Consider the following 48143-nt stretch of genomic DNA (forward strand, 5'->3'; position numbering starts at 1 on the left):
CCCGTTTTCATGGATTTTACCATTTCTTCGGTCACCAGAATGGGCGCTTTTTTCCCCATCACCAAAGCCGTCGTAATCACGATATCAGCGTCTTTGATGCGTTGTTTGATCAGGTCCTGCTGTTTCTGCAAAAACTCCGCTGACACCTCTTTGGCGTAGCCGCCTTCCGATTTGTTGGCTTCCATGCCTTCCACGCTCAAAAACTTACCACCCAATGACTCCACCTGTTCTTTGGTTTCGGGACGCACATCGCTCACTTCCACTACCGCGCCGAGGCGTTTGGCGGTCGCAATTGCCTGCAAACCCGCTACCCCGGCGCCAAAAATCAGCACTTTGGAGGGTTTGATGGTACCGGCTGCAGTCATCATCAGCGGGAAAATCTTACCGAGGGCATTGGCTCCAAGTAATACCGCTTTGTAGCCTGCCAAGTTGGCCTGCGAACTGAGCGCATCCATGCTTTGGGCTTTGGTGGTACGGGGAACCGCATCCATACTGAAGGCCGAAATCTTCTTCTGATTAAAGGCTTTGACCAGGTCGGGTTGTGTGTAGGCGTACAAAAACGAAATGCTCACGGCACCTTCCCGCATGAGAGCAACTTCTTCGATAGTGGGGGCATTCACTTTCAACACAACATCGGCATCGGCCAGCAGGGTTTTGGTATCGGCGGCAATTTGCGCCCCTGCGCTTTCGTAAGCTGAATCAAGAAGAGAAGAATTTTCGCCCGCGCCACTTTCGATGGAACACGTAAAACCTGCTTTGAGAAGAGATTTGACAATGTCAGGTGTGATGGAAACCCGCTTTTCGTAGGCTTTGGTTTCCTTTAAAATCGCAATTTTCAAAATCAAGTTTGTTTTTAAGAATAAAGTGCCAAAATATAGGACATAAGTCACTTAAACAACACATCTATCCTGTTTTTAGCAAATTTGTGTAGTAATTTTTTTCATTCCATGACTTTATTTTTTGCTTAGTAACGATCAAAAAATAACATAACCATTTTTTACCCGCAGATATCGGAGATTTTAAATCGCTGATTTGCGCCGATTCTGCGAAAATCAGCACTGTATTTTAAGTTGTAATAGATAACTACCAGCTTATTCTAAGGCAGAAAAATTAACAAATAACGATTAACCGATAACAATTAACGGTGCTTCAGCACATCAAAATATGGCATTAGAACAAACATGGCGGTGGTTTGGCCCCAATGACCCCGTCAGCCTGTCGGACGTACGACAAGCTGGCGCAACGGGCATCGTCAACGCCCTGCACCAAATTCCCAATGGACAGGTTTGGACAACCAACGAAATCCGAAATCGAAAATCCAAAATCGAAAATGCTGGACTGACTTGGTCGGTGGTAGAAAGTGTTCCCGTTCACGAAGACATCAAAAAAGCCTCGGGGAATTTCAAACAATACATCGAAAATTACAAAGAATCGTTGACCAATCTGGCAGCCTGCGGCATTGATACGGTTTGTTACAACTTTATGCCCATTTTGGACTGGACCCGCACCGACTTGGACGCGCCCATGCCCGATGGCTCTACGGGACTGCGGTTTGATTTCAACGAATTTGCGGCTTTTGAACTCTACATTTTGCAACGAAAAGGAGCCGAAGCGCACTATACCGAAACCCAACAGAAAAAAGCCAAGGCCTGGATAGACCAAGCAACGGAAGCTGATACCAAACGCTTGGTTCGGAATATCATTGCGGGTTTGCCCGGCTCGGAAGAAAGCTATACAGTAGAGCAGTTTCGGGACGTTTTGGACACTTACAAATATGTAGGTGACAAAGAACTTCGAGCAAATCTGTATGCTTTTCTGCGGGAAATTGTCCCCGTAGCGCAGGATGCCGGTATTCGACTTTCCATTCACCCCGACGACCCGCCGTATCCAATCTTAGGATTGCCGCGTGTGGTCAGCACCGAAGCCGACGCCAAACAACTATTGGCCGCGGCCGACTTATCGGCCAACGGTCTGTGTTTCTGCACGGGAAGTTACGGCGTACGGGCGGATAACGACTTGGTAGGTATGGTCGAGCGCCTCGGCGACCGCATTCATTTCATCCACCTCCGCGCTACGCAGCGCGACGAAGAAGGCAACTTCCACGAGGCCAACCACCTCGAAGGAAACGTGGATATGTACGGCGTGATGAAGGCGTTGTTGCTGGAACAAAAAAGAAGAAAAGAACAAGGACGTACCGATTTGAAAATGCCGTTCCGTCCCGACCACGGCCATAAAATGCTCGACGACCTCAACGCTGCAAAAAAAACCAACCCTGGCTACACGGCCATCGGTCGCTTACGCGGACTGGCGGAGTTAAGAGGGTTGGAAATGGGGATAGAGCGGAGTTTGTAATAAAACAATGGTGGAATAACGTTCGTACATTCCACCATTGTTCACAAGGATTTACAGAATATACTGACTCAAATCACGATTTTTGACCAAACTTGCCAGACGTTCCTGCACCAATTCTTTGGTGACGACGACGTGAGAATTGGCCTGAATAACGTTGGGAATATCAAACATAAACTCGTTGAGCAAGGTACTCATCACGGTCTGCAAACGGCGCGCGCCGATGTTTTCTACTTCTGAATTGATGGTGAAGGCCAACTTAGCGATTTCGCGCAGGGCATCGTCCTGAAAAGAAAGTTCTACGTCTTCGGCCTGCATCATGGCGCTGTACTGACGGGTCAGTGAGTTGCGGGGCTCTTTCAAAATCCGATAAAAATCATCTTCGGTCAGGCTTTGCAACTCTACCCGAATCGGGAAACGTCCCTGTAATTCAGGGATTAAATCGGAAGGTTTGGATACGTGAAATGCTCCGGCGGCGACAAACAAAATGTGGTCGGTTTTGATGGGTCCGTATTTGGTATTAACCGTTGAACCTTCCACAATCGGCAACAAATCGCGCTGTACGCCTTCACGACTTACGTCCGGACCACCGCCTTTACCGTTTGAATTGGCAATTTTATCAATTTCGTCAATGAAAATAATCCCTAAGTCCTCCGCTTTCAGAATCGCTTCCTCTTTGACCTCATCCATGTCAATGAGTTTGGCGGCTTCTTCTTCTAACAGGATTTTACGGGCGTCGGCAATGGTGAGCTTGCGTTTTTTATTACGCTTGGGTATCATATTACCGAGCATTTCCTGCAAATTCATCATCGAAACGTCGTCAATCGGCCCGCCCATCACTCCAATATTAGGCGCAGATGACGATTGCATGTCTATTTCAATTTTACGGGTTTCCAATTCTCCGGCCCGTAATTTTTCCCGAAAACGTCCTCGTGTACGTTCATTCAATTCTTGGTCGGGCATTGACGAAATGGGAGGATTGACACTATCATTATCGTCCACAATTTCAAAACCTACATTGGGTCGGCTAAAATTCACCGAGTTATTATTATTATTATACATCGGCGGAATCAGCACGTCCAAAATAATGTCTTCAACTATATCCTGTGCTTTTTGCTTTACGGCTTCTTTTTTGGCCGTTTTGACCATATTTACCGCCTGCTCGACCAAATCGCGCACCATGCTTTCCACATCACGACCTACGTAGCCTACTTCCGTAAACTTCGAGGCTTCCACTTTTATAAAAGGCGCATCCGCAATTTTAGCCAAGCGGCGGGCAATTTCGGTTTTACCAACCCCCGTCGCACCGATGAGCAAAATATTATTGGGAATGATTTCTTTCTGCATTTCGGGCGTGCTGTTCATCCGCCGCCAGCGGTTACGGAGGGCTATTGCCACATTTCGTTTGGCATCGTGCTGACCAACGATGTATTTGTCCAATTCTGCGACGATTTCGCGCGGAGTGAGTTTATCTAATTTTGAAGACATTGTTTAATTCAACAATTTGAAAGTGTATTAATTTGAAAATGCAGTAAGACCATATTTTTTGCAAAACAAATGTAGAAACGTTGGCAATTTCAAATTTGACCTCTATTTTTGTACAAATTTGATAAACGAATCTTGAAGATGAAACGTAACTTTTTGAAAATAAGTGCTTTGTTGCTGGCTGTTTCTTTAGCCTCCTGTAAGTATCAAAAGAACAATACCATTGACCAAAATGATGTACGGACGGGCGATGAGTACGTTTACGGCGTACATCCTGACTCAGCCGCTCGTCAGACCAAGATTAGATATACGGCTAAACCGGAATTGGAACAAAGAACTACTGCAATTCGCGAAAAACTTTTCGGAGCAGCTACTGCGGAAACTACCGCTCCCGCAGCAGCCGTTGCTGCACCGGCTGCCGCTGACTCAGCTGCCACTAAGTAAGCCTTACTTATTTGATATAAATACGAAGCGACGTTTGCCTAAGCGTCGCTTCTTTTGTTTACTTAAACTCCTATTCCCATGAAAAAATCAGTTTATATCCTGCTTATCGTTCTCCTTTACGGCGGAAAATCAGTAGCTCAAAAAACAGAAGAGCCTCTCGTAAGAGTACCTATCCAACAACTCTTTGATGGCATGAAAAAGAGCGATTCTACCTTGGTACGTCAATCATTAGCGGTAGGTGCACGCCTTGAAACAGTCTCCAAAAATAATTCAGGCGAAGTTTTCGTACGTTCTGATTCATTTGAAGGATTTATAAAAAACATCGGCAAATCGACTGCTGGTGATTTGGACGAACGCCTAACCGCCATAGACATTCGCATTGACGGTGACATGGCCACCGCTTGGACTCCCTACAAGTTTTATTTAAAAGGCAATTTCAGCCACTGCGGCATCAATGCGTTTCAATTGGTAAAAACTGCTGCGGGTTGGAAAATCTGGAGTATCATTGATACCCGCCGCAAAGAAGGCTGTGAATGATTTGCGATTTTCAATTGCCGATTTATGGCACTTCATACTAACTATTTATCAATATTGTTGCCGATAATTCGTCATTTATCAGCTATTTAAAAAATCGACAATTGGCAATCGAAAATGCCGAAATTCTACCCATGCGTTACGTCGGAGACATTACCAGTACAGACAACTACAAAATTGCCCTTTACACTTGGAATGGCAAGTACATTGTCAAAATAGAAGCAGGCTTGTACGAACAAACTTATAAAGTCAGTGAAATGGATTTTTTAGGCGATGAAGCCGACATTCGTAAGCTGTTTACAGACGACGCTTTCCTGAAAACCATCTTTGCACGGTTTAATCAAATGCACGTTGATTTTCAGGAAGCAATCGAACGGAATGAGTAACCTCACTTCAACTCACCAGGAATAACAGTTACATTCTTCGCCAAATTATTCCGTAAAACCGTTACCTCGCTTCGCTTCCCAATGGAATCTTCGGTAAGCAATTTATGTAGATCATCAACCGAACCCACCGCCTTCCCTTCAAAGCCTACGATAATATCTCCGGCTCTGAATTCAGAGTTGTAAGACACGCCGTCGGCTTCTACGCTTACGATATAAATTCCCGTTTTGGTTTGTAGTTGGTTGTATTGAACAATGCGGTCGGTAAGGTTGAGAAGTTGCCCTGCGATTCCCAAGTAGCCTCTGCGCACACGTCCTTTCATAATTAATTGTCCCGCTACCTGAGCCGTAATATTGGAGGAAACCGCAAAACAAAGTCCCTGTGCGGGTAAGATAACCGCCGTATTCACGCCAATTACTTCTCCGTGAGAATTGACTAAGGGGCCGCCTGAATTGCCGGGGTTGAGCGAAGCATCCGTTTGAATCACATCATCAATCAAACGCCCTGATTCTGAACGAAGTGACCGACCCAATGCACTGATAACACCCGCTGTAACGGTATATTGAAAGCCGTAAGGATTCCCAATGGCAATGGCAATTTGACCCACTTGCAGGTTCTTGGAATTGCCAAAAGAAACGGCTCGCAAGGCATCACCGTAGATTTTGAGCACGGCAATGTCGGTGGCCGGGTCGCAACCTACGATTTGGGCTTCAAATTCGCGCCCGTCCTGAAGTAAGGCCGAAATTTTAGTGGCACCGGCTACGACGTGGTTGTTGGTAATGACAAATCCATCCGATGAAATGACAAACCCCGAGCCCGTTCCCTGGCCATCGTTAGGGTTACGAGTACGAGTGTCTTTTTTGCCGCTCACTTTGATTTGAACGACCGAGTTGCTGACTTTTTTAGCTACATTTACCACCGTTTGGGAGTAAGAATCGAGTAAAGGTGCGTCATTTTGAAAGACCGGCTCACTACCCTCGGCAGTGTCCGTGTTGGAAGTAATGTAAGTGACCATGGCGTTTTTTGAGAATGAAAAAAATGGAGTGTTTCAATCCCTGTACCAAGTTAAAAAAGAAGACATTTTGACAGATTATGACCTTTGAACAATACCTAATCATCAAAAAAATAGACATAAAGGCATTTCGCCAACACGAAGCCGAGCGTTTTCACGAATGGGAAACGCTTTATGCGCAACTGCATCCCGAAAGTTTCACCGCACAAAAGAAGTTTTTGATCAATGACCTGCGCAGAAAGTATCTGTTAAAAAGCGGTGAATAGAAGGTTAGAATAAAGGCTTTTGTGATTTATAGAATAGTAAATCATAAAATTAATTATGAGACTTTTTCCGCTCTTTATTTGTCATCTCTGTTTTCTGTTTTTATTAGTTCCTTTGGCTTTTTCTCAACAAAAACCCAACATCGTCATGATTTTGGTGGACGACATGGGTTGGGGTGAAGTTGGCGTATACGGTTCAAAATATTGTCAAACGCCTCATTTGGACAACCTTGCCAAACAGGGGATGAGGTTTACAAATTTTTACGCCAATTCAACCGTCTGTTCGCCTACCCGGGCCGCCCTCATGACCGGGCGCTACCCCGATTTGGTGGGTGTTCCAGGTGTGATTCGGGGCAATGCTGAAAACAGTTGGGGGTACTTTTCTCCTAAAGTCGTAACACTTCCTCAGGTATTGAAAACGGCTGGCTATCAGACCGCAATGGTCGGAAAATGGCACTTGGGCCTGGAGCCCGAAAACCACCCCAACCGGCGAGGTTTTGCGCATTTTCACGGTTTTCTGGAAGATATGATGGATGATTATTACACGCACCTGCGAGAAGGCAAAAACTGGATGAGGCTCAACGGGCAGGTCATCAACCCTCAAGGCCACGCCACCGATTTATTCACCCAATGGGCCATTGATTACCTGAATATCCAAAAGAAAAACCCCAAACCTTTCTTTTTATATCTGGCGTACAATGCGCCTCATTTTCCCGTTCAGCCACCCCAGGAATGGTTGGAGAAAGTAAAAAAACGCAACCCGAATTTATCCGAAAAACGGGCCAAACTCACCGCTTTAATTGAGCATTTAGATGAAAGTATCGGCAAAGTAATGGAAGTGTTACGCCAAAATGGACAAGCTGAAAATACGCTTATTGTTTTCAGCAGCGACAACGGTGGCTTACTGTCAGACGAAGCCGATAACGGCATTTGGAAAGGAGGCAAACAGACAATGTACGAAGGAGGAATCAGGGTGCCGACCATCGCCGTTTGGAAGAATAAAATCAACGCCGACACGAAAACTGATTTTCGAGTGCTTACCATGGATTTACTTCCCACTTTTTGTGAAGTGGCAGGTGCGAAAATCCCTCAATTCGTAGACGGGCATTCTTTTTTATCCGTGTTGAAAGGAGAACCAAAAATAACCTTGGATAGACCCACTTTCTGGGTACGGCGGGAAGGTGGTGCGTATGGCGGGCAAGAGTACTACGCTTTGCGGGACGAAAATTGGAAACTCCTGCAAAACACACCTTTCGAGCCGTTTCAACTCTTCGATATGTCCAAAGACTCGCTCGAAACAATGGATGTCAGAAAGACCAATAAGGCAATTTATGAAGCGTTGGAAAAAAAGCTGAGGGGTCATATTCAAAAAGCGGGTGCCATAAACTGGCAAAAATAGCAGGCTTAATCTAATCGGATTGTTTAAGTAAAAGCGTCTTTTATTACGCTTATTATCGGGATGCCATATCATTTGTTTCTACCATGTTCAAAAAATTCTTCCTCTTTTGCATAACGGCTACGGCCGGCATTATCGCTTTGACTGGATTTAATCCGTCCAAAAGCACAAAAAGTGTTGCCACTTCCACAAAAAACGTCATCTTCATTCTGGCTGATGATCATCGTTATGATGCGATGGGTTTTATGCAAAAATTTTCAGGCTTGCAAACGCCCAATCTGGATAAAATGGCCGCCACAGGAGCGCATATACAAAACGCTTTTGTGAGTACTGCTCTTTGTTCACCAAGTCGGGCCAGTATTTTGTCAGGGCAATACGCGCATACCCATCAGGTAGTTGATAATTTTGCTCCGCTTCCACCCAAGACCAAATTTTTTCCATCTTACCTCCAAAAAGCAGGGTATAAAACCGCTTTCTTGGGAAAATGGCACATGGGCAATGCCGATGATTCACCACAACCTGGCTTTGATTATTGGCTGAGTTTTAAAGGACAGGGGCAGTACTACAACCCCACGTTCAACATCAATGGGAAACAGGTTGCCCACAAAGATGGCTATACGACCGACTTGCTGACCGACTACGCCATTGAGTGGATGGGCAAACAGGATAAAAATAAACCCTTCTTTTTATACCTCTCTCACAAGGCCGTTCACGCAGATTTTCAACCAGCCAAACGTCACGCGGGTGTGTACAAAGACATGCCGATTCAGTATCCCGCGTCCATGTATCTAACTAAAAGCGATACCAGCAAAATTTGGGGAACAAATACCAAAGACCCCGAAACAGGAGCGCTGAAAACCAACATGAAGGACATGCCTAACTGGGTGAAGCAACAGCGTTACAGTTGGCACGGAGTAGATTATTTGTACCATGGCAGCATCAGTTTTAATGATTTCTATCGCCAATATTGCGAGACACTTTTGGGTGTAGATGAAAGTGTAGGGCGAGTCATGAAATACCTCGAAGACAATGGGCTGGCAGAAAACACACTCGTTATTTACATGGGAGACAACGGCTTCAGTTTTGGCGAAAGAGGACTAATTGACAAACGCCATGCTTACGAAGAGTCGATGCGCGTGCCAATGTTGATCAGCTGTCCTTCGGTCATAAAACCCAAAACCAAGCTAACTAACGTCATTCAAAACATTGACATTGCGCCTACTATTCTGGCGTATGCAGGAGTATCTACTCCCGCTCAAATGCAGGGAAAATCGTTTTTGCCTTTGTTGAAAGGCCAGAAAACAGAATGGAAAGACCGTGCTTTTTATGAGTATTATTGGGAGTATGATTTCCCGCAAACACCGACGATGTTTGCCGTACGAACCAATCGTTACAAATACATTTTCAACCACGGGGTGTGGGATGCCAACGAACTGTATGATTTACAGAATGATCCTCAGGAAGTAAATAATCTCATTAGAAGTCCTCAACATCAAACCATTGCCAAAGACCTGCGCGACCAAGTATGGGGGTGGTTAGAAAGTACCAACGGATTGCAAATACCGCTCAAGCGCATTCAGCAAAAGCGGAATGATCATTGGTATAAAGGTAATTATTGAGATTCTGAAGTCCTTGGTGGTTCCTAAGGCTATTCTATTAGTTGCCACTGCCTAAAGGCAGTGGCAACTTGATTAGAAGAGGGCATCAATAAGGGGAGGGCTTTAGCCCTTTACCCATGCTCAAAAGGGTATTTTGCCATGAATTCATCATACTCTTCCTGGAAGGTTTTCTTTGTATGATGTTCTTCCTGATTTGAGATATAGCGATTGACCACCTCAAAATGCGATTGGCTTACCGAAACCGCAAAATACTCGTCTTGCCAACCAAATTTTTCGCTCCATTGCAGATTTCTATTTGCCCAAAACGATGATTCACCCTTGATAAGATTCATTAAGGTGGCAATATTTTGGTCGGACGACATCGAAATAAGACAATGAAGATGCTCTTTCCAGCCGTTTACATTCAAGACATAGATATTTTTGGTAGGTGCATAAAGCCGAATATGCTCACATATAGCTTCTTTATTGGCTTTGTTCATGAGCGGTTTGCGGTCTTTTGTTGCCCAAACTGCATGAATCAATATTCTGGTAAAAGGCATTGTTTCGAGAACCATTAAAGGGCTAAAGCCCTACATTTTGATGATTATATTTTTCTTGTCCCTGCCCTAAAGGACAGGGCAATTAACTCTAAAGGACAGGGCAATTAACTCTAAAGGACAGGGCAACTAACCCTAAAGGGCAGGGCAACTAACCCTAAAGGGCAGTGTAATTAGCTTAAATTTCCTGTGGGGACATTACTTCTTTTTACTCGCCTTCCCTACCTCAAACAAATATTTTTTGAGGCGTTCTTCAACTTCAGAAGCAGAAATATTACTGAAAATAGAGCCTTCAATGGCTAAGGAGATACGGCCTGTTTCTTCCGAAACGACGATTACAGCGGCATCGGTGACTTCACTCATGCCCAAGGCGGCACGGTGACGAAAACCCAGATTGCCAAAATCATCGCTGTCGGAGACGGGCAAAATACAACGGGCTGCTTTAATGCGCCCGTCAGCTACAATGACGCCCCCGTCGTTCATGGGGCTGTACTGATTAAAAAGTGAAAGAAAGAGGCGTTTGGAAAGGACACTGTCCACTTCTTCGCCTGTTTGAAGGTATTTATCTAATTCATCATTCTTTTTCAGGACAAGCAGGCCACCCGTAAACTCCGACGACATGGCTCGTACGGCTTCAATAATAGGCTTGATTTCGTTGATTTTTTCGGTAGGTGTGGTTTGCCGAAAGAAACGTCCGAGCAGACGATTGTTGGCAAAAGCGGTAGATTTTCCGACAAATAACAGAAAACGACGAATCTCCTGTTGGAAGATAACAATGAGTGCAATGGCTCCTACCCCCATGAAATATTCGAGGATTTTGGTGAGCAACTCGAGCCCTATTGCTCTGACAATGAGATAAAAAAGATAAAGCAGCAGGTATCCCGAAAACACGCGACTTGCCAGACTTCCCCGTACTAAATAATAAATCTGATACAACAAAAAGGCCACTAAAAGGATGTCCAACACGTCCACCCATTCGATGTCTAAAAAACCAATATGGAATACGAACATACTATTAATTTTTATCGGTTAACGGCACTGTTCCACTCAACAAGATTACGACTCATCGACTTCTTTTTTGGCGTTGAAGTATCCCCGCACCACAGTAATGGTAGTAATCCCGAGAAAGAAAATGATAATGTATTGTACATAATTAATAATCCACGGAAATTTTTCGCCAAAATAATATCCCCCGCCCGTCAATCCAAAAATCCAAAGTGCTCCTCCCAATACGTTATACACCATAAAACCTACCCAACGCATTTTGACCAAACCTGCCAAAATCGGTGCGAAGGTGCGAACTACGGGTAAAAAACGGCTAATCACCAAGGTACGGCTGCCGTATTTATCAAAATACTTGCGCGTAGTTTCGATGTGTTGCTTCTTAAAAAACAGAGAATCAGGGCGGTTTTGAATACGATCACCAAAAAAACGACCCGTTAAGTAGCCCGTCAATGAACCCACAACTGCCGCCCCAAAAAGACACCCTAAGAGGAGAAGAATAGGTACATTCAAAATTTTTAAGGCACAAAACACTCCTGCCAAAAACACTAAGTAATCTCCCGGGAGGAAAAAGGCAAAAAACAGACCATTTTCGGCAAAAATGATGAGTGTTATCAGTACCAGTCCTCCCGTGCGGATAATTTCTTCGGAGTTAAGCAGGTATTGGAAAAAGTCAGCGATTGAATCCATGTTCAAAATTACATAACTTATACGTCACGGGAAAATTATAATAAGACTTTCCTTGAGGTCGTTTATGGGGATATAAACAACGGCTCAAAATATCAAGCCGAATAAAGATAAATTTAGGCCTACTCACTCAATTCTAACCAGCGCATTTCTTTCTCTTCCAGCTCGGCATTCAGGCGTTCAATTTCCTTTGCCCACTTGGTAATCTCTTCGTGTGACTCACTGCCCACATTCAATTTTTGGATAAAGCCCGCTTTTTTCACCTCCAATTTGGCCATATCGGCTTCTAAGTTTTCCAATTCCTTCTGCTCTTTAAAACTGAGTTTACGTTTTGAAGTTGCGACAGGAGTTGGTACAGTTGTGCTCGCAGGTATATTCTGAGCCGTAGATTGCTTTCCATTTCCGGCATTGGATTCTTTATTTTCAGCCAAAAAATTGCGGTAGTCCGTATAGTTGCCCGGAAAGTCACGGATATGCCCATTGTCTTCAAACACAAACAAGTGATCCACCAGTCGGTCGAGGAAATAACGGTCGTGGGATACAATCAGCAAACAGCCGGGAAAATTCATTAAAAATTCTTCCAGTACATTGAGTGTAGTAATGTCAAGGTCGTTGGTTGGCTCATCCAGAATCAGGAAGTTAGGCTCTTCCATCATTACGCGCAAAAGTTGCAGGCGACGTTTTTCACCCCCACTGAGTTTTTCGATGAGTGTTCCCTGTTTATGTGGAGGAAACAAAAAGGCCTGCAAATACTGAGAAGCCGTCACGGTTTGCCCCGTACCAAGTCGAATCACTTCGGCTACGTCTTTCACCCAATCCACAACCCGTTGCCCGTCTCGGTATTGCAAATCACTTTGTTGGTAATACCCAAACTGCACCGTATCGCCGCGTACTACCTGACCGTTATCAGGACGAAGCTCACCCGTAATCATGTTGAGCAACGTAGATTTTCCTGCTCCATTTTTACCGACAATCCCGATTCGGTCGCCTTTTTTGAAGGTATAGAGAAAGTTATCAATGATGGTTTTATCCCCAAAACGCTTGCCCACGCTGTTCAATTCCACGATTTTACTTCCCAACCGCGTCATTTTGATATTCAACGCCATTTGGTTGTCGTACTTACGTTGTTGGGCCTTTTCCTTTGTATCTTCAAACGCATCGACCCGATACTTGGCTTTCGTTCCCCGCGCTTTGGGTTGGCGACGAATCCAATCCAACTCTTTGCGATACAGGTTGCGGGCTTTGTCTATTTCGGAAGCTTCGTTGGCTTCACGGTCGGCTTTCTTCTCCAGAAAATAGGCGTAATTGCCTTTGTAGGTAAAAAGCGTGCCATTGTCCAACTCCACAATGGTATTACAGACCGTATCCAAAAAATACCGGTCGTGGGTAACGAGTAAAAGAGTCGTATTCTGAGTATTGAGGTAGTTTTCAAGCCATTCCACCATACTCAAATCCAAGTGGTTGGTCGGCTCATCCAAAATCACCAAATCTGGGCTTTCGATAAGCACTTTCGCCAAAGCGACCCGCTTGCGCTGCCCACCTGACAGCGTGCCGATTTTCGCATCTACGTCGTAGAGCCCCAGTTTTCCCAAAATTTCTTTAACGCGGGCTTCAAAGTCCCATGCTTCGAGTGAATCAACCAATTCAATGGCGTTAGAAAGGGCATCATTATCGCCCGAAAGTAAAGCCCTTTCGTATTCCTTCACGGCAGCTGCTACGGGATTTTTTCCCGCAAAAAGCACCTCAATGATAGGAAGTTCATGGTCAAAATCAGGTGCTTGGTCCAAATACCCGACCCGAATTTCTTTTCGGGTACTCACGGTACCTTCATCGGGCGGAGTAAGCCCTGCCAAAATTGTCATCAGGGTTGTTTTTCCCGTACCGTTGGCTCCAATCAACGCGACTTTGTCGCCGCGACTCAACCCTAATGTGATGCCTTTAAACAACCATTTATCGCCAAAGGACTTGGATATATTCTCTGCTGAAAGATAATTCATACCGCAAAGGTAGCGGTCTTTGCGGAAGGAGACGCTAAACTGCCGCCGAAAATGAAAGTAAACCCAAACTACAAGGGCAAATGGCAGCGTTTTTCTTGAAACGAAAAAGGTTTTTATTAAGAATTAATGAATGCTAAGGACAGTTACTTTTCTGAAACGCATCTCGTAAATTAATGTATGATTCGGCATCATCGCATTTGTAATTAATATACTTATTGTAAGCTTCTATGACTTTTTGACAATTTGCCGCATTTGGACTGGCGGAGTAAATATTCTTTGCGGCATCTATGTCTGAGGATAATGTCTTACATTTTTCTTCTACATCTTCTTCATTACATCCATTAAACAGAAGAAATAGGCTGATGAGAAGCAAAAAATTCAAAATTCTGCTTTTTACGTTTTTCATTTCGATAGTTAGTTACGTGAAAGTTTTATTTGTCAGCACAAATTTCCACTTGAGCTTTCACTCATAAAATCGTTACTTCTAACTATTTCCCGTTCCCTGCGTTCTGCGGAATTTTGACAAAACAAACGTTAAAACTCAGAATCATGAAAAAGCAAGTTCTAATTTGGATGGGTAGTTTGCTGCTTTGCGGAGCCATGGCACAGGCACAATTATTGGTCAATCGCACTTTGGTGAAATTCAACGTATCGGGAGCGATCTTCAAAAATTACACGGCACAGTATGAGCGGATCATTTCCAAAAACAGCTCCATTACCTTTAGTGCAGGGGTGTCGCTCAATGCCCCGTTGCCCTTCAAACAAGCTTTAATGGACCGTTTCAGCGACAATGTCGACGCTGTCCGTGCCATCAATACCACTCTTTTTACCAAATATGTGGGCACATTAGAGTATCGTTTTTATTTGGCAGGTCATGCACCAACGGGCTGGTATCTCGCTCCTTTTGTGCGTTATATCAACATGACGATTGACCAAGATTACACGTATACGGATAAAAAGGGGGTTTTGCACCGTCCCAACCTCAAAGCGCAATTCAACGCAGGAGGAGCGGGAGTTTTACTGGGTTATCAATGGATGTTTGGAAAACGGATTGGGCTTGATTTGTGGCTGTTGGGACCGTTTTACGGCACCAACGTCAAAGCCGATTTTGTGGGGAATGACCCCTTGTGGCAACAACTCACCGCCGAAGACATTCAAAACATTCGGCGCGATATTACGAGTACCAAACTGCCGGGTTATACAGCAGTGGATAAGATTAATCTGCCTACTATTGAAGCCGTTTTGGAAGGTCCTTATTATGGTGTTCGGGCGTTTGGACTAGCGCTGTCGTATCGGTTTTAACCTCATCCCCAACGGCAGCGGCCGACCGCCCTTCTCCTTTCTGGAGAAGGGCTTAAAAGTACTTGCAAGTGAGGTGCGCGTTTGTGATGCGCACCATTTTTTATACAATTCCCTGTTCCTGCGCAAAATGCAACAGGCCAATTGGGGTATCAATTCCCGTTTTTCGAGCGATGTTGCGGCGGTGGGCATTGATGGTAAACTCACTTACGGTAAGTTGTTCGCTTATTTGTTTGGTAGTTTTTCCCTGTGCTATCAGTCGCACAATCTCAATCTCACGTGGCGTCAGTTGGTATTTATGCGTAAAATCATCCGAAAGAGATTCTGACGGAACGGTATTTTTTTGTATTTTGGGAAACCACGTTTGTCCCATTGCCACGGCCTGTACGACGGTTTTGAGATGAACAGCGGTAGAGGTTTTGAGTAAATACCCTTCTGCACCCAGCGCTTGGGCTTCTCTTATGAAATGGGGATGGTCATAACTCGTAAAGACAATGACTTTTACGTTGGGAAAGTCTTTATGAATGATTTTCAATGCCGACAGGCCGTCTACTTTGGGCATATTCAAATCCAGCAGCAATAAATCTACCGAATTTTTATGCAAATAATCAATCACTTGGTGACCATTACTCAACGGTGGTAAAACTTGAATATCAGGCAATTCACTCAATATCCTGAATAAACCGTCAAGTAACAAGGGGTGATCGTCGGCTAAGAGTAAACGCATGGCAGTCAAAATGGTAAGTAGAACAATAAACAAATCTCGCACTCTCGATTTTACTGAAAAATCGTTAGTCCTAACTATTCTAATGGTGGTGAAAGTCGGTCTATCACTACCAATGTCCCTCCTTCAGCAGCGCTGCTGATTTCGATTTCACCATTCAGATAAGTCACTTTTGCCTGAATGGAACTCAGCCCTTTCCCCGGTTCATTCTTATTTTCAGAAATGCCGATTCCATTGTCTTCCACCATGATGGATACGTAATTTTCGTGTTCAACCACCTCGACTGTTGCCTGTGTTGCCTGAGCGTGTTTAACAGTATTTTGAAGCAATTCCTGAATAATTCGGTACACTTCGTTTAGAAAAGAAAGCGAATAACGATGTTTGTCTTCAAAACCAACTATAATTATTTCTAATTGTAATTTTTCGGAAATATTTACGGTTTTGGACAAATCTTCGAGAGCATGTCGCAAACCGTAACGTTCTATCAGCAAGGGCGTAAGGCGGTGACTAATATTACGAATCGTGCTGCTCACATTTCCTAAGACTTCGTGCGCTTTCAGCAATTTTGGCTCACTTTGTTGATCGGAAAGTCCTTTTTCTAAGGCCGACGATACATTCAAAGAAACCAACGCAAGCGAAGCATTGACGTCATCGTGCAATTGATCAGCTATCTTTCGGCGTTCACTTTCTTCGGCTTCCAACACACCCCGCATCAAATCAATGTGACGTTGTTTTTCAAGTTGTTCCAACTCATTTTGCTTCAACGCCATCGCCTGACGATTTCGCACCTGACGATTTCGCAGATACAATAATAAAAAGACAATGGCCAAAGCCGCCAAACTCACCAAGGCTCCGTACAACAATCGTTCGCGCTGAATTTGCCGTTCCTGAGCCGCTTTTTCTTCATTCAACCGAATTACCTGTTGCTCTTTTTCGCGTAACCCCACTTTAGCCAATACTTGTTGAATGGCACGGTAACGATTCAAATTGGTCAGCGAATCCTTAATGGTATAATAGGTTTGTAACGATTGAATTTGTCTTGGCAAATTGTTTTGTGCCTTTTGCAACTCGGCCAAATATTCGTAATAATACAGTCCTGTTGCGGAATAAGGGGTATTTTTGGCCAGCGAATCAAATTTTTGCAGGATTTTTTGTGCTTTTTCATAAGCCCCGTTCAGCGTCAGTGCGTGCGCATAATACATATCGGGAGGCACAAAATAAAAGGCGGCGGTATACCCTTTATTTAACGCCTGCTCGTGATAGCTCAATGCCTTTTGGGGCTGTTTATCATGTTCGGCGATGAGACCGGCTGTCGTAAAATAATTGGGGAAGGGAATATCTTTTTCAGCTACCTGAAGCAATTCGCGAATCTGTTTTAGGTATGCTTTTGCTTGGGTAAACTCTCCAATGGTTGCTTTGGCAAATGCCATTTGCGTCATAAAAATGGGTGTTTGCGCAGGGACCAAGTTGGGCTTTATCACTACCTCATCTACCAAATCTGCAAATTTGTTAGCATTAGTATAGTCGGCCAAAATTAGATTTTGCTGGAGCATATAGAAATAAACGCTCGGTATGGGGTTGCGAAACCAAAAATTGCTGCGCTCATAAAAACGCGGGCGATGGGCGAGCGTAGAGTCTTTGGCCAACTTAAGCAAGGCTTCCGCTTCGGCTACTTGCTGCGCCGGATTATCTTCTAAAAAATTGACTACGAAGTTATAACGCGCCGTAAATTCGGCATTTTTATTTTTAAGTCCTTCGGCCAGTTGAATGGCTTGACGGTAATAATTTTCTCTGGATTTGAAATCATTGGGCGGAATTCGACCGGCAGCATGAAAGGTATAAAGAAAAGAAAGATTTTCACGGTCATTGGCGGCTTTGGCAGCGGCTTCTCCTAATGCCAAATACTTAGCGGAGGAGTCTACTTTATTCCAGTGATTGTACAGTAGTACACTGCCTACCAATGCCTCTCGGTACTGTTGCGAATTTGGCGGAGCATTTTGAAGAGCGCGTTGGTGCAATTTCGCCGATTCCTCAAAAATGCCGAAGGATTCTTTGGCCCGTGCCCACGCCATGAGCAGCATGTGAGCCCATTCCCATTTGCCTTCTTTTTGCACACGAGGTACGTATTCTGCCAACCATTCGTAACTGAGATTCAAATTGGTTTTGCCCGTATCCTGAATCAAATCACAGGTTTCTCGAAACGATTTTTCGGTCAGGGGTTGACGTTGAAGAGTTTTCCATGCAGTACGAGCTTCGGCTTCTGTCAATGTCTGCGCGAATAGGGTAGCAATACTAAAGAAAAAAGTAGATAAACAGGTGTAAGACAGCCGTTTCATGGAGCATAACGTTTGGCAGATTAAATATAGTGAATATTTTTATAAGCCGTATTGGTGAGGTTTATGGATTAAGTACCTTTTTTGTTTAAATACAAAATCTCAACCCCTCCATTCTATATGAACCGCCGTAATTTCATTCAAAACACAGCTACCGGAGCAGCTGTTACTCTTTTTTCTCCCTACGGGATTGCCGCCCCCCGCGCTACCAAATACCGTACCGCACTCATCGGCACCGGTTGGTGGGGCATGAATATCTTGCGGGCCGCTATTGCCGCAGGACAGTCGAAAGTAGTGGCGATGTGTGACGTTGATGAAAATCAAATCGGTAAAGCAGCAACAGAAGTGGAAAAACTAAACGGTGATAAACCCAAACAATACCGGGATTTTCGCGAACTGTTAGCCACCGAAAAACCGGAAATTGTTATCGTAGCCACCCCCGACCACTGGCATCCGCTGATTTGCATTGCGGCCGTACAGGCAGGTGCACACGTATATGTCGAAAAACCCATCAGTCATACCATCAACGAGGGCAAAGCCATGGTGTCGGCAGCTCGGAAAACCGGCAAAGTGGTACAGGTAGGAACCCACCGCCGCGTATCACCGCACAACATTTCGGGACGGGACTTTATCCGCTCGGGAAAAGCGGGCAAAATTGGAATGGTACGAACTTTTGTAAACTACGGCGGTGGCGCAGGACAAGTAACACCCGACAGCGAAACCCCCAAAGGTTTGGATTGGGATATGTGGTGCGGACCCGCGCCGTTACGGCCTTTCAACGCCAAAATTCATCCACGGGGTTTTCGTCAGTTTCTTGACTATGCCAACGGTCAATTGGGCGATTGGGGCATTCACTGGCTGGATCAATTACTTTGGGTAATGGAGGAAAAATACCCTCGCAAAGTATTCTCTACGGGAGGAAGGGCTATCAAAACGGACAACACCGACGCACCTGACCATCAGGTGGTTGCGTATGAGTTTGAAAATTTTACGGCAACGTGGGAACACCGTCAGTTTGCGGGAAATAATGCCGAAAAAACGCATCCGCAGCAGGCCGTAGGTTGTTATTTCTACGGAACCGAAGGCACGTTTCACATGGGCTGGGTTGACGGTTGGACCTTTTATCCCGTTGATTCCAAAAAACCTATCATTCACGAAGACGCCAAATTGGACATGCCCGACCAGCAAAACATTGCCAACTTATGGGCCGATTTTCTGGAATCCATTGAGAAAAAGCGACTGTCTGTGTGTGACATTGAAATTGGGCACCGTTCCACCAACATGGCCTTACTGGGCATGCTTTCCATGAAAGCGGGACGGAGTGTAGAATGGGATGGAGAAAAAGGGCTCATCAAAAACGACCCCGAAGCCAACAAACTCCTCCAAAGAGCTTATCGAAAAGGCTGGGAATACCCGAAAGTGTAGGGAAAAGGGACGGAGTCGCCCGTGCGATGACGAAGTACGAATGCAGAATGTCGAAGACAGAAAGCCGAATTCTTCGTGATCCTCTGTGCTAAACTCAGTGTTTCTCTGTGTCCCAAAAACACCGACTATATTCTCTATGAAAAAAATCCTGTTTTTAGTTCTTTTTCCTTTTCTCATTCAAGCCCAAACGTTCAAAAACCCGTTGCTTCCTGCCGGTGCTGACCCTTGGTCGGTTTACAAAGACGGTTTTTACTATTACATGCATACTACGGGGAGAGATTTAACAATCCGAAAAACAAAGGATTTATCCAAACTTGCCGATGCTCCCAAAGCTATAGTGTGGACACCTCCTGCCTCCGGGTCTTATTCCAAAGAGATTTGGGCTCCCGAATTACACTTTTTGGCAAGCAAGTGGTATATCTATTTCGCTGCCGACGATGGCCGAAACCGTAACCACCGTTTGTATGTATTGGAAAACTCTTCTCCTGACCCTATTCAAGGCACTTGGACTATGAAAGGACAACTCAAAACACCGCAGGACAAATGGGCCATAGACGGTTCAGTGTTTGAGCATAAAGGACAAATGTACCTCATGTGGTCAGGTTGGGAAGGCGACGAAAACGGTCGTCAGGATATTTACCTGTGCAAAATGAGCAATCCGTGGACTTGTGCAGGTAACCGTATTCGCATTTCCGACCCGCAGTATGAATGGGAACAACACGGCTTATTGACCCGCCCCGGCCCGGATGATAAACCCATGGTATTGGTCAACGAAGGGCCACAGTATTTGAAAAGCCCGAACGGACGAGTGAATATTATTTTTTCAGCAAGCGGTTGCTGGACAGACTATTATGCACTGGGGATGATTTACGCTGTTCCCAATGCTGACCTAATGAACCCTGCCTCTTGGAAAAAACATCCTACGCCGGTATTTTGGGCAAACAATGTAAAAGGCACGTATGCAGCGGGACATAACAGTTTTTTTAAATCGCCCGATGGAAGTCAGCATTGGATTCTTTACCATGCCAACTCAGAAGCAGGGCAAGGGTGTGGAAAAGAACGGGCACCTCGGATGCAACCTTTTACCTTTGCCGCCAACGGGACTCCCGTTTTTGGCAACCCACTGCCTCTTGAGGTAGAATTGTCTATTCCGAAAGGAAATTGAGTCGGGAAGCAGTACATTTACATAAAAACTTTACCGTTATGACACTCTTCTGAAGCGTAGCTTTGGAAGATTTTTCCTAAAGTTTAAAACAAACACCGTAACAATTCCGTACATATTTTTGTACAAAATAGCTGTAAAATGGTTGTCCCTTCTTTTTTTGGTGTTCAAAAAAGAATCTTGAAATGGTTAATTCTTCTTTTGTTTTCAAACACCATTTATGGCCAGGAAACATTGCCAGATTTTACCGATGAGTATTTGGGCGGAATCTGGAACCCTTCCCTTCAAGTGTTAGAAAGCATCGTGGGGGTTACTTTTGACCCCGTTGGTAAAATGTACCTATGGACCAAAAGCGGCAAGGTTTTTTCAGGCTCTACCCATCCTGATTCTTCCAATTTGATGCTTGACATTTCTTCCAAAGTCTATCAGGAAGGAGATGCAGGAATGCTGGGCTTTGTGTTGGACCCCCATTATATGACTAATGGTCGCTTTTACGTGTATTATTCCGTTGATCCGGGACAAATTCCGATAAATACAAATTTCACGCCCTACGCTTCAATGGGGCGCGTAGAGCGTTTTAAGGTGGTAAATCCAAATGATCCATCACCCATCACCGACTATGAAAGTCCGGATACTAAAATTTTAATTGGCGAATCTGACTCTACCGGTATCCCCATTACTTTTCCTGCTCACATGGGTGGCACGTTAGTTTTTGGCACGGATGGGTCATTACTGCTCTCCACGGGCGATGGGGCGATTTACGGCAGTGATGACAATGGCGGTCATCCTAACTCTTACTACGAGTCAGCATTAGCAAGTCACATCATGAAAGAAGCTGAGAATATTGGCTCCAATCGCGCACAACTGATTGATTCACACTGTGGTAAATTGCTACGTTTTGACCCTGATACGGGCGATGGTCTATCAAGCAATCCATTTTACGACGAAGCAAATCCTCGTTCGGCTCGCTCACGGGTTTGGGCATTGGGGTTGCGCAATCCCTTCCGAATCATGCACATACCCCTGACGGGCAACCATACCGATGACCCCGGCGATTTTTTAGTAGCTGACGTAGGTCAATCCGATAAAGAAGAATTTAATGTGGTTTCGCAGGGCGGGCAAAATTTCGGCTGGCCTCATTACGAAGGAATGACCTATCAGGACACCAACCGTCCTTTGGATTATTTACCTACCAATCCCACTTTACCGATAATAGATTATCGTACTTATGGTGGCAATGACCCTGGTAGAGCACAAAAAAACAATATAATTTATGATATTGGTTCATCTAACGTACCTGGGCCTGCTTCTATGGATGGTGCCTCTGCCATTGCCGGTATTTATTATAACAAAACACACTACCCCGAACTGTATCAAAACAGTTTTTTTGTAGCTGACGCAAGCGCCGGTTGGATTTACAACGTGAAATTAGACGACGATTACAATGTGCTTTCGGTTAGCCCCTTTGTAACAAATATCGCCGGTGAAATTGTAAGTATGGCTTTGAATCCAATAGACGGTGCCATTTATTACGTTCGTTTCAATGACGGTGCGCTAAATCGAATTATGTATACACCCGGCAATCGCGCCCCTATTGCCAAAATCACAGTGGATGCTTTAACCGATACGAGTCAGGTAGTTACTACTTTTTCTGCCATAGATTCCTACGATTTAGACAGCAATGAAGTTCTAACTTATGAATGGAGTTTCGATGACGGCAGTCCTTTAGAAACAGGGTTAATAACTCATCACGTTTTCAACAGTGATACCTTGATGTCACACAAAGTCAAACTGACCGTCACAGATCCAACCGGGGCAAAAAGCTATGATTCGGTCTTTGTTCATATCAATAATGCAGCGCCGGCCATTCAGGGAAGCAGTATTGACAGCCTCTATCAAATTGCTGCCAATCAGCCTTATCCATTGACCTTAACGGCTATCGTTACCGATGACCATACCCCGAGTGATAGCCTCATTTACACGTGGCGAGTGATGCTGGCCCACAACGAGCACCAGCATTTGTTGACTTCTTACAGTGGCAAAACTCAAACCATTACGCTTGCTTCACTGAGTTGCGAGCTTGGTTTGGCCTCCTATTGGTACCGAATTTCTTTAACCGTAAGAGACCAACAGGGATTGAACTCAACGGTCCACAAAGACATCAATTTAAACTGTGGTGGGATGTCACAGGCTATTAACTTTCCCGAAATTAGTGACAAAACGACTACAGATACGCCGTTTTCATTAAATGCTGAGTCAAGTTCCGACTTAGAAGTTTCTTATTTCTTAGTTTCCGGGCCTGCTTCCATCGCCGGAAATGTGGTTTCGTTAACTGGTCAACCCGGACAGGTTGTTATCAGGGCTACGCAACATGGAGACAGCACTCACAATGAAGCACCCATCGTTGAGCAATCGTTTAGAGTAAAAAGACCTATCAATTCACAAACCGTAAATTTTGCTGCCATTCCTGATAAATCCATTTCGGCAACACCTTTCCATTTAACGGCGACGGCTTCTTCCGGCCAACCCATTGCATTTTTGTTGGTGAGTGGTCCGGCCACTTTATCAGACAGCACAATTACGTTGACGGGGCAGGAAGGTATAGTTCGTGTACGAGCCATTCAGCCAGGTGATTTCAGCTTGAATGGCTCGTATCAAGAACGGACTTTTACCGTTTTTAACCCCTGCCCTGCTATCCTGAATTTATCGAAAACTATTATTCCGAACTCACCGGTTACCGGTTTCAATGCTGCTGAACATATCAATTCAAGTAACTTAATTCAAGCCCCAAACACCATTATTTATCGGGCAGGAAGTTCAATCCAGCTCACTCCGGGCTTTCAAACTGCACCGGGAGTTGTATTTTCCACCCAAATAGGCGGTTGTAATTAATTCTTTTATTTCACTACTGGCGGTGTATAAAACTTCCACGAAGACTTATAATCACGACTCAACTTCTTGTTGGTCATCACAGCCCTGACCATATCGACGGGCAAGGAATTTTGTTGCATTACCGTATCGTGAAACTGCTTGTAGGTCATCTTTTTAGTATCTACCAGCTCTTTTTTCAGCGCATAAAACTGAAAGGCTCCCGTCATGTAAGCCAACTGATACAAAGGCTCATAGCCACCCACAAACGAACGTCGCACCTCCCCTTCCGCATTGGCGCGTTCGTGTCCGACGCGGTCTACCAAGAAGTCAATGCATTGTTGGGGCGTCCATTTACCGAGGTGATAATTGAGAGAAAAAATGATGCGGGCGCAACGGTGCATCCGCCAAAACAACATCCCCACTTTGTCTTCAGGCGATTGGGGGAAGTTCATATCCCACAAAATCATTTCCCAATACAACGCCCATCCTTCGGTCCAGAAAGGCGTCCGAAAACGGCGGTAGCTTTTATAACGATTGTTCATAAAACCCTGTAAATGATGCCCCGCGATGAGTTCGTGATGGACGGTAGCACGCGAAAAGTGAGGATTATTTCCACGCATACTCATCAGCTTATCTTCATGTGACATAGCGGCCGTTGGATAAGAAATCAAAATCGTTTCCCCTCCCAAAAAGAACGGACTGAATTTCTGACGTTCGGCTGACATCATCGCCATCCGCCACGTTTCTTCCGCAATGGGCGGAATGGTTATCAAATCTTTTTGCTTCAAAAACGAAACCGATTCGTTATACAGCCGTAAAATCATTTCGGGTTGTTGACCGACGGGAACCATGGAATTTTTGACTTTGTCCTGCGCTTTCTTCCAATCATCCCCAAAACCCATCTCACGAGATGCTTTCAATAATTCACGATCACACCACGCAAATTCTTTGTTGGCAATGTCAATCAGTTCTTCGGGAGTGTACGAGATAAACTCAAACTCTAATTGCCGAATCAACTCATCACGTCCCACGGCTACCCCGTTGATACCGCTGCCGTCGTCTTTAAAGGGAGCCGCTGTTTTGGCTTTCTTCGTAAAAAAAGTGGCGTAGGAAGTCAACAACGTATCCACTTTTTTGTACGGTTCGGGCACCCACCACGTAAAATTTGGGTCGTAGGCATTATAAAATTCAAAGACACTTTTCAAAGCGGATTTCAAACCCGTGGCAGTTCCGGCGGCCCGTTCGGCCAAAGCAGGGTCTATTTTATCCAGTTTTGCCACGGTTTTACGCGCTTCTCCTATTTCTGAACTCAAAGCGTTCAATTCTTTGGCCATTTGCTCACCGTTTACCGATGCTCCGCGCCGTCTTGATTTCTCAAGGGCATAAATCTTATCGGCAAACGGAAACCAAGCCTGCGTTTGCGCTACTTCATTAGCCTCTTTGGTCAACTCGCGAATATCCACTTGCAAGTTCCGCTGAAATAGAAGGTAATCTACCTGACTATCCACGGGCATTTTGTCAAAATCCATTTTTTGAAGTTGTCCGAGGTAATCATTCGTCAATTTTTCCAACCGCAGACGTCGCTCCGGTGAGTTTTCAATCACGTAAAAACGGGTTAAACTCCCGCGGTCGGCGGCGTAATTGGCCATCAAATGGTGTACATCGCTCGTTTGTTGGTACAGTGAGTTAATGGGAGCAGGTTGAGCAAATGCAGCCGACAGCCCCGAAAAAGCAAGCGCCGCACTCATCAAAAAGTGTTTAGGAAAAAGCATGTCAATGTGGGTAGTTAGTTTGGTAATGAAAAGGTTAATTTTGTCGTTGTCTCGGTCGTTTTTTTGACCGTTTCGTGGATGAACAAAAATAGCCAAATGTCTTGATTTATTACTGAATATGTTATTCAACCAAATTACGATTATTGATAAATGCCGCCTGACGGAAGAAGGAATCCGGGAAATCTCCGATTTGTCTAAACATCCACTCGTACGGTATCAGGAAAATCCAAGTTCGGAAGAAGAAATTATGGCGCGAATCAGGGAGAGTGATTGTGTGTTGGTAAGTTGGCAAACTACGCTCTCCGCCCGTGTCATTGACTCAGCTCCGCAGTTGAAATACATCGGAATGTGTTGCAGTTTATACAATGAAGCTTCGGCCAACGTAGACATTGCCAAAACGCATGAGTTAGGAATTACGGTACGCGGAGTGAGAGATTACGGCGACGAAGGTGTAGTTGAGTTTATTTTTGCCCAATTGATTAATCTGTTCAAAGGATACGGCACCTATCAATGGCGCGATGAACCCGTTGAACTGGGGCATAAAAGCATTGGAATCATTGGTTTAGGAACTTTGGGACGCATGGTGGCCAATACGGCTCTCCATTTTGGGATGGAAGTGTATTATTACGGCCGCACTCAAAAACCGGAAGCAGAACAGAAGGGAATTCAGTATTTACCTTTAAATGAATTAATGGCCGTTTGTGATGTCATCACCACTCACTTGCCCAAGCACACCATTTTGTTGGGTAAAGAAGAATTTAAACACAAAAAAGCCAATTCTGTCTTAATCAACACCTCATTGGGGTTAACGTTTGACGAAAAGGCTTTTTTGAATTGGCTTAATAAGGACGAAAAATCGTTTGCCATTTTTGACTCCGACGGAGCGGCAAGCAGCTACCAAACCTTCTCCAAACTCAGTAACGTCATTTTGTATCCCCGTTCGGCGGGTTATACGGAAGAGTCTAAAAGGAGGTTGACAAAAAAAGTAATTGCCAACCTCAAAGCCGTTTAATCAGGCACTTACTTTATATACCTAAAATCCTCATTTCCTTTTAATTGTACCAACACTTCGTACATTAGGTTAATGACATTTTGCACGTCGTCTTTGTGAACGGTTTCGACGGTGGTATGCATGTATTTGAGCGGAAGTGAAATCAAGGCCGAAGCAACGCCCTCGGTAGCATACGCAAACGCATCCGTATCCGTACCCGTAGAGCGACTCACGGCTTGGCGTTGGAAAGGTATTTTTTTGCTTTCCGCTACGCCAATCATCATTTCCAATACATTGTTCTGAACCGCAGGCCCGTAGCAAAGCACCGGGCCACTGCCGCATTTCATATCGCCCTGTTCTTTTTTCTTGTACATCGGCGACTGCGTATCGTGCGTTACGTCGGTACAAATGGCCAAATCAGGTTTAAGACGACGGACAATCATTTCTGCCCCACGCAGTCCAATTTCTTCCTGTACTGCATTGACAACGTACAGCGTGAAGGGAAGTTGGATATTGTTCTCTTTCAACCGACGCGCCACTTCGGCAATCATAAAACCGCCCATGCGGTTGTCCAACGCCCGACCCACGTAGAAGCGATTGTTCATTTCAAACAAACCATCCGAAAACGTAGCAACCGTACCCACATGAATTCCCATGTCGTGGACTTCCTGCTTGTTGGTAGCCCCTACGTCAATCGTTAAATCGGCCACTTTGGGTACTGTATCTTTGGCCAAATCGCGTACGTGAATGGCCGGCCAACCAAATACTCCTCTGACAGTTCCTTTTTTTGTATGCAAATTGACCCGCATCGAAGGAGCAATGAGTGCATCAGAACCGCCGTTGCGAATGACGTAGATGTAGCCATCGTCTGAAATATAATTCACAAACCAGGAAATCTCATCCGAGTGGGCTTCAATTACCACTTTGTAAGGACTTGTTCCGTGAATGACTCCCACGGCCGTACCGTAGGTATCAATGATATACTCGTCAATGTAAGGTTTTAGGTAATCCAACCAAATCTGCTGACCCGACGATTCAAACCCCGTCGGAGAAGCGTTATTGAGGTAGTTGTAAAGAAATTCAGTGCTTTGATCTGACATATACTCTTTGATAGTTAGCTTAATATCCGTTTATACTTTATTTAAAAAATGCCCACAAATTTAACATTCCGCTTGATACTCTTTCGCCAATAACACAGTTAGATTCAAAATCGCTTATGTTTTCCGCCTGTAAAAGCGAACTCCGTCCAATTCTTTGACCAACGTGTAATGTTCCCGAATATATTTCGCAATCATCGGGAAACAATCGTGCCGGTAGTTGTGCTTTTCGGGAAGATAAATGTTCGACACATTCTCTACCATGGCATCCATAAACAGCGCCGGCTTGTTTTGTTCCAAATCACCAATAAACTCTCGTTGACGATACATTTGCAAAGGACTCTCCGTATAGATCCAGTAAGAATGCGGAAGACGATTACCTGCCGGTAGATGTTCATACACAAAAAAACGGTCCGCGTAGCCCCAAATCGTCATTTTTTCTCCGACATGAGAATAGGTCTGTATTGCTTTCCGTATTGCTGAATCTGATTGGGGTAGTGGCGGGATAGTGCCTATTGGAAACAGAAGTATGTTTCTAACCCCTTCCAGAGCGATTGCTACCAGCCCAACTGTCCAAATGGTATTGAAAACTTTGGGAGAAAGATACAAAGAACAAAAACTCCCCACCAACATTGAAGGAACAAACAAAAATAAAAGGTAATGGTCGAACGGATTACCGGCCTGCAATACTGCGTATAAACTAACCAACGCAAATGCAATGGAAAGCCAAACCATGGATTCAGAAACAACAACGCGGCGTGAAAAATCTCGAAACCAACCGATGAACCCTATTAGGATGAAAACGAATTGAACTATCCAAAAAACGCGAGTGGTGATAGGTCGGAATATAGCCCGCCCCATGGTAAGAGGACTGAAACGGTAGCCGACATCGAGTTTTGAATAAACGGTAGAAAAAGAATAATAGTAATAATTCCAGAAGTAGTCATTCCAGAATGCCTCGATATGGTCGTATTGATAATAGTAACAATTTACCAGCAAAACGGGCAAAAATCCTCCAAATGAGAAGAATGCCAAGCGAATCCATTGCTTAGCATTCATTAAAAAAAAACCAACAAAAAGAGCTAAAACAAGCCCCATTGGGATGATTTGAAACTTGGCAAAAGGGAGTAAACCCAGCCAAAAACCCAACAATAAGTAGACCCAAGGGGAATGTACTCTTTCCTGAATCTTCATAATTCCCCAAAAACCTACGGTAAGCATCAGAATACAGAGGTGTTCTGAGTTGTAGGTCATAAACCCGGGCCATAAATGAGCCGTTTGAAAAAGAAGTAAAGGGGCTGTAAACAGCAATGATTTGGCCGACGAAAACCAATTTTTAAAAATCAGGAAAACGAAAATAAGCGTCACGACCCACAACAGTACCCCAATCCCATCAGCTAAAGCCCAATCGACTTTCACACCTGCCATTTCGACTATGGCCAGAGGTAACACGGCAAGTGGGCGACTGTCTGAGAAATTCAGTAGTGTCCATAGCGGATGTTCAGATTGGGCCGTACTGATAGCGGAGCTAATCCAAGTGCTTGTATCTACGTCCAGCTCGGTAGAGATTTGATACTGCCACCTGACGGTTATCAAAATCACTAAACTACTGATAAATAGCCCATTCCACCAAGTATCCGAGCGTTTTAAAATCATATTTTCACCGGAGCCATAGTCACAAAAACAGAACTTCCAAAAGGTCCTTTCCCGATGAGCCCCTCTTCCAATTTCACTAACCAATACAAGCCATTATTAATCAATGACGGCGGAACGGCTACATCGGATGTTTCTTTGCTGAGGTCAATCCGGCCTCGTTTTAACAGAAACCGCTGCCATGCCCGTACTGCCATGATAAGAGGCGCCAGAAAGAAGCTCCAGTATGTGGCATACGTCACTTCCAAATTCGCGGCTTTTGCCAGTCTTTGCATGTCTTCTTTGACAAATCTTTTTTGACCTCCCACTACGATGTCGTGTACACCGGAAAAAGCGGCGTGAGCATTGTTATTGGTAATAAAAATGCCGTTAGGAGCCAATTTTGCTTTGATAGCCTTTAAGACATCCACAATAACAGCATCCGAAAAGTAGGTAAATACGTCGTTGCAAATAATAACGTCAAACTTCTTTTCAGGTTTGTAGGCATCTATTTTCGTTAGGTCAAAATAGGTAACATCCAATCCCCTCGACTGTGAAAATTTCACTCCGTCTTCCGAATAATCAAATCCTTCGATTTGATTAAATCCCTCTTCCTGTAAATGAATCAACATCCCTCCCGTTCCGCATCCGGCATCCAAAATGCGGAGGACAGTATGATTATTGAAATGTTGTTTGATACGAGCGGTTGCCTTCTGATGCAAAATACGATACCACCATAATTGGCGTTCTGCGTTAAACATCCGTTCGTATTCGTCTTGCTTACCTATCATTGAAATAACTTTAAAAATTCTTATTTTTTATTCCTGCTTCGTACTCACAAACTTCTCCACATACTGCGGTAATCCGCTCTGAACCATAAAGATACGCCCTACATATTCGCCCACCAAACCCAAACTTGTCAGAACAAGGCCACTAAAAAATGTAATAACCGAAAGAATGGAATTCAGTACAAAAAATTGGGAATGAATGAGATACAGAATAAAATCTATCAATACAGCCAAGACGGATAAACCTGTAAATATCAATCCCGTAGCAGTGAGCAAGCGTAACGGTTTGAGCGAATACCCAAACAAAATCGTCATAAACAGGGAAGTGAGTTTGCGCAACGTATAACCTGACTCTCCTTCTTCGCGGGCATTATGCGATACCTGTACTCGTCCTACATTGCGCGTCACGCGAAAAATCAGTCCGTCAATGTAAGGGTAAGGTCCTTTGTATTTGATAATTTCCTGAACTACCGGAAGGCTTATTAATTTAAAACTTGACAGGTACAAATCTCTGGGTTTTTCCAAGAGCCAGGTAGTGACACGATTGACGAGCCAACTTCCGAAATTCCGAAAACGTGAATGCTCTTTTTTTTCGTAGAAGGAATAAACGACATCAAAGTTTTGGTTTTGCGCCACTTCCACCAACTTGAGAATTTCAGTAGGTGGATTTTGAAAGTCATCGTCAATCATGACGCAATAATCACCGACGGCATGATTGAGTCCGCACATCACGGCATTAAACTCACCAGAATTGCGTCGGAGAGAAATAAACTTGACCTGTGAAAATTTTTGGGCTAACTGACTACAAACCCATTCGGAGCGGTCGCGGCTGCCGTCGTTGACAAGAACGATTTCGAGCGTTTGTTTATCGAGTGTTTCCAGTACGTGTTCAACGAGTTTGCTGATCGTTTTTTCACTGTTATAAACCGGAATGATAACCGACAGCAGCATGAGGTTGACTAACAGATTGATTAATAACTTGGACAATATAGGCGGCCTCTTCGTCGGTCAAAGAAGGATTAAGCGGCAGACTTATTACTTCATTATGAATCTGTTCAGTAATGGGCAAACTCAAATGATTGTATTCTGCATAAGCCCGTTGCTTATGAGCAGGTACCGGATAATGCACGGTAGCCTGAATCCCGCTTTCCATCAGATAGTCAATAAATTGTTCTCTTTTGGGATGCCGCACCACAAACAAATGCCACGCATCTTCATAAAGCGTTTTCAGGCTTGGTAAAACTAACTCCGGGTGTTTGATTTCAGACAAATAAAAACGGGCCAACTCTCGACGACGCTGATTCTCAGTTTCTAAATACTTTAGTTTTACGTTCAAAATAGCGGCTTGCAGTTCATCTAAACGGCTGTTAGTGCCAATGTGGTCATTATAATACTTGATTGTGGAACCGTAATTACGCAAGCTGGCAATCTTTCGAGCCAAATCGTTGTCATTAGTATTTACTGCACCGGCATCACCGAGCGCACCGAGGTTTTTGGTTGGATAAAAGCTGAATGCTGCGGCATCCGATAAATTGCCTGCCTTGAACCCAAGATAGGTAGCGCCGTGCGCCTGTGCCGCATCTTCCACCACTTTGAGACTGTGTTTCCGGGCAATTTCCCAGATGGGCTTCATATCGCAGCATTTTCCGTAGAGGTGTACGGCCATAATGGCTTTGGTACGAGGTGTAATTTTTCGTTCAATCTTGCGAGGGTCGATATTAAGGGTCTTAGGGTCAGGCTCTACCCATACCGGCTTTAAACCCAAACTTGTCACCGACAGGATAGAAGCGATGTACGTATTGGCTGGTACAATAACTTCGCTCCCTTCGGGAAAATCAAATGCTCTGAAAATTAATTCCAAGGCATTCAATCCATTAGCAACTCCTATACAATGTGAAGTACCGCAATACGCGGCCCAATTTTGTTCAAATGCAGCTACCTCTTTTCCCAACACATACCATCCCGACTCCGCTACCTGACGCATTGCTTCGGCAATTTCAGCCTGATAAGGCTGATTGGCACGCTGAAGATTAAGATGTGGTATCATGGTTTTTCAAAGAAATAGTCACTTTTATCATAATACTCATTCGAAATTACCAATAAAATGGCATCAGTAGTAAACTGATCCATAATATGCCAATCGCCAGGTTGTAGTATCAGGCACTGATTTGGTTTATCAAGAGTAAATGTTTCTTCATGCTGATTATGAGTAACTCGAATGCGGCAACTTCCCGATATACTGACAAGTGCATTCCACGCTTTCAGGTGTCCGTGTTTTGCACGTTCCTGATTGGAGGTAACACCGTAAATATAAAAAATTCGCTTTATATCTCCGGGTAAAACTTTCTCAAAAACGGTTAGGCGGCCTTCCTCAGAGCCGAAGGTACTTAATTCAATTAATTGGGGCATAACAAGGGTAAAGTAACGCTGTTAGGTTATAAAGTGCTGAAAATTTTCTTAAATAAAAGCAAAAATTCTGAAAGGACTTTCTTGCCATCCAATCTTTCTTAATTTTTTCATATCCTGAAAATTTTATTGAGGTACATAGTTATAACAAAAAAATCATAGACAGAGTGCTTAATACCTCATTGCAGGGTCATAAGTGTTTATTAAATTTTCTTTAAACTCTGTTAGGGTCCGGATGAATCCAAGGTTTACGATACGGTCGCACCAACAGGCCATTGGCCTCGCGATCACCTACAATTTCTCTTTTTTGAGGGTCATAAACAATCGGACGTCCTGTTTTCATTGATAAATTGGCTAAAATGCAGCTTGCCGTAGAAATGTGTCCTTCTTCAATATCTGCTACCGGGCGCGTACTGTTATCAATCGCCGATAAGAAATCAAGCATGTGCAATCGTGTGGCAGGAGCGGCATTCAATTCAATGCGCTCTTCTTTAATATCTTCAGGATATTTTTCCTTTTCGTACACTACATCTTTGTGTATTTTCTCCCCTTTTCCCTGTGGAATAAAGTCGTATTGCATCGTGCTTGCCCACAGAGTACCTTTTTCTCCATACAAGGTAAATGACCACGGATAATCTGGATTATTCGGGGTTCCCCAGGTGCGGTGTTGCCAAACGCAATTCAATTCAGGGTATTCAAAGATAGCCGATTGTGTGTCCGAAATATTTGATTTTCCCTCTTTCTGAACATAAATACCGCCCGTAGAACTAATCCGTGTGGGCCAACCCAATTTCAGCATCCAACGCACTGTGTCAAACATGTGTACGCACATATCACCCATGATACCATTTCCATATTCATTGAACGTACGCCACCAACGGATATGCGGCAAACCGTCGTAAGGACGCATAGGAGCCGGTCCGGTCCACATTCCATAATCCAGAAAATCAGGTACCGGTTGAACGGGAGGATTACCGTTGGCCCGCATGGAAAAATAACAGCACATTTCTACGTGCGATATTTTACCCAGTAAACCGGCATCTACTATGTTCTTTTTGGCGTCAATCAAGTGAGGAGTGCTTTTGCGTTGCGTTCCCACCTGTACTACTTTCTTGTATTTACGAGCGGCCGCCACCATGGCCTCGCCTTCCATCACATCCACACTGATTGGCTTTTGTACATACACGTGTGCACCGGCTTTTACGGCATCAATCGCCTGCATCGCGTGCCAATGATCCGGCGTACCGATTAGCACAATGTCCATTTCATTTTCAGACAGCATTTTCCGATAATCACCGTACAGACGCGGTGTTTTTCCCGATTTTTGACGTTGACTTACCAACTGCCCAGCCGCGGTAAGCATATTTTTATCCACATCACAGAGGGCTACCACCTCGACGGGAGCTACTTGAATCAATCGAAACAAATCACTTTTACCGTACCAACCCGTACCAATCAACCCCACGCGGAGCGTTTTTAACGGGTTGATAATATCCATGCCTCTGGCACCAAGAGCCGTGAGGGCGAGTGAAGCGGAAGCTCCCTGAAGAAAACGACGACGGTTGATGTTGAAAATTTCCATTGTAAAATCAAGGGCAGTTTATGTGATTTCTTTATTTAATGAAATAAAGTCCATCCCGTTTTGCAAATACTCCTATGCCAACGACTAATTTATTTGTCAATCGCTATTGCCGCATCAAACCACTTCCAGTCATTTACTAAACTGACAGTTGTCATTATTCGTCTCGGTTTAATTTGGGTACTTGATAGAATCAATTCAATCATAAATTTACAGACAATGGAAACGAAAAAAAGGCACTTAGATGATTTGCATTTTGAACATCAATTGTGGTTGTCGGAAGCAAAATTTTATACTGACGAATTGGCTATCTACCAAAAACGGTTGGAAGAAATAGCCTCCAAAAATTCAGACAGCGAGGTTAAAGTACAAATTGAGCACTTTCAAAATCAGTTCATTATCCAAAAAGAGCAGTTGGATATTCTAAGTCACGAAGCCGTTATTCACGAGCAATGGCTGGCCAATTATGCAAAAGAAAATCCAATCGCGGTTGACCATCATCTTTTTGCCGACCACCAATCCACCCACGCAAAGATCAATACCTTCAAGGAAATCTATGCGGATCTCAAAGTGGAGTTTAATCGCTTTATAGCCGACCGAATGTAATGAACCAATTGCGCCATGAACTACTGCACCCAATTTAAAGATATAAAACTGACTGACATTCCTTCGGTTGGCGGAAAGAACGCTTCGTTGGGAGAAATGCTCAGCGCGCTTTCACCGCTTGGCATTCAAATCCCCGATGGATTTGCACTGACTGCCAATGCCTATCGCCTGTTTCTTAAGGAAAACAATTTGGTAGAACCTCTTACTCAATTAATCAGTGAGTTAGACACTCAAATGCTGTCCAACCTGCCCGAAATCGGAGCTCAATGCCGAGCATTGATTGGCAGCGGAAACCTTCCCGAAGAAATCCGTAAAGGGGCAATTAAAGCCTATTCTTTTTTAGGAAACAAGGTACCTATATCGGTAGCCGTCAGAAGCAGTGCCACTGCCGAAGATTTACCAACGGCCAGTTTTGCAGGACAGCACGATTCATTTTTGAATGTGGAAGGCGAGGGCAACCTGTTGGAAGCAATCCTGAAATGTTACGTATCGCTTTTCAATAACCGAGCCATCAAATACCGCATCGACAACGGGTTTGAACACCTGAAAGTGGCGCTTTCGGTGGGCGTTCAGCAGATGGTGCGTTCGGACAAAGGTTCGGCCGGGGTTGCTTTTACATTAGATCCCGAAACGGGTTTTGCCAACGTAATTTACCTCACCGCCGCTTGGGGACTGGGCGAAAACGTGGTACAGGGAGCCGTAAATCCTGACGAATTTTATCTATTCAAACCCGCCATTGCAGCACAGCAACGAAGCATCATTCAGCATCGAATGGGGGCTAAAGAAAATACGATGGTTTACTCGGTTGGCACCGAAAGACCTATTATTAACATTACCACCCCGCGTGAAAAAAGAGATGTGTTTTGTCTTTCAGATGCCGACGTTGAAAAACTCGGCGAATGGTGTAATACTATAGAAAAACACTACGGAATGCCCATGGACATTGAATGGGCCAAAGATGGCCTAACGGGCGAATTGTTTATCGTACAGGCACGGCCCGAAACGGTACAAACGCAAAAAAAGAAAGACAATATTTCCGTAAAAGAATACAAAATCCTTTCCAAAACGCCTCCTATCTGCAAAGGCAAAGCCGTCGGACGTTCTATCGTAAGCGGTCGGGTAAGCATTGTGCAATCGTTGGCGGATGCAGGAAAAGTCCAACAGGGCGATATTATCGTAGCTGACATTACCAACCCGGATTGGAATTCTCTCCTCAAAAAAGCGGTGAGTATTGTCACCAACAAAGGCGGGCGTACCAGTCACGCCTCGATTGTGGCCCGTGAATTGGGCATCCACGCGGTGGTAGGCACCATGGATGCGACTCAGAAACTCAAGGACGGGCAGATCATTACCGTTTCGTGCATTGAAGGCGATGAAGGACGAGTCTATGACGGCCAACTGACGTGGGAAGAAAAAGAACTGCACTTTGAAAGTACGGTTCCTACCCAAACCAAACCGATGTTCATTTTGGCTGACCCGGACAACGCCTTCCGACTGTCATTTTATCCCAACAAAGGGGTGGGTTTGCTTCGCATGGAATTTATCATTGCCAATGCCATTCGTATTCACCCGATGGCACTTGTGCGATATGACACGCTGCCCGACAGCAATGAGAAGAAATCCATTGAGGCCATTACCCGCCATTATCCAGACAAGAAAAAGTATTTTATTGAAAAACTCTCCGAAGCGGTGGCTACTGTAGCGGCAGCTTTTTATCCCAAAGATGTGATTGTCAGAATGAGTGATTTCAAAACCAATGAATACAGTCAGTTGATGGGCGGCGCGATGTATGAGCCCAAAGAAGAAAATCCGATGCTGGGTTTCCGAGGAGCATCACGCTATTACAATGAGCGATATCGGGAAGGATTTGGCATGGAATGCGAAGCCATCCGGATTGTTCGCGATGAAATGGGCCTGACCAATGTGAAAGTAATGATACCTTTTTGCCGAACCGTGGACGAAGGCCGCAAGGTGTTAGAAGTGATGAAAAGCTATGGTTTAAAAAGAGGTCAAAACAGTTTGGAAGTATATGTAATGGCCGAAATACCAAGCAATGTCATTTTGGCTAAGGAGTTTGCGGAAATCTTCGATGGTTTTTCCATCGGCTCCAATGACTTGACCCAACTCACGCTGGGCATCGACCGCGATTCGTCTATCATCAGTAGTCTGTTTGATGAAAACAATGCGGCAGTGAAGCAAATGTTGTCAATGGTCATTCAGTCAGCCAAAGAATCGGGAACAAAAATCGGGCTCTGCGGACAGGCTCCCAGCGACTACCCCGCTTTTGCACAGTTTCTGGTCAATCAAGGAATTGACAGCATTTCGTTTACTCCTGATGCTTTATTAAAAGGAATAGAAAACATTTTAATTGCTGAAAAAGCACTCTGTCCACCCTTATGAACCGTTTCGATAATAAGTTTTGTTAAGTTGAAGAGTTTGACCAAATGCAGTTAAGGTTTCGGTTTAAGTAGTAAAGCCGGAACCTTAACTGCATTTTCGAGGCTCAAATCCGTAAACGGACTGATTTTTTTCCCCGAAACAAATGCCTGCTGCGTACATCCCAGCCTTGAAATATCATTTTCTGACTCCCATCTATGATTGGTTTATTCGGCTAACCATGCCGGAGCTGAAAGTAAAAAATCGATTGATTCAGCAAGCCGAACTGCACGCGGGAGAAAAAATATTGGATTTTGGCTGCGGCACCGCTACACTTACGCTTCTCATTGAAGAACAAACTACTGATTGTGTCATCATTGGTTTAGATACAGACCCTCAAATAATGGCAATAGCCAAGAAGAAAATCAGTCAAAAAAAGTCAGCCATTACCTTACTGATTTATGATGGAAAAACTTTTCCTTTTCCCGACCGCACCTTTGATAAAGTTATCTCCTCCTGGGTGTTTCAGCATTTGACCACTCCACAAAAAATAGCTTCTTTTAAAGAAATCAATCGGGTCCTGAAATCACAGGGTGAACTGCACATTGCCGATTGGGGAAAAGCAGAAACGAAGCTGATGAGGCTCCTGTTTTTTGTAGTGCAGGTGTTTGATAATTTCTACACGACCAATGACAACATCAAAGGTAAACTGCCTCAGCTGATACAAAATAGAGGTTTCCAACAGGTAGAAATTGTGGGAAATCAATCCACTTTGTTTGGAACATTGTCTTACTTTAAAGCGGTTAAAACGTAAAATGGAGGAAATGGAACAAGGAAAACGGAGAACACCGAATCCGTTTTCCTTTCTCCGGCCCTCCTTTCTCCCCTCTATCTCTACTTCATTTTCCGATACGCTTCAAATACCTCTCCGTTGATGATTGGGTCAGTGAAAATTTCCAATAATTTGGCTTTTCCCGTTTGAGCCAAGAAAACACTCCAAATTGATTCAAAATTAGCAGAATTATCATTGTTGGTGTTATCACCAACAACAAAGTAGTCCAAACCTGCATCTTCCGCCGTGTGACGAGCCGTGGTTTGGTGGCGAGTTTCAAAATACTGTTCCAATTCGGGTTGAGCGGCTGGTCCGTCTATTAGGCGAAAAATATTCCCACCTCCATTGTTGAAAAGCACAATACGCAGATTTTGAGGAAGGTGCGGATGCCAAAGCGCGTTGCGGTCGTAGAAAAAGGCCACGTCGCCCGTCAATAAAAAAACAAGTTTTTGAGTGGTCAAAGCCGCCCCTACCGCTGTACTCGTGCAACCATCAATGCCACTCGTGCCCCGGTTGGCAAATACCTCTGCCAATTGAGTCAATCCCAGCAAATTGACGTACCGCACCGGCATACTGTTGGCAAGGTGCAAAACACTGTTTCCAGGCAGATTTTCCAGTAGTTTGTCTACCAAGGCAAATTCATTCCAACGGGTTTCGTGACGTAAGAATTGAGTCAGATTGCGTTTGGCAAGTCGGTCAGCGTGCAACCATGCCTGACGGTATTCACCACGCCCATCGTCGTCGCCGTCATTGTGAACAAGCTGCTGATAATCTAAATCTTCCAGTAGTTTTTGGAAGAAATAAGTCGGCTCAACGGGGATTTGGGTTGTGAGCGTTTGGAACGTATCAATGAGTTGTTCCGTCGCTTTGATGTGCCAATGCCGCGTCGGTGAATGTTTACGGATAAAAAGTTTAAGATTTTTGGAGATGAACGAATCCCCCAGCGTAATCAGCAAATCAGGTTGCAGGGACGCCAACAATTCTTCGTTCTTCGCTTTTAAAAATACATCATGGTGACGAACAAAAGCATCATCGGGCAAGATATTGGAAATGACATCACCGAGTACCGGTACACCCATTTCTTCGCTGAATTCTTTCAAAACTTTCCATAACGGGTCATTGGGCGGCATTTGCCCCACGGCTATCAAGACGCGGCTCACATTTTCAAACTCACTTTGGAGACGGTGCCACGTTTCGGTCGAAAGTACAGGTTGGGCTGCTAATCGGTCAATCAACTTTACATTTCGGTCATACGTAATCTTTTCGTCCGCATTGGGATAAAATGGCTCCCGAATCGGCACGTTGACGTGAACTGGGCCTGTAGGAAATGTCTGCGACAAATTAATAGCTTCGTTCAGTACCCGTTCAATGTACCAATTGGAATCCGGGTGCGTATAGTCCGCGGGTAATTCAAACGATTTTTTGACATGTTTTCCGTACAATTCGTTCTGATAAATTGTCTGTCCATCCTGCTGATGAATCCATTCTTTGGGACGATCGGCTGTAAAAATAATCAACGGAATTTCCTGAAAATAAGCCTCTACCACCGCCGGTGCCAAATTGTAAGCGGCACTGCCGGAAGTACAGACCAATGCGACGGTATCACCGCTGTATTGCGCCATGCCCAACCCTACAAATCCCGCTGTGCGTTCGTCGGGAATTACTTTGGTTTTGATTCCACGGTGCCGGGCAAAGGCCAACGTCAACGCAGCACTGCGCGAACCCGGAGAAATAATCACGTTTTGAACGCCTTTACGAGCGCAAATTTCGGCTATGTTGTTAATAGATGGAAGAAGCATTATTAATAAGTAATTGGTTAATAAGTAGTTAGTATTGAGCAATTATTATTCTTACTACTTAATACCAAGTACTCAATACTAAATTTATATTGGTAACGCCGTAGTACTTTTTACTTCCGACATCACAAAGAAACTGCTAATATGTGAAATCGCTCGGAGGCTGGCGAGTTTTTCCTGATAAAAAGCGTGATAACTCTCCACGTCCGTAGCGACGATTTTAATGAGATAATCAAATGTTCCCGACACCACGCAGCATTCCACCACCTCGGGCATTTGAAGCATCACTTCGTTAAACTCCCGAAAGTTTTCCTGCTGTTGCTTATCAAGCGTGACATTGCAGTAAACCACCAGCCCTTTATTCAATTTTTTACGGTTCAAAATCGTTACGTATTTTTCAATCACCCCTTCCCGTTCCAGCTTTTTAATCCGGTCATGAACGGGTGTAATTGACAGGTGAATTTCTGCCGCAATCTCTTTAATCGTCAGTTGTGAATTCTGCTGTAACAACTGTAAAATACGCACGTCTGTTTCGTCTAAATTCATTGCCTGAAAAGGAGTTAAATCCACTGCCGAATTTTTTTCGCCCGGTGACCTTCAAATAAGTCATTGACAGAAATAATTCATGTTTAAACTCAAATATAAGATTTATTTTCTTATTTACTTTTAAATATCAGAAAATATTTTCGTTTTATTTAATTTTGTATAGTATTCTAAACGTCAATATTTTCGCATAAAATCAATCTAACGCTTAACCACATTACGACCATGATTATCGGCGTACCCAAAGAAATAAAAAACAACGAAAACCGCGTGGCTTTGACGCCTGCGGGGGTAGCAGAATTTCGCAAAAACGGGCATACCGTTTATATTCAATCAACAGCAGGAGAAGGCAGTGGCTTTGAAGATGCCGAGTACGAAAGTGCAGGTGCCACCATTCTGCCTACGATTGAGGAAGTATATGCGATAGCGGAGATGATTGTGAAGGTGAAAGAGCCGATTGCTTCGGAATATGCGCTTATCAAAGAAAACCAACTGTTGTTTACTTATTTTCACTTTGCTTCGTCAGAAGAACTGACTCACGCAATGATTGAAAGAAACGCTGTGTGTTTGGCCTACGAAACCGTTGAAAAAACAGACCGTTCTTTGCCTTTGTTAGTACCCATGTCGGAAGTAGCCGGACGTATGGCGATTCAGGAAGGTGCCAAATATTTGGAAAAACCGATGGGCGGACGCGGTATTTTGCTCGGTGGTGTTGCGGGGGTAAAACCTGCCAACGTGTTGATTTTGGGAGGTGGAATTGTGGGAACACAAGCCGCTAAAATGGCAACAGGTTTGGGAGCCAACGTGACCATTGTGGACGTAAACCTGAATCGCTTACGCTATTTGGAAGACGTTTTGCCGGCCAATGCCGACACCGTCATGTCGAATGAGTATAACATTCGTCAGTTAATCAGGCAGTCTGACCTTATCATCGGCGCGGTGTTGATTCCAGGTGCAAAAGCTCCGCACCTCATCACTCGTGACATGCTTAAACTGATGAGAAAAGGGACTGTATTGGTAGACGTAGCGGTAGATCAGGGTGGTTGTATCGAAACCTGTAAACCTACTACGCACGAAAATCCGATTTATGAAATTGACGGAATTGTTCACTATTGCGTAGCTAATATGCCCGGTGCAGTTCCTTATACCTCTACGTTGGCATTGACCAACGCCACTTTACCCTACGCCATTCAATTGGCCAATAAAGGCTGGCAAAAAGCCTGCAATGATAACGAAGACCTTAAAAAAGGCCTGAATGTAGTAAACGGAAAGATTGTTTATAAAGCCGTAGCAGACGCTTGGGGATTAGAATATACTCCTCTGCAAGCGGTATTGGAAGAAAAATCTGAACTTGCCGTTACTGCTTAGTAACGAAAATAGATAAAGAAAAGGTGGGTTAATTTTATATTAACAATGATTGACGAAGAAAAGTCCGAACCTTATGGTCCGGACTTTTTTATTTTGTGTCTATTAAAATTATTTTTTACTACCCCCCTAAAAACAACATGGCCCCATCTCAGTGAAATGGGGCTAATGCCAAATAACGTTTTTTAACAAACATATTTCGATTATTATTTTTCCAATACACTTTCTAAATCCGCAGGAGAATAAAAAACAGACTTTAAGGTTTTGTTGTCGGCGGTGCGATAGACGAGGTATTTACCGCTGTCTTCTCGGTAGTAGCACTCGGTACCTTTGTCCTGAAAATGCTTTACGGTCGCTTCGGCTTCTTCGATGGTGTTGCAGGCTTTGCTCATATTGGAGCGCTGTACTTCATCAAACAAAGCTTTGAATTTATCACCCAAACCAAATTCCAATACCGCACCCGAAAGTACATACTGAATATCTGCCAAGGCATCGGCTACGCCTACAATGTCTTTTTCCAGAATGGCCACTTCGAGTTCTTTCAGTTCTTCGGCAATGAGTGCCACGCGCAGGTTGCAGCGGTCGGGAGAGGGGATTTGGGGAGTATCAAGAATGGGGTGTTTGAAAGTACGGTGAAACTCAGCAACTTGATTGAGGCAGTCTAATTTTTCCATACGAGGTACGTGATTCTGTTAATTGTTATCCGTTGTCCAATAGGGAAAACGAGTTCAAAACTAACAAAAAACTCAATTTTTACTGATAATATTCGCCAAAATAGCACTGAGTATTATTAATACCGGTAGGTTTGATAATAACATCCGTGGCACCTGCCAGTTTTACTTCTTCCACCATTCAGGGGTCAACACACGTAGAATGGATAAAGATGGGAAAGTCAACCGTATTCCTGTTCAGGCATGTAAGCCACTTGAATCTGTTATCTGTAAGTCTGTCATTCCCCTTTTTCGTCATTCGTTAAGTTCTTTTACGGTTCAACCGACATTTCCCTACGCTTTACCCAGTAAAACCAACGCTTTAGTCCCTGTTTTTGGGGATTTATGTCCCAATTCTTTAATTTTAGCCCTTTAAAAAATGGTACATTTATACCTCTTTTCACTTTCCCACTCATAGAATGTATAACCGCCCGCTGGTTTTTTTATTTTTATTCCTAATCGGTTGGGTTCCGAAAGAAGCCTTTACGCAATCCTCAGATATTTCATTTCAACACCTCAGCCCCGAACAGGGGCTTCCCATCCACTACGCTACGGGAATTGTGCAGGATACCTCGGGCTTTATTTGGATTGGAACAATGGCTGGATTGGCGCGTTACGATGGGGTTCGCTGCAAGGTCTATGACCACGACCGACAAGACCCCTACTCACTTTCCGACATTCTTGTCAGATCGGTTTTTCTGTCAAAAAACGGGACTTTGTGGGTAGGAACGCAACACGGATTCAATCGTTTCGATTTCAAAACCCAACGCTTTGAACGGTTTCATTTTACAAAATACAGCGAGCGTTCTGACTACATTCGCTGTATTGAAGAAGATTCGCGGGGAAAACTTTGGTTGGGTTCCGCCAATGGGCTCATTATTTTTGACCCTTAAACGAAACAATCCGAACTTTTAAAACTCCCCACCGATGCTTCTTCCAAAGCATTGGTGTATTCGATCCGTACGCTGTTGGTAGATCGAACTACGATGTGGATTGGTACGGATATGGGGCTTTATCGCTACGATATTGAAAGCAAGTCGTTTCAGGTATTTTGCAAAAGTGACGAATTGGGCAGTATCCCCGGCAACTCCGTTACAGCCTTGGTGAAGCATCCCAAAACCGGGGACCTTATCGTTGGGAATCGCAATGGTATGATGTCCTCGTTAAATCTTCATTCAGAACATTTTTCAAAAATTGACATCAGCATCCGAGAATCCAGTGAAATAACCTGCCTGTTTTTTGACAAAAGCGGTAAGCTTTGGGTAAGTACGCGAGGCGACGGCATCTTTTACCAGGATGCCATTCAACAAAATTTTATTAATTACCAAAGCGACATCAACAATCCCAACAGCCTGAGTTCTACCTACGTAAAAACTATTTTTCAAGACCGCTCTGGGGTACTTTGGTTTACGACTTCCTACAAAGGAATAAGCCGATTTAATCCTAATAATCAATCGTTTTCTTCGCCTTTAAAAAATATTGACTACAAACCTAAGTCGGCCAACGGAGCTGCCATCAACCGCATTGCCCTCGACAATCAAAATAACCTTTGGCTCGCAACTGATGATGGGTTGCTGTGGGTCAATCAAAAAACGAATCAACATAAGATTTATCGGCATGATGATGCTAACTCTGCCAGCCTAACTGATAATTCGGTCAATTGTGTCTTTGTCGATAAAACAGACCATGTTTGGATAGGGACACACACTCATTTTCATCACTTAGACCCCAGTACGGGAAAGTTGGAGTACTTTCCGTATTTACCGAATGAAAAAATGCCTTCGCCGCCGCCACAAATTCCCCGTACTGATTTTTTGGCAGGAAAAAACGTGTACGATATCCACACCACTGGCGACGGGCGCCTTTTTATAGGCACGGAGGAAGGCCTCACTATTTTTGACCCGCGCACCCGAACTTTTGCCAATCGATTTAATGACGAACGAATCAGACGTTTGCCCATCAATCGGTACAATAGTTTCTTTCTCGATAGCAAACGAAATCTGTGGGTAGGATGCGGTGTCGATGAGGTGCTTTGTATCACTCCTGATTTATCAAAAGTAACTACCTATCGCTATCAGGAAAACAACCCAAAAAGCCTTCCCGATAACGGTGTCATGTCGTTTGCGGAAGACTCAAAAGGAAACATTTGGATGGGTACTGACAATGGTTTGGGCAATCTGGATATAAAAACGCAGCTGTTTACCAATTATTCTACCAAAAATGGAATTGCGAACAACTACGTATCGGCGCTGATTCGGGTAGGCAATACCGTATGGATGGGAACGGCCAATGGGTTAACCCGTTTTAATGACAAAGGCAAACAGTTTGTGTCTTTCGGCAGAGCCGATAATCTCCAGATGCTGTCCGTCGAAACCAAGTCCGTGGCCAAAGATTCATTGGGTTATTTGTATTTCGGAGGTCTGTACGGGCTGGTGAAATTTCATCCCGATTACGTTAAAACCAACACCTTTGTTCCGCCGATAACCATTACTTCGCTGCGGGTGTATGGACAGGAAATGTTGCCAACACTTATTCACCCGTCCGACAACCCGATTAGTCTGGCGTATGACCAAAACGATTTGACCATTGATGCAGCAGCGCTCAGTTATGACCATTCAGAGAATAATCTGTATACTTTTTGGCTCGAAAATCTCGAAAAACAATGGAGCTCACCCAGCCATCAATCTACCCTAAACTACCTGAATGTGCCTCCGGGCGAGTATATTCTGCACGTAAAAGCGGCCAACAATGATGGTATTTGGAATCCCGTTGCTTATCGTCTTCCCATAACGATTCGCCCCCCTTTTTGGCAAACCTGGTGGTTCAGAACGTTACTCATACTGGTGATTATGGGGACAGGATTCTACTTCTACCGCCTGCGGGTCAAAATGATTGAACACGAGCACGCCATCGAAGTGAAATTGTTGGAAGAACAGCGCACTCTTCAAAAACAACTCAATAAAGAGCTCACCGAGAAACTGGATTACCAACAAAAATTTGAAAAAGCTCAAACCCAACAGGCCGAAACTGAACGAAAAACCATCCTGCTGGAACGGGAAAAACTCCTGTCGCGCTATCAGAATCTGGTCAATCAGCTTAATCCACACTTCCTTTTCAACAGTTTGGCCGTACTGGATAGCTTGATTTACAAAGACCATAAGTTGGCCTCCAAGTACCTGCGCCAATTAACCAAAGTATATCGGTATCTGATAGAAAACGACGACCACGAAACCGTCACGCTGGAGCAAGAACTGCGATTTGCCCGAGATTTTGTGAGCCTGTTGCACATGCGCTACAACGACGGGCTCTGCATAGAAATCCATTTGGACAAAAGTCTGTATTCCAAAAAAGTAGTACCCGTTACGTTCCAAAATCTCATTGAAAACGCCGTAAAACACAACATAACCGCCTTAGAATCACCTTTGTGCATTACAATAAGGGAAGAAGACAACTATTTGGTGTTTAAAAACAATTTACAAAAACGAGGCTCCGTGAGTACTTCCAATAAAAGAGGACTCAATGATTTCAGGGCATTGTACAGTTATCTGGCCAATCGCCCCATAAAAATTGTAGAAATGGAAAACCATTTTACCGTGTACGTTCCCTTATTGGATTAACGCCTCATCGGATTATTGGGAAGGATTAAGTCTTTAAATGAACGACTCGAATTATTTTTTTTAAGATAGTAGATTGCAGTTCATTAATTTTACTCAACAAATTTTAAAAATACCCATTACTCAACCCTACAAACATGAATGACCAACAAAAGAAACTTGTTCAAACCAGTTTTGCCCGTATCGTACCCAAAGCAGAATATGCTGCAAAGTTGTTTTACGGTCGGCTTTTTGAAATACTTCCAGAAGTAGAACCCTTATTTAAAAGTGACCTTAAAACTCAGGGCATCAAGCTTTTTCAAGTCATCAGTTTTGCGGTTTGCTCGTTAGACAATTTAGACGAACTCCTGCCTATATTACAAGATTTAGGACGACGCCATGTAAAATACGGAACACAACCTCAGCATTATGCTTCGGTGGGTGAGTCATTTATCTGGACCTTGGAAAAGGTATTGAAAGATGATTTTACGCCTGAAATCCGACAAGCTTGGCTGGATATATACAGTTTGATGTCGGCGGCTATGATAGACGCCGCCTACCAAGAAACCCCTTGAAATAGATGGAATCGCTCACTAACACATCATCCCAAAGCAATGAATTACCCGCAGTACCAGCGAGTGATGCAACCGACTATGGAAATACAATTTCGGATGTTAAATACCAAAATTTAGTCAGTCAGCTAAATCCACACTTTCTTTTCAATAGTCTGGCCACGTTGGAGAGCCTCATTTACAGTGACCAACGGTTGGCTGTGAAGTTTTTGAGCCAACTTACCCGCGTTTATCGCTACATTCTGACGACCCGAACTACTCCCTTGGTGAAGCTCTCAGCAGAAATAAATTTTATCAAAGATTATGCAGATTTACTGCAAACCCGTTTTGGAAAAGGACTTCAGGTTATCATCAACGTTTCTGCCAAAGCCAACGAGAAGCAGATTGTACCCGCCGTACTGCAAATTTTGGTAGAAAATGCAACCCGTCACAACATAACTGACCCGGAATCACCACTGATTGTTACTATCAATACAATTGAAGACCAACTTATTATAGAAAACAACCTTCAAAAAAAGCAAATTTTAGAGCCTCAGCGCAAAGAAGCCCTCAAGAGTTTATGCAATTTATACACGTATTTTTCTCCTGTTTGTATAGAAATTCAGGAAACACCCGAAACATTTAAAGTTATATTACCACTCATTTAAAACTTTATCAATTCATTCGTACTCAACCAATAACCTATATTCACCATGAAAGTCCTGATTGTCGAAGACGAAATCCTCATCGCCGAACAACTCCAACGAATGTTGAAAGATATTGCTCCTCAAGCAGAGGTATTGGACGTACTGCACAGCGTAAAAACGGCCCGGCGTTGGTTTATGCAAAATGCGGAACCCGATTTGTTGTTTATGGACATTCAACTTTCCGACGGCATCAGCTTCGATTTATTCAACTATTTTGACATCAAATGCCCCATTATCTTTGCCACGGCCTACGACGAATACGCCATTAAAACCTTTAAAGTCAACGGCATTGATTATTTATTAAAACCCATTGACGAAGAAGACCTCATTCGGGCGCTGGAAAAATTCAAGGCGCTCAAAAAAAACACCCAGATTCCTGCTGACCTGCTTCAAACGTTGGTCAATCACCCGGCACAAAAAGGGAAAATGTACAAGGAAAAACTCATTGTTCAGCACCGCAACGCGTCGATTCCCATCAATCTGTCGGACGTCACGGTTTTTTACCTCGACCAAGTTATTTACGTGGTGACCAACGACGGACAAAAATACATTGCCGAGCAAAACACGTTGGACGAAATTGAAGACATTTTGAACCCGACTGACTTTTTCAGAGCGGGCCGCCGACAGATCATCAACCAACAGGCGATTGAAAGCTACAAAGGCGATACATCAGGAAAATTGTTTCTTAAACTGAGAAGTACCCAAATGCCCGAAGTAGAAATCAGTCGCGAAAAAGCGCCCGTTTTTAAGCGTTGGATAGACCGGTAATACTACTCTCGCTACATAAGCACCTTGTTTAGCCTTTTCAATGGTTTGTGGCCCTTTTGACATACCTTCCTCAACACCTACCCGCTTACACTCAAGCATTGCGTATGGTTTCTTATGCTGTTCATAGATATGAAGATACAATACTTCTTCTGTTTCAGACTGAATACTGCACAATAAGTTAGTATCTAACGACTTCGCAATTATACAAGCATTCCTAAGTACGTCATTACTTAAAAGACTGGCTCCGGTTTTCTCCATTCCTTCCAAATCAAAATCGGTTTTTTTAAGCGCCTTTAAGATTGAATGCGCCGTTATGTTATTTCCTGTTTTTGGAAAATTCAGAATAAAACTCCGAATAATCGGATGAAGCGAGTATTCTACTATTATGAGACTTAGATTCAAGAATCAAATGCAATCTACTGATTGAGTAGATTTATTGTATAAAAAAAGAGTTAGCGAGTGTGTTATTTTTGGGTATCGAATCCTAAATAACATGAGAAATTTCATCG

At 44.0% G+C, this 48143-nt stretch carries 42 protein-coding genes; 21 read left to right on the forward strand and 21 right to left on the reverse strand.

Annotation, left to right across the window (positions count from 1 at the left end):
- A partial coding sequence (locus tag Q0081_RS04525; RefSeq protein WP_298349825.1) for an NAD(P) transhydrogenase subunit alpha occupies positions 1-839 on the reverse strand: 839 nt, incomplete at its 3' end.
- Positions 840-1164: 325 nt separating this feature from the next.
- Here Q0081_RS04525 and uxuA point away from each other — a divergent pair.
- A complete protein-coding gene (gene uxuA, locus Q0081_RS04530) occupies positions 1165-2352 on the forward strand; it encodes a mannonate dehydratase (RefSeq protein ID WP_298349827.1) in 1188 nt (395 codons plus the stop codon).
- 51 nt (positions 2353-2403) lie between these two features.
- On the opposite strand, the gene hslU is transcribed toward uxuA, so the two are convergent.
- Positions 2404-3837, reverse strand: a complete 1434-nt coding sequence (hslU, locus tag Q0081_RS04535; protein WP_298349829.1) for an ATP-dependent protease ATPase subunit HslU — start codon at positions 3835-3837, stop codon at positions 2404-2406.
- A gap of 138 nt (positions 3838-3975) precedes the next feature.
- On the opposite strand from hslU, the gene Q0081_RS04540 reads away from it, so the two are divergent.
- The 3 genes from Q0081_RS04540 (at position 3976) to Q0081_RS04550 (ending at position 5198) form a co-directional block, all read left to right on the forward strand.
- Positions 3976-4278 carry a hypothetical protein gene (locus tag Q0081_RS04540; protein WP_298349830.1) on the forward strand — a complete coding sequence of 101 codons (303 nt, stop codon included), beginning with the start codon at positions 3976-3978 and terminating at the stop codon, positions 4276-4278.
- A 78-nt stretch (positions 4279-4356) separates the two neighbouring features.
- Complete coding sequence (locus Q0081_RS04545; protein ID WP_298349832.1) at positions 4357-4815, forward strand: hypothetical protein; 459 nt, start codon at positions 4357-4359, stop codon at positions 4813-4815.
- Positions 4816-4916: 101 nt separating this feature from the next.
- On the forward strand, positions 4917-5198 hold the full coding sequence (locus tag Q0081_RS04550; RefSeq protein ID WP_310586475.1) for a hypothetical protein: 282 nt from the start codon (positions 4917-4919) through the stop codon (positions 5196-5198).
- 2 nt (positions 5199-5200) lie between these two features.
- Here the strand turns inward: Q0081_RS04550 and Q0081_RS04555 are convergent, their stop codons facing one another.
- Positions 5201-6211 carry a S1C family serine protease gene (locus Q0081_RS04555; RefSeq protein ID WP_298349833.1) on the reverse strand — a complete coding sequence of 337 codons (1011 nt, stop codon included), beginning with the start codon at positions 6209-6211 and terminating at the stop codon, positions 5201-5203.
- A gap of 77 nt (positions 6212-6288) precedes the next feature.
- On the opposite strand from Q0081_RS04555, the gene Q0081_RS04560 reads away from it, so the two are divergent.
- The 3 genes from Q0081_RS04560 to Q0081_RS04570 all read left to right on the forward strand — a co-directional run bounded on the left by Q0081_RS04560 (position 6289) and on the right by Q0081_RS04570 (position 9486).
- Positions 6289-6474 carry a hypothetical protein gene (locus Q0081_RS04560; protein ID WP_298349835.1) on the forward strand — a complete coding sequence of 62 codons (186 nt, stop codon included), beginning with the start codon at positions 6289-6291 and terminating at the stop codon, positions 6472-6474.
- Between the two features lie 55 nt (positions 6475-6529).
- Complete coding sequence (locus Q0081_RS04565; protein WP_298349837.1) at positions 6530-7870, forward strand: sulfatase; 1341 nt, start codon at positions 6530-6532, stop codon at positions 7868-7870.
- Between the two features lie 83 nt (positions 7871-7953).
- The gene (locus Q0081_RS04570) at positions 7954-9486 is read left to right on the forward strand and encodes a sulfatase (protein ID WP_298349838.1); all 1533 of its coding nucleotides are present in this window, start codon (positions 7954-7956) and stop codon (positions 9484-9486) included.
- A 110-nt stretch (positions 9487-9596) separates the two neighbouring features.
- Here the strand turns inward: Q0081_RS04570 and tnpA are convergent, their stop codons facing one another.
- From tnpA to Q0081_RS04595, 5 genes are all read right to left on the reverse strand, one after another.
- Positions 9597-10025: an IS200/IS605 family transposase gene (gene tnpA, locus Q0081_RS04575; protein WP_298349841.1), complete on the reverse strand. Its 429-nt coding sequence runs from the start codon at positions 10023-10025 to the stop codon at positions 9597-9599.
- A 195-nt stretch (positions 10026-10220) separates the two neighbouring features.
- A complete protein-coding gene (gene cdaA / locus Q0081_RS04580) occupies positions 10221-11033 on the reverse strand; it encodes a diadenylate cyclase CdaA (RefSeq protein WP_298349843.1) in 813 nt (270 codons plus the stop codon).
- A 45-nt stretch (positions 11034-11078) separates the two neighbouring features.
- Complete coding sequence (locus Q0081_RS04585; RefSeq protein WP_298349845.1) at positions 11079-11714, reverse strand: DedA family protein; 636 nt, start codon at positions 11712-11714, stop codon at positions 11079-11081.
- A 119-nt stretch (positions 11715-11833) separates the two neighbouring features.
- Entirely contained in the window at positions 11834-13708 is a 1875-nt protein-coding gene (locus Q0081_RS04590) for an ABC-F family ATP-binding cassette domain-containing protein (RefSeq protein ID WP_298349847.1), read from the reverse strand.
- 133 nt (positions 13709-13841) lie between these two features.
- Complete coding sequence (locus Q0081_RS04595) at positions 13842-14114, reverse strand: hypothetical protein (protein ID WP_298349849.1); 273 nt, start codon at positions 14112-14114, stop codon at positions 13842-13844.
- A gap of 143 nt (positions 14115-14257) precedes the next feature.
- On the opposite strand from Q0081_RS04595, the gene Q0081_RS04600 reads away from it, so the two are divergent.
- The gene (locus tag Q0081_RS04600; protein WP_298349851.1) at positions 14258-15010 is read left to right on the forward strand and encodes a DUF3575 domain-containing protein; all 753 of its coding nucleotides are present in this window, start codon (positions 14258-14260) and stop codon (positions 15008-15010) included.
- 100 nt (positions 15011-15110) lie between these two features.
- On the opposite strand, the gene Q0081_RS04605 is transcribed toward Q0081_RS04600, so the two are convergent.
- Both Q0081_RS04605 and Q0081_RS04610 read right to left on the reverse strand, forming a co-directional pair.
- Entirely contained in the window at positions 15111-15734 is a 624-nt protein-coding gene (locus tag Q0081_RS04605; protein WP_298349853.1) for a response regulator transcription factor, read from the reverse strand.
- A gap of 74 nt (positions 15735-15808) precedes the next feature.
- Positions 15809-18067, reverse strand: a complete 2259-nt coding sequence (locus Q0081_RS04610; protein WP_298349855.1) for a sensor histidine kinase — start codon at positions 18065-18067, stop codon at positions 15809-15811.
- 117 nt (positions 18068-18184) lie between these two features.
- Between Q0081_RS04610 and Q0081_RS04615 the strand changes: the two genes are divergently transcribed.
- From Q0081_RS04615 to Q0081_RS04625, 3 genes are all read left to right on the forward strand, one after another.
- Positions 18185-19489 (forward strand): Gfo/Idh/MocA family protein, encoded by a 1305-nt coding sequence (locus Q0081_RS04615; protein WP_298349856.1) that lies wholly within the window; start codon positions 18185-18187, stop codon positions 19487-19489.
- Positions 19490-19625: 136 nt separating this feature from the next.
- Complete coding sequence (locus Q0081_RS04620) at positions 19626-20654, forward strand: glycoside hydrolase family 43 protein (protein WP_298349858.1); 1029 nt, start codon at positions 19626-19628, stop codon at positions 20652-20654.
- Between the two features lie 177 nt (positions 20655-20831).
- Positions 20832-23543, forward strand: a complete 2712-nt coding sequence (locus Q0081_RS04625) for a PQQ-dependent sugar dehydrogenase (protein ID WP_298349860.1) — start codon at positions 20832-20834, stop codon at positions 23541-23543.
- Positions 23544-23548: 5 nt separating this feature from the next.
- On the opposite strand, the gene Q0081_RS04630 is transcribed toward Q0081_RS04625, so the two are convergent.
- Positions 23549-25294 (reverse strand): DUF885 family protein, encoded by a 1746-nt coding sequence (locus tag Q0081_RS04630; protein ID WP_409034045.1) that lies wholly within the window; start codon positions 25292-25294, stop codon positions 23549-23551.
- A 118-nt stretch (positions 25295-25412) separates the two neighbouring features.
- Between Q0081_RS04630 and Q0081_RS04635 the strand changes: the two genes are divergently transcribed.
- Positions 25413-26306: an NAD(P)-dependent oxidoreductase gene (locus Q0081_RS04635; RefSeq protein ID WP_298349861.1), complete on the forward strand. Its 894-nt coding sequence runs from the start codon at positions 25413-25415 to the stop codon at positions 26304-26306.
- An 8-nt stretch (positions 26307-26314) separates the two neighbouring features.
- Here the strand turns inward: Q0081_RS04635 and Q0081_RS04640 are convergent, their stop codons facing one another.
- The 7 genes from Q0081_RS04640 to Q0081_RS04670 all read right to left on the reverse strand — a co-directional run bounded on the left by Q0081_RS04640 (position 26315) and on the right by Q0081_RS04670 (position 33790).
- Positions 26315-27385: a M42 family metallopeptidase gene (locus Q0081_RS04640; RefSeq protein WP_298349862.1), complete on the reverse strand. Its 1071-nt coding sequence runs from the start codon at positions 27383-27385 to the stop codon at positions 26315-26317.
- A 114-nt stretch (positions 27386-27499) separates the two neighbouring features.
- Complete coding sequence (locus tag Q0081_RS04645; RefSeq protein WP_298349863.1) at positions 27500-29038, reverse strand: hypothetical protein; 1539 nt, start codon at positions 29036-29038, stop codon at positions 27500-27502.
- Positions 29035-29805 (reverse strand): class I SAM-dependent methyltransferase, encoded by a 771-nt coding sequence (locus tag Q0081_RS04650; protein ID WP_298349864.1) that lies wholly within the window; start codon positions 29803-29805, stop codon positions 29035-29037. The genes Q0081_RS04645 and Q0081_RS04650 overlap by 4 nt, the downstream gene beginning before the upstream one ends.
- Before the next feature lie 27 nt (positions 29806-29832).
- Entirely contained in the window at positions 29833-30753 is a 921-nt protein-coding gene (locus Q0081_RS04655) for a glycosyltransferase family 2 protein (protein ID WP_298349865.1), read from the reverse strand.
- Entirely contained in the window at positions 30722-31849 is a 1128-nt protein-coding gene (locus tag Q0081_RS04660; protein ID WP_298349866.1) for a DegT/DnrJ/EryC1/StrS aminotransferase family protein, read from the reverse strand. Before Q0081_RS04660 ends, Q0081_RS04655 begins: the two co-directional genes overlap by 32 nt.
- Positions 31846-32211 (reverse strand): FdtA/QdtA family cupin domain-containing protein, encoded by a 366-nt coding sequence (locus Q0081_RS04665; protein ID WP_298349867.1) that lies wholly within the window; start codon positions 32209-32211, stop codon positions 31846-31848. The genes Q0081_RS04660 and Q0081_RS04665 overlap by 4 nt, the downstream gene beginning before the upstream one ends.
- 211 nt (positions 32212-32422) lie before the next feature.
- Positions 32423-33790: a Gfo/Idh/MocA family protein gene (locus Q0081_RS04670; protein WP_298349868.1), complete on the reverse strand. Its 1368-nt coding sequence runs from the start codon at positions 33788-33790 to the stop codon at positions 32423-32425.
- A 216-nt stretch (positions 33791-34006) separates the two neighbouring features.
- On the opposite strand from Q0081_RS04670, the gene Q0081_RS04675 reads away from it, so the two are divergent.
- The 3 genes from Q0081_RS04675 to Q0081_RS04685 all read left to right on the forward strand — a co-directional run bounded on the left by Q0081_RS04675 (position 34007) and on the right by Q0081_RS04685 (position 37583).
- Positions 34007-34393: a hypothetical protein gene (locus Q0081_RS04675; protein WP_298349869.1), complete on the forward strand. Its 387-nt coding sequence runs from the start codon at positions 34007-34009 to the stop codon at positions 34391-34393.
- 15 nt (positions 34394-34408) lie between these two features.
- Complete coding sequence (gene ppsA, locus Q0081_RS04680) at positions 34409-36793, forward strand: phosphoenolpyruvate synthase (protein WP_298349871.1); 2385 nt, start codon at positions 34409-34411, stop codon at positions 36791-36793.
- A 142-nt stretch (positions 36794-36935) separates the two neighbouring features.
- Positions 36936-37583 carry a class I SAM-dependent methyltransferase gene (locus Q0081_RS04685; RefSeq protein WP_298349873.1) on the forward strand — a complete coding sequence of 216 codons (648 nt, stop codon included), beginning with the start codon at positions 36936-36938 and terminating at the stop codon, positions 37581-37583.
- Between the two features lie 80 nt (positions 37584-37663).
- Here the strand turns inward: Q0081_RS04685 and menD are convergent, their stop codons facing one another.
- Positions 37664-39400 (reverse strand): 2-succinyl-5-enolpyruvyl-6-hydroxy-3-cyclohexene-1-carboxylic-acid synthase, encoded by a 1737-nt coding sequence (menD, locus tag Q0081_RS04690; RefSeq protein WP_298349875.1) that lies wholly within the window; start codon positions 39398-39400, stop codon positions 37664-37666.
- An 84-nt stretch (positions 39401-39484) separates the two neighbouring features.
- Complete coding sequence (locus tag Q0081_RS04695; protein ID WP_298349877.1) at positions 39485-39943, reverse strand: Lrp/AsnC family transcriptional regulator; 459 nt, start codon at positions 39941-39943, stop codon at positions 39485-39487.
- Between the two features lie 222 nt (positions 39944-40165).
- Between Q0081_RS04695 and ald the strand changes: the two genes are divergently transcribed.
- Entirely contained in the window at positions 40166-41308 is a 1143-nt protein-coding gene (ald, locus tag Q0081_RS04700; protein WP_298349879.1) for an alanine dehydrogenase, read from the forward strand.
- A 203-nt stretch (positions 41309-41511) separates the two neighbouring features.
- On the opposite strand, the gene Q0081_RS04705 is transcribed toward ald, so the two are convergent.
- A complete protein-coding gene (locus Q0081_RS04705) occupies positions 41512-41979 on the reverse strand; it encodes a nucleoside triphosphate pyrophosphohydrolase family protein (protein ID WP_298349881.1) in 468 nt (155 codons plus the stop codon).
- Positions 41980-42434: 455 nt separating this feature from the next.
- Between Q0081_RS04705 and Q0081_RS04710 the strand changes: the two genes are divergently transcribed.
- From Q0081_RS04710 to Q0081_RS04730, 5 genes are all read left to right on the forward strand, one after another.
- The gene (locus tag Q0081_RS04710; RefSeq protein ID WP_298349883.1) at positions 42435-42908 is read left to right on the forward strand and encodes a two-component regulator propeller domain-containing protein; all 474 of its coding nucleotides are present in this window, start codon (positions 42435-42437) and stop codon (positions 42906-42908) included.
- Between the two features lie 54 nt (positions 42909-42962).
- Complete coding sequence (locus tag Q0081_RS04715) at positions 42963-45632, forward strand: two-component regulator propeller domain-containing protein (RefSeq protein ID WP_298349885.1); 2670 nt, start codon at positions 42963-42965, stop codon at positions 45630-45632.
- A gap of 134 nt (positions 45633-45766) precedes the next feature.
- Positions 45767-46183: a globin family protein gene (locus Q0081_RS04720; protein ID WP_298349887.1), complete on the forward strand. Its 417-nt coding sequence runs from the start codon at positions 45767-45769 to the stop codon at positions 46181-46183.
- Between the two features lie 5 nt (positions 46184-46188).
- Positions 46189-46827, forward strand: a complete 639-nt coding sequence (locus tag Q0081_RS04725; protein ID WP_298349888.1) for a sensor histidine kinase — start codon at positions 46189-46191, stop codon at positions 46825-46827.
- A gap of 45 nt (positions 46828-46872) precedes the next feature.
- Positions 46873-47634, forward strand: coding sequence for a LytTR family DNA-binding domain-containing protein (locus Q0081_RS04730; RefSeq protein ID WP_298349890.1), 762 nt, complete (start codon positions 46873-46875; stop codon positions 47632-47634).
- Positions 47635-48143 lie beyond the last annotated feature (509 nt).

The organism is Runella sp. (assembly GCF_027484545.1).
In the GTDB taxonomy this organism is placed as follows: Bacteria; Bacteroidota; Bacteroidia; order Cytophagales; family Spirosomataceae; genus Runella.

Coding starts and splice junctions, on each gene's coding strand:
- uxuA (WP_298349827.1), top strand. CDS start 1,165: ATGGCATTAGAACAAACATGGCGGTGGTTTGGCCCCAATGACCCCGTC.
- hslU (WP_298349829.1), bottom strand. CDS start 3,837: ATGTCTTCAAAATTAGATAAACTCACTCCGCGCGAAATCGTCGCAGAA.
- Q0081_RS04540 (WP_298349830.1), top strand. CDS start 3,976: ATGAAACGTAACTTTTTGAAAATAAGTGCTTTGTTGCTGGCTGTTTCT.
- Q0081_RS04545 (WP_298349832.1), top strand. CDS start 4,357: ATGAAAAAATCAGTTTATATCCTGCTTATCGTTCTCCTTTACGGCGGA.
- Q0081_RS04555 (WP_298349833.1), bottom strand. CDS start 6,211: ATGGTCACTTACATTACTTCCAACACGGACACTGCCGAGGGTAGTGAG.
- Q0081_RS04560 (WP_298349835.1), top strand. CDS start 6,289: ATGACCTTTGAACAATACCTAATCATCAAAAAAATAGACATAAAGGCA.
- Q0081_RS04565 (WP_298349837.1), top strand. CDS start 6,530: ATGAGACTTTTTCCGCTCTTTATTTGTCATCTCTGTTTTCTGTTTTTA.
- Q0081_RS04570 (WP_298349838.1), top strand. CDS start 7,954: ATGTTCAAAAAATTCTTCCTCTTTTGCATAACGGCTACGGCCGGCATT.
- tnpA (WP_298349841.1), bottom strand. CDS start 10,025: ATGCCTTTTACCAGAATATTGATTCATGCAGTTTGGGCAACAAAAGAC.
- cdaA (WP_298349843.1), bottom strand. CDS start 11,033: ATGTTCGTATTCCATATTGGTTTTTTAGACATCGAATGGGTGGACGTG.
- Q0081_RS04585 (WP_298349845.1), bottom strand. CDS start 11,714: ATGGATTCAATCGCTGACTTTTTCCAATACCTGCTTAACTCCGAAGAA.
- Q0081_RS04590 (WP_298349847.1), bottom strand. CDS start 13,708: ATGAATTATCTTTCAGCAGAGAATATATCCAAGTCCTTTGGCGATAAA.
- Q0081_RS04595 (WP_298349849.1), bottom strand. CDS start 14,114: ATGAAAAACGTAAAAAGCAGAATTTTGAATTTTTTGCTTCTCATCAGC.
- Q0081_RS04600 (WP_298349851.1), top strand. CDS start 14,258: ATGAAAAAGCAAGTTCTAATTTGGATGGGTAGTTTGCTGCTTTGCGGA.
- Q0081_RS04605 (WP_298349853.1), bottom strand. CDS start 15,734: ATGCGTTTACTCTTAGCCGACGATCACCCCTTGTTACTTGACGGTTTA.
- Q0081_RS04610 (WP_298349855.1), bottom strand. CDS start 18,067: ATGAAACGGCTGTCTTACACCTGTTTATCTACTTTTTTCTTTAGTATT.
- Q0081_RS04615 (WP_298349856.1), top strand. CDS start 18,185: ATGAACCGCCGTAATTTCATTCAAAACACAGCTACCGGAGCAGCTGTT.
- Q0081_RS04620 (WP_298349858.1), top strand. CDS start 19,626: ATGAAAAAAATCCTGTTTTTAGTTCTTTTTCCTTTTCTCATTCAAGCC.
- Q0081_RS04630 (WP_409034045.1), bottom strand. CDS start 25,294: ATGCTTTTTCCTAAACACTTTTTGATGAGTGCGGCGCTTGCTTTTTCG.
- Q0081_RS04635 (WP_298349861.1), top strand. CDS start 25,413: ATGTTATTCAACCAAATTACGATTATTGATAAATGCCGCCTGACGGAA.
- Q0081_RS04640 (WP_298349862.1), bottom strand. CDS start 27,385: ATGTCAGATCAAAGCACTGAATTTCTTTACAACTACCTCAATAACGCT.
- Q0081_RS04645 (WP_298349863.1), bottom strand. CDS start 29,038: ATGATTTTAAAACGCTCGGATACTTGGTGGAATGGGCTATTTATCAGT.
- Q0081_RS04650 (WP_298349864.1), bottom strand. CDS start 29,805: ATGATAGGTAAGCAAGACGAATACGAACGGATGTTTAACGCAGAACGC.
- Q0081_RS04655 (WP_298349865.1), bottom strand. CDS start 30,753: ATGCTGCTGTCGGTTATCATTCCGGTTTATAACAGTGAAAAAACGATC.
- Q0081_RS04660 (WP_298349866.1), bottom strand. CDS start 31,849: ATGATACCACATCTTAATCTTCAGCGTGCCAATCAGCCTTATCAGGCT.
- Q0081_RS04665 (WP_298349867.1), bottom strand. CDS start 32,211: ATGCCCCAATTAATTGAATTAAGTACCTTCGGCTCTGAGGAAGGCCGC.
- Q0081_RS04670 (WP_298349868.1), bottom strand. CDS start 33,790: ATGGAAATTTTCAACATCAACCGTCGTCGTTTTCTTCAGGGAGCTTCC.
- Q0081_RS04675 (WP_298349869.1), top strand. CDS start 34,007: ATGGAAACGAAAAAAAGGCACTTAGATGATTTGCATTTTGAACATCAA.
- ppsA (WP_298349871.1), top strand. CDS start 34,409: ATGAACTACTGCACCCAATTTAAAGATATAAAACTGACTGACATTCCT.
- Q0081_RS04685 (WP_298349873.1), top strand. CDS start 36,936: ATGCCTGCTGCGTACATCCCAGCCTTGAAATATCATTTTCTGACTCCC.
- menD (WP_298349875.1), bottom strand. CDS start 39,400: ATGCTTCTTCCATCTATTAACAACATAGCCGAAATTTGCGCTCGTAAA.
- Q0081_RS04695 (WP_298349877.1), bottom strand. CDS start 39,943: ATGAATTTAGACGAAACAGACGTGCGTATTTTACAGTTGTTACAGCAG.
- ald (WP_298349879.1), top strand. CDS start 40,166: ATGATTATCGGCGTACCCAAAGAAATAAAAAACAACGAAAACCGCGTG.
- Q0081_RS04705 (WP_298349881.1), bottom strand. CDS start 41,979: ATGGAAAAATTAGACTGCCTCAATCAAGTTGCTGAGTTTCACCGTACT.
- Q0081_RS04710 (WP_298349883.1), top strand. CDS start 42,435: ATGTATAACCGCCCGCTGGTTTTTTTATTTTTATTCCTAATCGGTTGG.
- Q0081_RS04720 (WP_298349887.1), top strand. CDS start 45,767: ATGAATGACCAACAAAAGAAACTTGTTCAAACCAGTTTTGCCCGTATC.
- Q0081_RS04725 (WP_298349888.1), top strand. CDS start 46,189: ATGGAATCGCTCACTAACACATCATCCCAAAGCAATGAATTACCCGCA.
- Q0081_RS04730 (WP_298349890.1), top strand. CDS start 46,873: ATGAAAGTCCTGATTGTCGAAGACGAAATCCTCATCGCCGAACAACTC.